We start from the raw sequence: 54,576 nt of genomic DNA on the forward strand, positions 1-54,576 counted from the left end.
CTCTCGCGCCGCAAGGTGCGCTATTTCCAGACCGCGCGGCAATCGCGCCCCGTTCTCGCGCAAAGCCTGACCGGTTGGGCGGGCTGGGCGGCGATGGCACTTTGCGCGCTGCCGGTGGCCGTGGGATTCGTGCTCCCGGTCGCGGTGATGGGGAGCCATGCGCTTGCCAATCCCGATGCCTGGTTCGGTCGCGGCCTTGGGCTTGCGCTCTGGCACACGGTTTTCACCGGCGGGATGGCGGCGGCGATCACGGTCACGCTGGCGCTGTTCATGGTATACGGTGTGCGGCTTTCGGGGCGCAGCCTGCCGCGCGTGGTGCTGCCGCTGACGACGCTGGGCTATGCCGCGCCCGGAGCGGTGCTTGCGGTCGGCATCCTGATTCCGCTCGCGGGGCTTGATCATGCGCTGGCCGATGGGATTGCGGCACTGACGGGCTATGATCCGGGTCTCATGCTGACCGGCTCGGCCTTTGCGATCATCCTCGCCTATGTGGTGCGTTTCTTCGCCATCGCGCAGGGGGCGGCGGATGCGGCCTTCGGGCGGGTGCCGCCCTCGCTGCCAATGGCGGCGCGCTCGCTCGGGCGCGGACCCGGAGGCGTTCTGCGCGAGCTCTACCTGCCGCTCATGCGCGGCTCCGTCGGCTCGGCGCTGCTTCTGGTTTTCGTCGATTGCGTGAAGGAACTGCCCGCAACGCTGTTGCTGCGCCCGTTCAATTTCGAGACGCTTGCGACGCGGACGCAGGAAAAGGCGAGCCTGGAGAATCTGGGCGATGCCTCGCCCGCAGCGCTTCTGGTTTCGGCCGTGGGGCTTGTCGCGGTGGCGATCCTCGCGCGCGCCAATCTCGGCCGGTCCCGCTGACCCGCGTCTTGCGCGAATTTTCCAGCCGCGCTATTGCGGGCCGGTCACGCCGGCGTAGCTCAGTTGGTAGAGCGTCTGATTTGTAATCAGGGGGTCGGGGGTTCGAGTCCCTCCGCCGGCACCAGTAGCCTCTCGGAGGGCGCGATGGACAGCACCGCTCAGATCCCCGGGGCGCTCCCGGGCCGCATGGTCGATGCGCTCGTGCTTGGCGGGCCCGCGATGTGGGCGATCGCCGCGCTGTCCGTGCTTTCGTTGGCGCTGATCTTCTGGAAACTCTGGGATCTGCTGGCCGCCGGTGCCTGGTCAGGCGGCGCGCGCACGCAGGCCGCGATCGAAGCCTGGGCACGCGGTGATCTCGACGCGGCGGAGGCGGTTCTGAAGGACCGTCGTTCCTTGCGCGCGCAGCTTGCCCGCGCCGCGATGGCAAGCCTGCGCGATCCGCAGCTTGACCGCGCAGGCGCCGAGGCCGAGACCGCGCGGGTGGCGCGCAATCTGCTTGCGCGGGCGCGCTCGGGGCTGAGGGGGCTGGAGCTGGCGGTTGTGATTGGCCCGCTTCTGGGCCTTCTGGGTACGGTCGCGGGAATGATCGCGGCCTTCCGCGCTTTGCAGGAAGCGGGCGTGCAGGCCGATCCGGCGACGCTGGCGGGCGGGATCTGGGAGGCGCTTCTGACCACCGCCGCGGGGATGGCGGTCGCGATTCCCGCACAGATCGCCCTGTCGGGTTTCGATGCGGTGGTCGACCGGTTGCGCCATGACATGGAAGATGCCGCGACCCGTATCTTTGCGCGTGCCTCCACTGTGAACGCAGCCTCTGACAGGGAGCGGCTGCGCGCCGCGGCCGAGTGATGTTTGCCTTCGGGCAGGCCCGCGCGCGCCGCCGTCCGGCGCTTACACCGATGATCGACGTGGTGTTTCTGCTGCTTGTCTTTTTCATGTTGGCCTCGCGCTTCGGGGTGGAGCGGACGCTTGAACTTACGATCGGCGGGGGAGGGGCTCAGGCCGAATGGTCGGGGCCGCCGCGTCTGGTCGATATCGGGGCGGATGGCGCGCTTGCGCTCAATGGTCAGCCGGTCGTGCTGAGCGATCTGGCCACCGATCTCGCGCCGCTGATGGAGGCCGCGACCGATCCGGTGGTGCTGCGCCCCAAGGGAGGCGATCTGGCGGCCGTCACGCAGGTGCTCGATGCGCTGCGCGGTGCAGGGCTCACCCATCTGGTGCTGGTCCCATGAGGCTTTTTACCGACACGCCCCGGCGCAGCCTGCCCGAGCCGCTTTTGCCGATGATCAACGTGGTCTTCTTGCTGCTGATCTTCTTCCTGTTGGCCGCGACGCTCGCCCAGCCGACGCCGTTCGAGGTGTCTCCGCCCGAGGCTTCGGGCGGCGGGGCAGCCGAGCCTGGTGATCTGACGCTTTTTGTGGGTGCGGACGGCCGGCTTGGCTTCGGAGATGCGCGCGACTTGGCGGCGCTTGCCGCGCTGGGGGCTGCGACGGAGGCTGCGCGCGCGGCCTGCGGCGCGTGCGCCGACACGCTCACGCTGCGGGCAGATTCGAAGCTTTCGGGCGAGGCCTTGGCGAAGCTGGTGCCGGAATTGAGCGCGCTTGGCTTCAAGAACCTCAAACTCGTGGTGCGCGGAAAATGACCGCGCGCGGGCTGGCCTTCGTGGGGGCGCTCCTTGCGGCGCTTGGCGTGCATGCCGGGGTACTCGCGATCTGGGAGCCCGCGCCTTCGGGTGGCGCGCAATCCTCGGGCGATGGGGGAGAGGCGCTGGTCTCGCTCGCGCCCGCCTCGGCAGCGATGGAGGCGATGGTCGCCGAGTGGGAACGCCCGCCCGAGCTTGAAACTTCAGAGCCAGAGATGGCCGAGCCCGTTCCGCCGGAGGCGCAGCCCGAAAGCGCCGAGCCACAACCGCAGGACCAGCCCCGGATCGCCGCCCCCTCGGCCCTGACCGCGCCTCCTGCCCCCGACGCGCCTTTGCCCGCGCAAGCGGACCCGGCCACGCCCGAGATGCCGCGCCCGCTGGCGAAGCCCGCGCCGCCCGAGACGAAACGGGCCACGCCGAAAGCGCTCGCACCGCGCAAGCTTCAGCCGTCGCAACCCTCGCAGGCCCGGCCCGAGCAGGTCGCGAAAGGGCAAGGCGCAAGAGGGGCTGCGGGTGACAATCAAAATGCTCCGGCCGCCACGCTCTCGGCGGGACAAATCCGGTCGCTCATGGGGAGCTGGGGTGGACAGATCCGTGCCCGGATCGAGCGTCATAAAACCCCGCCCGCAGGCGCGGGGGCAGGGCGGGTGACCGTCGCGATCACGGTGGCGCGCGACGGGCGTCTGCTGGGTGTCGCGGTTGCAAAGGGCTCGGGCAACGCAGCCCTCGATCAGGCCGCGCTGGACGCGGTGCGCCGTGCTGGCCGCTTTCCCGCGGCGCCTCGAGGCCTTTCGAAACCCCAATACAGCTTCACCTTGCCGATGGTCTTCCGCTGAGCCCCGCTTGCGCCCATCTCACTGCCAAGGCAGGGTGAGCGCGAACCAAGGAGCCACCATGCCGATCAAGAACCGTTTTGCCCAGATGCTGCCCGAGGCGGTGGAATGGCGTCACGATTTCCACCGCAATCCGGAACTGCTTTATGACCTGCCGCGCACCTCGGCCCGGGTGGCCGAGCTGTTGCGTGCGTTTGGTTGCGACGAGGTGGTCGAGGGGATCGGCAAGACCGGTGTCGTGGGGGTGATCGAGGGGCAGGGCGCGCGCAAGGGCGGGCTGCGCTGCGTGGGGCTTCGCGCTGATATGGATGCGCTTCCGGTCGAGGAGAAAACCGGCGCGGCCTATGCCTCTCAAACGCCCGGCAAGATGCATGCCTGCGGCCATGACGGGCATACGGCGACCCTGCTGGCGGCGGCGAAGTACCTGTGCGAGACACGTGCGTTCTCGGGGCGCGCGGTGATGATCTTCCAGCCTGCCGAAGAGGGTGGGGCGGGCGCACGCGCGATGATCCGCGACGGGCTGATGGAGCGGTTCGAAATCGAGGAAGTCTATGCGCTGCACAATATGCCGGGCATGGTGGCGGGCTCTTTCGGGATCCGCCCCGGTGCGATGATGGCGGCGGCGGATTTCTTCGAGATCACGCTGGAGGGCAAGGGCGGTCACGCGGCGAAACCGCAGGAGACGACCGACCCGGTTCCGATCGCGGCGCATCTGATCCTCGCATTGCAAAGCATCGTGGCGCGCACGACCGATCCGTTCGAAGAGATCGTGCTGTCGGTCACGACGCTCGCGTCCGATTCAAAGGCGCTCAACGTGATCGGCAATTCGGTGACGCTGGGCGGGACGGTGCGCACGATGAGCGCCGCGACCCGAGATCTGGCCGAGACCCGCTTGCGCGAGATCACGCAAGGGGTGGCCGCCACCCATAATGCACGTGCGACCGTCGATTACCGCCGTGGCTATCCGGTGACGCGCAACGACGCGGCGGCAGCCGAGGCGGCGGCACATGTGGCCGAAGCGGTGGCCGGATCGGTCGATCGCGCGGTCGCTCCGATGATGGGGGCGGAGGATTTCGCCTATATGCTCGAGGCCCGCCCCGGCGCCTATGGCTTCATCGGCAATGGTGATTCCGCGCCGCTGCACCACGCGCAATATGATTTCAACGATGCGATCCTGCCCGCAGGCGCGAGCTGGTTCGTCGGCATGATCGAGACGCGGCTCCCGTCTGAGTGAGCCGCAGCGCGGCTCTCAGCGCATCACCATCACCGCGCATTTCGCGTGACGTACCACCCGCGATGCGGTCGAACCGATGAGGTAGTCGCCGAAGCCCGGACGATGCGAGGCGATGACGATGCAATCGGCCCCGATCTCCTCGGCGCAGGACAGGATCTCGTGGCCCGCCTGACCTTCCACGATTGCCCAGGCGCCGTTGTCGAACTCGGCCGCGCGCGATTTCAGGTCGCGCTCGATCGCCTTGCGCAGCTCGTCGGCATAGCCTTCGGGCATGTAGCTGATCGCATAGGCGGGCACGTCTTCCATCACATGCAAAAGCGTGACCCGCGCGCCGTCGCTGGCAAGCGCGCGCGCCACGTTCAGCGCCGCATCGGGGTTGTGTTCGTCATCGAAGGCCACGGGCACGAGAATATTGGAATACATGGTCTGGCTTCCTTTCGCTTCGCTGGAGCCTCGCGCGTTTTGCACGCGCGCGCATTGATTTGGGTCACTCGACGATCTTGGAGAAATCAGCCAGGGCGCCGGCAGAACCGCCAGATCACGAAAACAAAGGTCAGGACGGCGAGCGCCCAGATCGCCGGGGTCAGCACGGGGCGGTAGATCAGTGCGGCAAACGCCTCGCCGGGCAGCCAGCCGCCCCCTGTGGCCGAGGCGAATCCGCCCGCGACGCGTTCCGCGACCCAGTACCATCCGAAGGCGAAGAGTACCGCCAGCAATGCCCGCAGCGGCCAAGGACCGGAAAAGGCGGCCAGCAGTGCCTGCGGCAGAACCAGAATCGCGCTGAAACGCACGGTGTCCAGCAACAGTCCGAATTCGGTGACCGGCCGCGATCCCGGCCCGGCATAGCCAAGCCCTGCGAGCATCTCGAAATTGCCGATCACCAGATGCGCCCAGAGGCTGAGCGCGATGATCCCCGCTCCGGCCAGCCCTGCGACAAGTGCGCGGGCTGCACGCTGGGCCTTGGGGCTCATCCGCCGGTATGGCTCATGTGGCGCGACATCTGGCCCGCGACCTTCTGGCGCGAATAGTCGAAATCATGGCCCTTGGGCTTGCGCGCGATGGCGGCACGGATCGCCTCGATCAGGGGCGCGTCATCGGTGCCCGCACGCAAAGGCGCGCGCAGATCGGCATTGTCTTCCTGCCCGAGGCACATGAACAGCTCGCCCGTGCAGGTCACGCGCACGCGGTTGCAGCTTTCGCAGAAATTATGCGTGAGCGGCGTGATGAAGCCGATCTTCTGGCCGGTTTCCTCAAGGCGCACATAGCGCGCGGGCCCCCCCGTCGACTCGTCCAGCTCGGTCAGGGTGAACCGCTCGGCCATCGCCTTGCGCACATCCGAGAGCGGCCAATATTGATCGAGGCGCAGCTCCTCGCCCATCTCGCCCATCGGCATGACCTCGATGAAGGTCAGGTCATGGCCCTCGGCGGCGCACCAGTCGATCAGCGGGAACAGCTCATCCTCGTTGAAGCCCTTGAGCGCGACGGTGTTGATCTTGACCTTCAGCCCTGCGCGTTTCGCGGCTTCCAGCCCCTTCAGCACCTGATCGAGCCGCCCCCAGCGGGTGATCTCGGCGAATTTCTCCGGCACCAGCGTGTCGAGCGAGACATTGATCCGCTTCATCCCCAGATCGGCCAGCTCATCGGCGAAGCGCGCGAGTTGCGAGCCGTTCGTGGTCAGCGTCAGCTCGCGCAGCGCGCCGCTGTCGAGATGGCGCGCGATCGAGCGGAAGAAGGTCATGATATCGCGCCGCACCAGCGGCTCGCCCCCGGTGATGCGCAGCTTCTTCACCCCAAGCGAGATGAAGGCCGAACAGAGCCGGTCCAGCTCTTCCAGCGTCAGCAGTTCCTTTTTCGGCAGGAACTGCATGTGCTCGGCCATGCAATAGGTGCAGCGAAAATCGCAGCGGTCGGTGACCGAGACCCGCAGATAGTCGATCGGACGGGCAAACGGGTCGATGAGGGGCGCGTGTTCCATGGCCGGGAAAATAAGCCTAGGGCCGCAGGGCGACAAGGGGGCACGCGGAGTTGCGCGGCGGGGGATGGCGCAGCCGATCCAAGCTGCCTAAGCTTGGGACAAATCGAGGAGGACGAGAATGCGCATTTTCCTTCTGGGAGCCCTGATCGCCCCGCTTGCGGGCTGCGCGACGCTGGGGCTCAAGCCCGCGCCGAAAGCCGCAGCTCCCGCGAGTGCCCCTTCGCCGGTCGTGGCCCCGGTGCCCAAACCGACCGCGACCAGCGCCGAGGCGCTCGACACCACAACCGCCGCGCAGCGCGCCGAGGCGGCCGAGAGGCCCGCGGGCGGCGAGGCGCGGCTGGGCACCACCATCGCAAGCCTCGGCGATCCGACCCAGCCCGGTTTCTGGGTGCGCACCGGCTTGGTGAGCGCCGAAGCCGAGGGACGGATCGAGGATCCGAAGACCGGGAAATCGGCCAAGGTGACGTTGATCCCTTCGGGCAAACCCGCGGGGGCGGGCTCGGAGGTCTCGCTGCCCGCGCTGCGATTGCTTGAGGTGCCGCTGACCGAGCTGCCCGAGCTTGTCGTCTATCGGCTCTGAGGATTTGCGATGATCGGAAAACTTCTGCGCGAGATCGACCTGCCGCCGCTTTGGCTGGCGCTTTTTGCCGCGATCACCTGGGCTCTGGCGCAGGTGGCTGCGATGCCGCTGCCTTATGACCGGCCTCTGGGCGGGGCGCTGATCGGGCTGGGGCTTGCCCTGATGGGGGTCGCTGCGGCGCAGATGGTGCTCCATCATACGACCTTCATCCCGCGCCGCGACCCTTCGGACCTCGTGACCAGCGGCGTCTTCGCGCTCTCGCGCAATCCAATCTATCTCGGGGACGCGCTGGTTCTGGCGGGGCTTGCGCTGTGGTGGCAGGTGCCGCTGGGGCTGCTTCTGGTGCCGCTCTTCATGGGCTTCATCACGATCCGCTACATTCGCGGCGAAGAGGCCCGGATTGCCGCCCATTTCGGCGACTCCTATGCCGCGTACCGCGCGCGCACGCGGCGCTGGCTCTGAAAGGGGCGTGGCCGGAATGCTGCAGGTGCAAAAAAGTCATTCGGCGTGAGCAGGGCGGAAATCCGGAGATTTTCTCTCTAAGCTCCAGTAAAGTATGGAAAAATACGGATCAAGAATGGTATCCAACGGTATACATCGCGTAAAATTCAACCCTGCGACAGATTAACAACCTTTTACGACGCATCGGTGCTTGTGAAACATTATTGCGCGATGCTAAGGAAGGCGTCGCCAGATTCCGGGCTCGCAAAACCGTGAGGTGCGCGGGTCGCTATCAAGGGGGAGTTACAGTGAAAATCGGAGCTCCGAAGGAGATTTTCGAGGGTGAGGCGCGGGTCGCCATGACGCCCGACTCGGCTCTGCAGTTGCAGAAGCTGGGCCATGAGTGCTTCATCGAAGCGGGGGCGGGGCTCAAAGCGGGCTTCACCGATGCAGCTTATGAAGCCGCGAACGTGACGGTGATCAAGACCGCCGCGGCGCTCTTCAAAGAGGTGGATTTCGTCGTCAAGGTACGCCCCCCCACCGATACCGAAGTCAAGCGCCTGAAACCCGGCCAGACTCTGATTTCCTTCTTCTACCCGGCCCAGAACGAAGAGCTTCTGAAGGCCGCCGAGAAGACCGGCGCGAACGTCATCGCGATGGACATGGTGCCGCGTATCTCGCGCGCCCAGAAGATGGACGCGCTGTCGTCCATGGCCAATATCGCGGGCTATCGCGCGGTGATCGAGGCCGGCAACAACTTCGGCCGCTTCTTCACCGGTCAGGTGACGGCCGCGGGCAAGGTGCCGCCGGCGAAAGTGCTCGTGGTCGGTGCCGGTGTGGCGGGTCTCGCCGCGATCGGGGCTTCGACCTCGCTCGGCGCGATCACCTACGCCTTCGACGTGCGTCCCGAAGTGGCCGAACAGATCGAGTCGATGGGCGCAGAGTTCGTCTATCTCGACTTCGAGGAAGAGCAGACCGACGGGGCCGCCACCGGTGGCTACGCCGCGCCTTCCTCGCCGGAGTTCCGTGAAGCCCAGCTCAAGAAGTTCCGCGAGCTGGCTCCCGATATCGACATCGTCATCACCACCGCGCTGATTCCGGGCCGCGACGCCCCGGTGCTGTGGACGAAGGACATGGTCGAGGCGATGAAGCCCGGCTCGGTCATCGTCGACCTCGCCGCCGAGCGCGGCGGCAACTGCGAGCTGACCAAGCCCGACGAGAAGATCGTGACCGACAATGGCGTGACCATCGTCGGCTATACCGACTTCCCTTCGCGCATGGCACAGCAGTCTTCGACGCTCTACTCGACGAACATCCGTCACATGATGACGGACCTGACGCCCGAGAAGGACGGTGTCGTCGTCCATAACATGGAAGACGACGTGATCCGCGGTGCGACGGTCGCCTATCAGGGCGAGATCACCTTCCCGCCGCCGCCGCCGAAAGTGGCTGCGATTGCGGCGAAGAAGCCGACCGAGAAGCCGAAGGAACTGACGCCGGAAGAAAAGCGCGCCGCTGAAGTGGCCGCGTTCAAGGCGCAGACCAAGAGCCAGGTGACGCTGATCGCCGTGGGCGCAATCGTGCTCCTGGGCGTCGGTCTCGTGGCGCCTGCCAGCTTCATGCAGCACTTCATCGTCTTCGTGCTGAGCTGCTTCATCGGCTTCCAGGTGATCTGGAACGTGTCGCACTCGCTGCACACGCCGCTGATGGCTGTCACCAACGCGATCTCCTCGATCATCATCCTGGGCGCGCTGTTGCAGATCGGTTCGGGCAGCTGGCTCGTGATCGTGCTCGCGGCGCTGTCGGTCTTCATGGCCGGGATCAACATCTTCGGTGGCTTCATGGTCACCCGGCGCATGCTCGCCATGTTCCAGAAATCGTAAGGGGGCCGAGACAATGGAAAACGGATTCTCGACCGCTGCCTATGTCGTTTCGGCAGTTCTCTTCATCCTCTCGCTGGGCGGCCTCTCGGGGCAGGAAAGCGCCAAGCGGGCGGTCTGGTACGGCATCGTGGGTATGGCGCTGGCGGTTGTCGCCACGCTGATCGGCCCTGGCTCGGGCCTCTGGCTGATTTCGGTGGTCATGATCGCCGCGGGCGGCATCATCGGCTGGTTCGTGGCGAACCGCGTGCAGATGACCGAAATGCCCCAGCTGGTTGCCGCAATGCACTCGCTGGTCGGCCTCGCGGCTGTCTTCGTGGGCTACAATGCCTATATCGAGATGGCCAATGTGATGTCGATCAAGGCCTCGATGTCGCCGACGCTCAACGAGACGGGCATGGCGGCAGCGCTGCATGAAAAGGGCCTGCGCGGCTTCGCGGCGCTGATCGCGCATAAATCGCCGGTCGAGCTGTCGATCCTGCGCGTCGAGCTGTTCCTTGGCGTGTTCATCGGGGCCGTGACCTTCACGGGTTCGGTCGTCGCTTTCGGCAAGCTCGCAGGCAAGGTCACCTCGAAGGCAACCAAGCTGCCGGGCGGGCACATGCTCAATGCCGCTGCCGCGATCCTGTCGGTGATCCTGCTGATCGCCTTCATGAACGGGGCAGGCGCCTGGGCGCTGATCGCGATGACGCTTCTGGCCTTCTTCATCGGCTACCACCTGATCATGGGTATCGGCGGCGCCGATATGCCGGTCGTGGTTTCGATGCTGAACTCCTATTCGGGCTGGGCCGCGGCGGCGATCGGCTTCTCGCTGGGCAACGACCTTCTGATCGTGACCGGCGCGCTGGTCGGCTCTTCGGGTGCGATCCTGTCCTACATCATGTGTAAGGCGATGAACCGTTCGTTCATCTCGGTGATCCTCGGCGGCTTCGGCAACACGACCGGTCCGGCGATGGAAGTCGAGGGCGAGCAGGTGGCGATCGACGCCGACGGCGTGGCCAACGCGCTGCGCGACGCCGACTCGGTCATCATCGTGCCGGGTTACGGCATGGCCGTGGCGCAGGCTCAGCAGGCGGTGTCGGAACTGACCCGCAAGCTGCGCGCGCAGGGCAAGGAAGTGCGTTTCGCGATCCACCCGGTCGCGGGCCGTCTGCCGGGCCACATGAACGTGCTGCTGGCCGAGGCGAAAGTGCCTTACGACATCGTTCTGGAAATGGACGAGATCAACGAGGACTTCCCCGATACCGACGTGGTGATCGTCATCGGTTCGAACGACATTGTGAACCCCGCCGCTCAGGAAGATCCGAACTCGCCGATCGCCGGCATGCCGGTTCTGGAAGTGTGGAAGGCCAAGCAAGTGTTCGTCTCGAAGCGCGGTCAGGGCACCGGCTACTCGGGCATCGAAAACCCGCTCTTCTACAAAGAAAACACGCGGATGTTCTATGGCGATGCCAAGGACTCGGTGAACCAGCTTCTGCCGCTGATCGACTGATCTACGGTTGAATGGAAATGGAGACGGCCGGTCACGAGACCGGCCGTTTTCGTTTTGAGCGCTGGTCCGGGGCGACCAGCCCCGGGCCGCGCCCGACCCTCCCCCCGGGAGGGCGCATTGGCGATGACATCGCGGGCACGAAAGACGTTCGGGCTTTTGAGATAAAGTGCAGACCACGCAGGACGGTGACGCGCCCGCCCAAGGGTCGGGCGCGGCCCTCGTCGCGTCTTGGCGATAAGATCAGGCGCTCGCCGCTTCGCCTGCCAGCTTGCGGATCCGCTCCACCATCGCGCGCAGCCCGTTCGAGCGCTGCGCCGAGAGGTGGTCGTTCAGCCCAAGGCGCCCCAGTTCGGCCGTGGCATCCACTTTCAGAACCTCTTCGACGCTTAGGCCCGAATAGAGCGCATGCAGGATCGCAATCAGCCCCTGCACGATCATCGCGTCGCTCTCGCCCTGAAAATCGAAGCTGGCCCGAGGTCCGGTGCCCTCGATGCGCGGCAGGAGCCAGACTTGGCTCGCGCAGCCCTCCACCTTGGTTGCAGGCACCTTCACCGCATCGTCGAGGGGCGGCAATTCCCGGCCCAACTCGATCACGTGACGATAGCGGTCCTCCCAGTCATCGAGGAATTCGAAGGTCTCGGCGATCTCTTCAAAGGCTTCGCTTGCCATGGGTTTGCCATCCTTGCGCTGGTCGTCTGCCCCTTGGGTAGCGGCTTGCGCGCGCAGGGTCCAGACGCGGCTTTTCAAAACTGACGCAATGGGCTACCAGAGGGCAGGGACAGTATCGGAGCCACCATGAAGAAAGCTTTGATCGCGGCACTTGCCTTGACTATCGCGACCGCCGGCTGCGGCCGTATCCGCGACAGCAAGATCAATCCGTTCAACTGGTTCGGCAAGGATCGCGTCGAGCAGAGCCAGACGCTCGCGCCGCGCGGCGGCTATCCGACGAAGGTGGGCAAGGCCCATCAGCAGCCGGTCGCACAAGTCTCGAGCCTGACGGTCGAGAAGATCCCTTCGGGCGCAATCATCACCGCGATGGGGCTGCCGCCGACCCAAGGGTTCTGGGATACCGATCTGGTTCCGCTCAATGATGGCAAGCCCGACGAGACCGGCACGGTCACCTACATGTTCATGGTCGCCCCGCCGCCCGCCGACAGCGCCGCAGCGCGCCGGGTGATGACGCCGCAATCGCGCGAAGTGTCGGCCGCGGCCTTCCTGAGCAATTACAAGCTCGAGGGCGTGCGCAAGATCGTGGTCGAGAGCGCCGGGAACGCGCGGTCCGTGCGGCGCTGAGCGCGGTTTGATCTGACTGAGATGAGGCTCGGGGTATGCTCCGGGCCTTTTTCGTTTCGAGGCGACGCGCGCCCGCCCGGATCAGCCGCGTCAGCGGCCCGGGCAGCGCCCGACCGCCCCCTCGGGCGGGCGCTTTGGGAACGCCAGCGCGCGGATTGAGGGCGTCTGGATGTGGCGGCGATAAAGTGAAGACCCCAGAGGACAGCGCGCCCACCCGGCGGTCGGGCGATGCCCTCCGGCTTGAGCTCAAACGTCGATCAGTTTCACCGCGCCGCTATCGGCGGTCAAAGCGACCTCGCCCTTGGCCAGCCGCAACGCGTCATGGCCGAAGACCTCGAGACGCCAGCCGTTGAGCGCCGCCACATCGCGCTTGCCCGCGGCGATCCGATCGAGATCCGAGGAGGTCGCGATCAGTTTCGCGGCCACACCGGCCTCTTGCGATTTCGCCTTGAGAAGCACCCGCAGCAGATCGCCAAGCGCGGTATCCACCTGCAATTGCTGACCCTGATCGGCGTGGCGGGGCAGTTTCTCGGAGGGCATCTCCAGCCCTTCTTTCACCGCGTTCAAAATCCCTTCCGCGATTTCGCCCCGGCGCGCTTCGCGCAGCAGAAGCCGCGATTTTCCCAGCTCTTCGATCGAACTCGGCTTGGTCGAGGCGAGCTCGAGCAGAGCATCATCCTTGAAGATACGCGAGCGCGGGATATTGCGTGCCTGGGCATAGCCCTCGCGGAACCGTGCCAGCTCGCGCACGATGCCGAGGAAACGGCCCGAATTGGTGCGCGTCTTGACGCGCTGCCAGGCGTCCTCGGGGCGGTTGATATAGGTCTCGGGGCTCAGCAGAACCGCCTCTTCCTCCTCGACCCAGGCTTCGCGCCCGGTCTTTTGCAGCTGGTCGGAGAGGAATTCGTAGATCACGCGCAGATGGGTCACATCGGCGATCGCGTATTTCTTCTGCGCTTCGGTCAGCGGGCGGCGCGACCAGTCGGTGAAACGCGAAGACTTGTCCAGCGACTGCTTGGCGATCTTGCGCACCAGCGTCTCATAGCCCACCTGCTCGCCAAAGCCGCAGACCATCGCAGCGATCTGGGTGTCGAACAGCGGGTCAGGGAAGACCTGCGCGTCGGTGAAGAAGATCTCCAGATCCTGCCGCGCGGCGTGAAAGACCTTCACGGTCGGCGTGTGCCGGAACAGATCGTAAAGCGGTTCGAGCGACAGCCCATCGGACAGCGGATCGACCAGAACCGCTTCGCCCTCCTGATCGCCATGCGAGGGCAGGGCCATCTGTACGAGGCAGAGCTTGGACCAATAGGTCCGCTCGCGCAGGAATTCGGTGTCGAGGGTGACGTAGGGCTCTTGCTTGGCCTTCTCGCAGAAGGCCGCGAGGCCTTCGGTCGTGGTAATCGTGTGCATGTCGCGCTTTCAATCAGGTGCGGGGTCATCCCGCGCGTGTGAAAGTTCCCTAGCGACTCGGCGCGCGAAAGGGAAGGGTGGGGCGCATCGAAGCCCCGCCAGCGTGGCAGATGGGCCAGAGTTCAGTGGCTCAGCAGAAAGGCGCCCCATGTCAGCCCGTAAAGCACGGGCTGGTGGATCAGGTAGATCGGCAGCGTATGGCGGCCCGCGAACAGCGCGATTTTCAGCGCGCCGGTGACCTCGCCGGGATGGTAGCGCGCGGCGCGGCGCCAGTAGCCCAGACGCTCTGCCAGTTTTGCCGCCGCCATGCCAAGCGCGAAGGGGGCGAACCAGGGAAAGACCGGCTCGAAATCCATCGAGGGGCGCCAATGGGTCGAGAGCCCGATCCACCACAGCAAGGGGTGATCGAAGCTGGTGAAGGCGAGGTTGAAATCGACCCAGAACACCGCCGCACCGATCGCCGCGAGCGCCCACCACGGCAGCGCCAGAAGCACCGCCCCGATCAGAGAGCTGACCGCGATCGAATGCAGGATGCCGTAATAGATGAAATATTGCGGCATCATCACATAGGTCGCCGCACTCACCAGCGCCGCCGCCGCGATCAGCTTGGCCAGCCGCTGCCAAAACGGGCCTGCGCGGAAGCCGTGGCGATGGGCGAGCACAAGGCTCAGCCCGGCCATGAAGACAAACGTGCCCGCGACGAGCCGCGCGAAATTCAGGAAGGCCGGATGATAGATCGTGCCGGGCGGCGCGAAGCCGAAATTCTCCAGATCATAGGTGAAATGGAAGATCGCCATGCCGATCAGCGCCACCGCCCGGATCATATCGGGCGCGATCATCCGCCCGCGCGGGGCCGTATCGGTGGAGCTTGCCATAAGGCTTTCATGCGCGAAGCCGTGCCCGCCCGCAAGCGGGGGCGGCGCATTTCGGCGTGAGCGTGCTTAGAGGTAAAGCGGCTCGCGATTGCCCTCGGCGAAGCGGCGCAGCACGGCAGGATACAGGCGATGCTCCTGCACCAGCACCCGCGCGGCGAGATCGTCGGGCGTGTCGCCCGTCTCGATCGGCACCCGCGCCTGACCGAGGATCGGCCCGTCATCAAGGACCGGGGTGACCTCGTGGACGGTGCAACCCGCCTCGGCATCGCCCGCCTCGATGGCGCGTTTATGGGTGTGCAGCCCGGGATATTTCGGCAGCAGGGAGGGGTGGATGTTCAGCATCCGGCCCTCGAAACGCGCGACGAAATCCGGGGTCAGCACGCGCATGAACCCGGCAAGGCACAGGATATCGGGTTTCGCCGCGAGGATCGGTTTGAGCAGCTCGGCCTCGAACGCCGCGCGATCCTTGCCATAGGGACGATGGTCGATGGCGGCGGTCGGCACGCCCATGCGCGCGGCCTTCTCCAGCCCGGCCGCGCCCGCGTCATTCGAGGCGATCAGGACCGGGCGGGCGGGATGGTCGTCCACCATGCTCTCGACGAGGCGGACCATGTTCGACCCGCCGCCCGAGATCAGGATCGCGACGCGGATCACAGGAGCTTGCCCTCATAGGCAACGCCCTGACCGGCGGTGACGGTGCCGATGCGGGTCACGCTTTCGCCTTCGCCTGCCAGCAGGGCCGCGATCGCGTCGGCCTTGTCAGCGGCGACCACGACGATCATGCCGATGCCGCAGTTGAAGGTTTTCAGCAGTTCCGCCTCTTCCATTGAGGCGGTCTCGGCCAGCCAGCGGAACACGCCCGGCAGTTGCCAGCTCGAAAGGTCGATGGTCGCGCCCATGCCCTCGGGGAGCACGCGCGGCAGGTTCTCGGTCAGCCCGCCGCCGGTGATATGGGCCAGCGCATGAACGCCGCCCGCGCGCACCGCCGCGAGGCATTGCTTGACGTAAAGCCGGGTCGGCGCCAGCAGCGCCGCGCCGAGCGAGCCCTCGCCGAAGGGGCAATCCGCATCCCAGCCAAGGCCGGACAGCTCGACCACCTTGCGCACGAAGGAATAGCCGTTCGAATGCACCCCGTTCGAGCCCAGACCCAGCAGCACGTCGCCCTCGGCCACGCCTGCGGGCAGGTCCGCGCCGCGCTCCATCGCGCCCACGGCAAAGCCCGCGAGGTCGAAATCGCCTTTGTGATACATGCCCGGCATTTCCGCCGTCTCGCCGCCGATCAGCGCGCAGCCCGATTGCGCGCAGCCCTCGGCGATGCCTTCGATGATCCGCGTCGCCGGGTCGAGCTCGAGCTTGCCGGTCGCGAAATAGTCGAGGAAGAACAGCGGCTCGGCGCCTTGGCACACGAGGTCGTTGACGCACATCGCCACGAGGTCGATCCCGATCGTGTCCACGTTGCCGGTGTCGATCGCGATGCGCAGCTTGGTGCCCACGCCATCGGTCGCGCCCACGAGGATCGGATCGCTGTAGCCCGCCGCCTTCAGATCGAAGAGCGCGCCGAAGCCGCCCAGACCCGACATGGTGCCCGCGCGCTGGGTGCGCTTGGCGGCCGGCTTGATACGTTCGACCAGCGCATTGCCCGCATCGATATCGACGCCCGCATCGGCATAGGTCAGGCCCGGTTTTGTCTCGCTCATGGCGGCGCTCTCCGTCAGGGATTCCTTGGGGCGAAGCCCTAGCGTAATGCCGCCCGCCTCGCAACGCCCCGCCGCGCCCCGCGCTGCCTTTTCTTGACGCCCGCGCGCGCCGTGGTAGAGGAGAGGGCAATGGTGGGCCTGTAGCTCAATTGGTTAGAGCAGGGCGCTCATAACGCCTTGGTTGCGGGTTCAAGTCCTGCCGGGCCTACCAGTTTTCCCGGAATTACAGCTCTCTCGCCGCTGTGGCCTTTGGGCTGCACATGCAGAATTCATAGCTTTGCCACAAATGCGCCAAACTGAAATCACCATTGCATTTCAGTGAGTAAGAGCGTTTACCGTTTGAAAAACGATAAGACGAGCAGCCGGTTTTCTTGGCGACGATATCAGAGTGGCGGACGTGTTTGGGTCCGTCTCGACCCCAGTAGCATGGGGCGGCTTTGCATGCCTGTGTTCAGGGATGTTTGGGTAATAGGACGAGTAACGAATGGCGACGACGTTTAACTGGATCTACCTCGGATATTCGAGCACGATGCTCGACCCGACCGAGGGCAATTCCGACATGGAGAATGCGAACCGCTTTGTCGGTGCGACCGCAGGCTCCACAACAAACCCGCTGTTTCAGAATATCGTTTCGGCCACCACGATCGACAACGGCGGCACGGTTGGCGCGCTCGATACCAATAACAACGTCTCGAACGACCAGATCATCACGGATATCGGCTCGGGCCCGACGACGCTGACTTATGACGGTCTGACCGTCTACAATGCCACGATCACCTATGTTGATGGCACCACCGCGAATGTGACGGCGGTGATCGTGCAGACCACCGATGGCAGCGTCTTCCTTGCGCCCGAGATCTCGGCAAATGCCGACACCACCGCCTATGAGGCGAAGCCGATCCAGTCGATCCGGCTCGACAGCATCAACAGTTCGACCAACACCAACATGGCCGCCGACCGCTGGGTCACCGGCTTCGATGACGGATATGTTGACGGCACGGCGGGCGATGATCTGATCGACAGCAACTATGTCGAGCCGATCGCGGTTGGCTCCGACAAGGTCGACAATAACGATGCGGGTCTCGCCGGTACCAGCGGCAACGACGATTACATCCGCGCGGGTGACGGCAATGACACGGTGTTTGCGGGGCTCGGCAATGACACGGTCACGGCAGGGACAGGTAACGATTCTGTCGATGGCGGCTCGGGCAACGATTCCCTTCTGGGCGAAGACGGCAATGACACGCTGATCGGCAATACCGGCAACGATACGCTCGATGGCGGTGTGGGCAATGACCTGCTCGACGGCGGCGCTGGCTTCGACAGCCTGATCGGGGGCGAGGGCGACGACACGCTGCTCGGGGGCACCGAGAATGACACGCTCAATGGCGGGCTCGGCAATGACAGCCTCGACGGTGGCTCGGGCAATGACTCCCTCGTGGGCAGCGATGGCAGTGACACACTTCACGGCGGGGTCGGGGCCGACACGCTCGATGGCGGGACGGGGATGGACTACATCTCCTATGCCGATAGCGGTTCGGCGGTCTCGATCGACCTGAGCAGCGGCAGCGCGTCGGGCGGGGATGCGACCGGCGATGTGCTCTCTGGCGTCGACGGGATCATCGGCTCGGAATTCAACGACACCCTGATCGGTTTCGACGCGGCCTCCTCGGATCCGACTGATGGCTATACCAACGTCATCTACGGCAATGGCGGCGACGACTATATCGACGGCCTGGGATCGGATGACAGCCTCTATGGCGGCACCGGCAATGACACCGTGCTTGGCGGGTCGGGCAATGACTATGTCGCGGGCGACGCGGGCAATGACAGCCTCGACGGCGGCACTGGCGACGACCTCGTCGAGGGCGGGGCTGGCAATGACACGCTGACCGGTGGCGGCGGGGCCGATACGCTGGTCGGTGGCGACGATCAGGATACCTTCGTGAACCTCACCGATGGCGTGGTCATCGACGGGGGCGAGGGCGGGTCGGATTACGACATTCTCGATCTCAGCGATTGGGGCTGGGACAACGTCACCGTCAATCGCGATAGCGCCAATCCCGAGAACGGCACGATCGACTTCCTCGATGGTACCGGCGCTGTCGTGGGGACGATGACCTACACCAATATCGAGAAGGTCATCCCCTGTTTCACCCCCGGCACCCGGATCGCCACGCTGCATGGCGAGGTCGCGGTCGAGGATCTGCGCGTGGGAGACCGCGTGCTGACGCGCGACAATGGGTACCAGCCGATCCGCTGGATCGGGCAGCGCAACCTGACCCGCGCCGAGCTGACCGAGCGTCCCGAATTCTGTCCCGTGCGGATCGCGCGCGGTGCGCTCGGCGCTAACCAGCCCGAACGCGAGATGCGGGTCTCGCCGCAGCACCGGGTCCTGCTGAGCGGGCAACGCGCCGAATTGATCTCGGGCGAACCGGAGGCGCTGGCGGCTGCACGTCATCTCGAGGGGCTTCCCGGCATCGCGGTCGACCGCGATGCCGAAGATGTCACCTATATCCACGTGATGTTCGACATGCATGAGATCGTCTTCTCGGACGGGATCTGGACCGAAAGCTTCCAGCCCGCCCGCGCCATGCTCTCCGATATGGGCCAGGCGCAGCGCGCTGAAATCCTCGCGCTCTTCCCCGAGCTTGCGCGTGCCGATGGCAGTTACCCTGCCGCACGGCCCAGCCTGAAGCGTCATGAGGCACGGATGATCGCGGCGGCGTGACTGTTCGCAGCGGGGCCGGGGTTGCCTCCCCGGTCCGCCCCTCGCTACACCGGGGCTCTATTCCCCCGGTGACGTGAAGGAGCCTTGCGATGAGCCGACCCAATATCCTGATCCTGATGGTCGATCAGCTCAACGGGACGCTCTTTCCCGATGGTCCCGCGGAATGGCTCCATGTACCGAACCTGAAGAAACTCGCCGCGAAATCGGTGCGGTTCCGGAACGCCTATACCGGCTCGCCGCTTTGCGCGCCCGGCCGCGCGGCCTTCATGTCGGGCCAGTTGCCCTCGCGCAATGGCGTCTATGACAACGCGGCCGAGTTCCGTTCCGATATTCCGACCTATGCGCATCACCTGCGCCGCGCGGGCTACCAGACCTGCCTGTCGGGCAAGATGCATTTCGTCGGCCCCGACCAGCTCCACGGCTTCGAGGAGCGCCTGACCACCGATATCTACCCGGCCGATTTCGGCTGGACGCCGGATTACCGCAAGCCCGGCGAGCGGATCGACTGGTGGTATCACAACATGGGCTCAGTGACCGGGGCGGGCGTGGCCGAGATCTCGAACCAGATGGAGTATGACGACAACGTCGCCCATGAGGCGAAGATGAAGCTCTACGATCTGGCGCGGGGCAATGACACCCGCCCCTGGATGCTGACCGTCAGCTTCACCCACCCGCATGATCCTTACGTCGCGCGCAAGAAATACTGGGATCTCTACGAGGAGTGCGCGCATCTCGAGCCCGAGACCGGCGCGATCCCCTATGAAGAGCAGGACGCCCACTCGAAGCGTATTTTCGACGCCAATGACTGGCGCGAATTCGACATCACTACGGACGATATCCGTCGCTCGCGCCGCGCCTATTTCGCCAATCTCAGCTATCTCGACGACAAGATCGGAGAGTTATTGCAGGTGGTCGAGGATACGCGTCAGGAGGCGGTGATCCTGTTTGTGTCCGATCACGGCGACATGCTGGGCGCGCGCGGGCTGTGGTTCAAGATGAGCTTCTTCGAGGGCTCGTCGCGCGTGCCGATGATGCTCTGCGCGCCGGGGCTGGAGCCGGGGCTGGTCACCGATCCGGTCTCGACGATCGACGTGACCCCGACGCTCTGCGATCTGGCCGGGATCTCACTGGACGAGGTTGCGCCCTGGATCGACGGGCAGACGCTGCTACCGCAGGCGAAAGGCGCGCCGCGCACCGAGCCGGTCGCGATGGAATATGCCGCTGAAGCCTCCTATGCGCCGCTCGTCTCGCTGCGCAAGGGGCGCTGGAAGCTGAACCTCTGCACGCTCGATCCCGATCAGCTGTTCGACCTCGAGGCCGACCCGCAGGAGCTGACGAACCTCGCAGGCGACCCGGCCCATGCCGAGACGCTGGCGACGCTGAAGGCCGAGGCCGCCGCGCGCTGGGATCTCGAGCGCTTCGATCAGGACGTGCGTGCCTCGCAGGCGCGCCGCTGGGTGGTCTATGAGGCGCTGCGGCAGGGCGGGTATTACCCGTGGGATTACCAGCCCCTCAAGCGCGCGTCCGAGCAATATATGCGCAATCACATGGACCTGAACGACCTCGAAGAGCGCAAGCGTTTCCCGCGCGGAGAGTGAGGTGTAGGGCTTACCCGACCGAGGTTCGGGCGCGACCCTCCACGCTCAACACTGCGTGTCAGGCTTTCCGGGACCCGGCTTCGCCCTAGTCTCTTTTCCCAACCCGACAGGAAAAAGGAGAGCAGCCATGAGCGTTCCGACCCTCACCCTCAACGACGGCACAAAGATCCCGCAGCTCGGGCTTGGCGTCTGGCAGATGCAAGATGACGAGGCCCCCGGCATCATTCTCAGCGCGCTCAACGCGGGCTATCGCCATATCGACACGGCTGCCGCCTATGGCAACGAGGCGGGCGTCGGGCGGGGTATCGCGGAAAGCGACGTTCCGCGAGAGGAGGTCTTCGTGACCTCGAAGCTCTGGAACGACCGTCAGGGCTATGACGCGGCGCTGCGGGCCTTTGACGAGACGATGGGCAAGCTTGGGTTCGACTATCTCGACCTCTACCTGATCCACTGGCCGATGCCCGCGCAGGACCGGTATGTCGACAGCTGGAAAGCGCTGATCCGGCTGCGCGAGGAAGGGCGTATCCGCGCGATCGGCGTGTCGAACTTCCTGCCCGACCATCTCGAACGGCTGCTGGACGAAACCGGCAAGGCGCCCGCGATCAACCAGATCGAGCTGCATCCCTATTTCCAGCAGGCCAAGCAGCGCGAGGTGCATGCGAAACTCGGCATCGCCACCGAATGCTGGTCGCCGCTGGGTCAAGGCGAGGCGCTCTCGGACCCGATCCTGACCGAGATCGCGAGCCGTTACGGCAAGTCGGCGGCGCAGGTGATCCTGCGCTGGCAGGTCCAGCTCGGCCTCGTGACGATCCCGAAATCGGCGAACCATGACCGGATGCGCGAGAATATCTCGATTTTCGATTTCGAGTTGACCGAGGCCGAGATGGCGCAGATCAAGGGGCTCGACAGCGCGGATGGCCGGATCGGGCCGGACCCCGCGACCGCCGATTTCTGAGGGTTCCGATGGGCCATGCCACCCCGGCGACACAGGCGCTCAGCCGCGCCAAGCTCGCCTTCGATCTGCACGAATATGCCTATGAGGCCGGTCTGGCGCAGATCGGCCTTCATGCGGCCGAGGCGATCGGGGTGGAGCCCGCGCGGGTTCTGAAGACCCTGATGGTCGAGGTGGATGGCAAGCCCGCCTGCGCGGTGATCCCGTCGGATGCGTCGCTCTCGATGAAGAAGGTGGCGGCGGCCTTCGGCGGCAAATCCGCGAAGATGATGGAGCCCGCGAAGGCCGAGAAGCTGACCGGGTTTCACACCGGGGGCATCAGCCCGTTCGGGCAGAAACGCGCAAGCCCGGTGGCGTTCGAGGCAAGCGCGCTCGGGGTCGAGAGGATCATCGTCAATGGCGGCAAGCGCGGGCTGATGATCGAGCTTGCCCCCGCCGATGCGCTGAACGCCGCGAAGGCCGAGGCGAAGCCGCTGATCGCCGATCAGTGACCGCCCACGCCCTTGCGGATACGCCGGATCATCAGCCAGACCGCGAGGATCACCAGCGGGGTCAGCCCCGCCATCATGATCTCTTTCGTCAGCCCGATCTTTTTCGAGACCGGATAGGCGAGATAGCCCGCGACCGAGATCGCGTAATAGCTGATCGCGACGACCGAGAGCCCTTCGACCGTGTGTTGCAGCCGGAGCTGCAGGTCCGAGCGGCGGTCCATGCTCTCCAACAGCTTCTGGTTCTGCGCCGAGCGCTCCACATCGACCCGCGTGCGCAGCAACTCACCGGCGCGCGCCGCCCGCGTCACCATCTGGCGTAGCCGCGTTTCGGCAGATTTCACCGTGCGCACCGCCGGATCATAGCGCCGCGCCATGAACTCGCTGAGCTTCTGGCGGCCCTCGAAGCGGCTTTCGCGCAAGCTCTCGACCCGCTCGCGCACGATCGCCTCATAGGCGCCGGTGGCGGAAAACCGGAAGGAATGCTGCACCGCGAGGCTTTCCAGCTCGGCCGAGATTTCCAGCAGCTCATGCAGGGTCTCTTCGGCGGAATTGGCATCGTCGCCCATTCCCTCGACGATCTCGGTCAGGCGCGGGTCGAGCGCGTTGAGCCGCTTCGACAGGTCGCGCGCGCGGGCGAGCCCCAGCATCGACATCGCGCGGTAGGTCTCCAGCTCGCATAGCCGCTGCACCGTGCGCCCGATCCGCCCCGGCCCCGTGCCGGGCCGCGCGAAGATCGCAAAGCGCATCTGGCCATTGGGATCGATCCGGAAATCGCCCGCGACGACCGCCGCGCCATCCAGAACCCATGTGCAAACGAGGCTTTCGGCCACGAACCACTGTTCGAGCATCGGCGCGATATCGTCGGGGTTCTCGGGCAGGTCCACGATACGGATCTGCACCGCCGCGATGCGTCCGCCGGGGCCGGCCTCGATCCAGCTGTCGGGAAAGATCTCGGTTTCGGCCGGATCGTAAGCGCGCGAGGACACGCCCTTGCCGAAGGCGAGATAGGTGGTGAATTCGGTATGGGCCTCCCATTTCAGCTCATGCCGGCCGATCTTGCCGCCATAATGGGTGATCCCGGCCTCGGGCTGGGCGGCGCCGTTGAGCGTGAGCAGCTCGGCGAGATGCGCCTGATCCTTTGAGCGATCCCGGTTCGCCGCGTCGCGCGGTTCCTTGAAGGCGAGATAGACCGCATGGCCCGGCACGCCGAGCTTGGGATAGGGCCGGGCATGAAGCTCGTTCACGAGCGCATAGCGCTGGGGGTGGTCTGGTCTCTGGCTCATCTGGGGCACTTCCCGATCACACGGCTGTTACCCCTTTGCCTGCGGTGAAAACCCGTCGTGATCAAGGCTTTGGGGGCATGCATCGGCATACCTTGCAATTCTGCCACAGCGCGCGCGGGCGGGAAAGCGGGCAGGGGGCTCTGCCCCCGCTGCCGGATGGCAGCCCCCCGAGATATTTGGGTCAAGAAGAAGCGAGGGGTTTTCGTGGCGCGGATCGCTCCCATCTTTGAGAAGACAGGAGGTGCCCGATGACCCGTTTCTTGAGTTTGATCCTGAGCCTCGCATTGGCCGGGCCAGCCCTTGCGCAGAATGTGGGCGAGAAGCCCGCCACGCGCGACTGGCCCTTTTCGCTGAGGCCCGTGGCCGAGTTGCAGAACCCCTGGGCGATCGCGGCGCTGCCCGATGGCTCGGTGCTTGTCACGGGCAAGGCAGGGCGGATGTGGCATGTCACTCAGTCAGGTGCGCGTGAACTGACGGGACTGCCGAGCGTCCAGTATCGCGGGCAGAACGGGTTGCTCGATGTCGCGGTGGCGCCAGATTTCGCGACGACCCGTGAGGTCTATCTGACCTATGTCTCACGCGGCAATGCGCTGGTTCTGGCGCGCGGGAGGCTCGAAGGGGACCGGATCGCGGGTCTGAAAACGCTCTGGCAGCAGACGCCCGGCGGTCGCGGTCAGCCCGGCGGGATCATCGCATTCGGACCGGACGGGATGCTCTATCTCAGCGTTGGTGATCGCATGCAGCCCGATACCGCGCAGGACCCCGATAACCCGCGTGGCAAGATCCTGCGGCTCACGCGGGACGGCAAACCGGCACCGGGCAATCCGCACTATGACAAGGGCGGTGTGCGGGCCCAGACCTGGTCCGAGGGGCATCGCAACCCCTATGGCCTCGCCTTCACACCGGACGGCAACCTTTGGGAACATGAGATGGGACCGCGCGGCGGCGACGAGCTGAACCTGATCGAACCGGGCAAGAATTACGGCTGGAACGAGGTCTCGAACGGACGGCATTATTCCGGCCTGCCCATCCCCGATCACGATACCCGACCGGAATTCGAGCCGCCGAAGCTTTGGTGGACACCGGTGATCGCGCCCTCGGGGCTGGCGGTCTATGAAGGGCGCGACTTCCCGCAATGGCAGGGCGATATGCTGATCGGCGGTCTGGCGGGCAGCGGCCTGGCGCTGATCGCGGGCGATGGCTCGGACCAGCTTGCGCGCTGGGATCTGGAGATGCGGGTGCGCGATGTGGCCGTGGGCCCGCAAGGGCAGGTCTGGATCATCGAAGACGCCGATGACGGCGCGCTCTACCGCCTGGTTCCGAAGTGAGGGGAAGCTGGAGCGGGTAGCGGGAATCGAACCCGCGCGTTCAGCTTGGGAAGCTGACAGGCTACCATTACATCATACCCGCATGGTGCGAGCGCAGAGGTAAGTCAGCCGCCGCGCCCGGTCAAGAGGGATCGCGCAGCAAAACGCCCGGGAGGCGCAAAGGCCAACCGGGCGTTTCTCGCAAACCCGAAGGGAGCGGGCTTACATCTTCGGCAGCATCACGGTCGAGATCACGTGAACCATGCCGTTCGACTGACGCACATCGGCGGTCTCCACGGTGGCGACATCGCCCTTGGGATCGGTCAGCATCACCTTGCCGTCCTTCATCGTGGCCATCAGATCGCAGCCCCCGAGGGTCTCGATCTTGGCCATGCCATGTCCCTTCTCGATCGTTTTGACGATGTTCTCGGCGGTGATCACGCCGCTCGCCACGTGGCAGGTCAGGATCTTGGTCAGCGTCTCCTTGTTCTCGGGCTTGACCAGCGTCTCGACCGTGCCCGCGGGCAGCTTGTCAAAGGCGGCGTTCGTCGGCGCGAAGACGGTGAAGGGGCCGGGACCTGCGAGCGTCTCCACCAGCCCCGCAGCCTTCACGGCCGCCACCAGCGTGGTGAGGTTCGGCGCGGCCGAGGCATTGGCCGCAATCGGCTTGTTGGCGTACATCTTGGCGCCACCGACCATCGGGTTCATGTGCTCGCCAGCCATGACGGGCCCGGCGATGGCCAGCGTTGCGGCAGCCGAAATCGACGCGACAAAAGCGCGGAAGTTCAAAGACATAGTGATTCTCCCTGTCATTAGACGGAGCCTTTCCGTCTGGTGCAGGAGGTACGCAAACAGTGCGGGAAAGCGATCACTCGGAGCGGATCACGAAGTCGTGAGCGCCTGGCTTCTTCTTGATGAAAATATCTCGGGGGAGGCCGCAGGCCGGGGGCAGAGCCCCCTTTGCGTTTTGTCTCGTCGCCCTCCGGCGCCAGGGGCGGAACCGCCTTTGCATATGCCCCTCAGCCGCGCCGCCGACGCCGGCGCCCGCCGCCATCCTCGCCCGATCCGCCGGTATTGAAGCTGACATCGGGCAGGGGGGCGATCTTGCGCAGCTCGGGGAAGGGGGCGGTGGCATGGGGCAGGGCGTTCGCGGCCACGAAATGCTCCTGGAAGCGCGGCTCGATCGCGGTCTCGACCTTGGTGATCTTTTTCACCTGATCCTCGATCTCGCGCCGCGCCTTGACCGAACACAGCGCCATATGTGCGCCGGTGCCCGCCGCATTCCCGGCCGAGCTGACGTGATTCAGAGGTGCGTCGGGGATCATGCCCAGCACCATCGCGTGTTTGGGCGAGATATGCGCCCCGAACGCGCCCGCCAGCACCACGCGGTCGACCGTGTCCACGCCCATCTCGTCCATCAGCAGCCGCGCACCGGCATAAAGCGCGGATTTCGCCAGCTGGATTGCGCGGATATCGCCTTGGGTGACGGTGATACGCGGGCCCTCGAGCCCGCCGTCGAAGATCACGTATTCATGGGTGCGCCCGTTCGGCTCGCAGCGCGGCGTGCCGACCTGTTCGGCAGAGCCGATCAGCCCCGAGGCATCGACGATCCCGGCCATGCGCATCTCGGCCACGGCCTCGATGATGCCCGAGCCGCAGATGCCCGTGATGCGCGGCGTGCCGAACTCGGGATCGGTGGACCAGTGGTCATTGCCGATGATCTTGAAGCGCGGCTCCTTGGTCGCGGGGTCGATCTCGATGCGCTCGATCGCGCCGGGGGCGGCACGCTGGCCGCTGGAGATCTGCGCGCCCTCGAAGGCGGGGCCGGTGGGCGAGGAACAGGCCAGAACCCGTTGATTATTTCCCAGAAGGATCTCGGCATTGGTGCCGACATCGACGATCAGCGAGAGGTCCTTGCGGCGCTGCGGGGCTTCCGACAGTGCCACGGCCGCCGCATCGGCGCCCACATGGCCCGCGATCAGCGGCAGGATATAGGCGCGTGCACCGGCGCTGGCGTCGATCCCGATTTCGCGGGCGGGAAAGTCGAGGCTCTCCGAGGTTGCCAGCGCAAAGGGCGCCTGACCCAGTTCGACCGGGTCGATGCCCAGCAGCAGGTGGTGCATCACCGGATTGCAGACCACGACCGCCTCGACGATCTCTTCCGTGCCGACTTTCGCTTCACCGGCCAGCTCGCGCGCCAGATCGCCCATCGCGTCGCGCACGGCCTTGGTCATTTCCTGATCGCCGCCGGGGTTCATCATCGCGTAGGAGACCCGGCTCATCAGGTCTTCGCCGAAGCGGATCTGCGGGTTCATCACGCCTGCCGAGGCCAGCACCCGCCCGTCATCGAGCGCGACCAGATGCCCCGCGATGGTGGTCGAGCCGAGGTCGATCGCCAGCCCGTAAAGCGGCGCCTCTCGCAGCCCCGGGAAGACGCCGGTGACGCGCGGTCCGTCGCCCGCGTCATGCAGCGCGACGGTCACCTTCCAATCGCCCTTGCGCAGCACCGGCTGAAGCACGCGCAGCACCTCAAGATCGGTGCGCACGCCCTTGACCTGCCATTGTTTTTCGAGCGCCTGCGCCAGCCGCTGGAAATCGCCCTCGGGGCGGTGCATGTCGGGCTCTTCGACCTCGATATAGACGGGGCGCGTGGCGGGATCCATCTCCATCACCCGCTCCGAGGCCGCCTTGCGCACGACCTGTTTGTGGACCTGACTTTCGGGCGGCACGTCGATCACCACATCGGCGAGGATCTCGGTCTGGCAGCCCAGACGATAGCCGGGCTTCAGCCCGCGGATCTTGTCGTAGCGCTGTTCGACCGCGTTCAGCCCGCTCACCGCGCCGGGCTCGACATGCAGCCCGTGTTTCGGGAAATCGCCGAAAGAGGGCACGACCATGCATTTCGAGCAGACCCCGCGCCCGCCGCAGACGGAATCGAGATCGACGCCCAGCTTGCGCGCCGCGGCCAGAACCCTGGTGCCACGCGCCACGCGCCCCCGCTTGCCCGAGGGGGTAAAGATCACCTGAACGTCGTCACTCATGTTCTGCTCCCGTAGTCGCTTGCCCCCGTTCTAGGGCGCGCGCGCGCCAGAGCAAAGCCCGCAACCGACCCGCCCGGATGAGAAATCGTCATGATGATCTTGCGCAGGACACAGCTTGTCCCTGTCGTTCCCGTGATCAATCCCGTTGCCTTGCGCGCGCGCAGGCCCTAAACCCATGCGCCATGAAGATACTTTTCCTTGGCGATGTGATGGGCCGCGCGGGCCGCGCCGCGATCTCCGATCGCCTCCCGAAGCTGCGTGACGACTGGGGCCTCGATTTCGTCGTGGTCAATGGCGAGAACGCCTCGGGTGGCATGGGTCTGACCGGCGATCACGCGAAACTGCTGCTCCAGGCGGGCGCGGATGTGGTGACGCTGGGCGACCATGCGTTCGATCAGAAGGACATGATGCGTTTCATCGAGAGTGAGCCGCGCATCATCCGCCCGCTCAACTACGCCAAGGAAGCGCCGGGCAAGGGCGCGCGGGTGTTCTCGGATCGGCGCGGCCGCAAGGTGCTGGTGGCGCAGGTTCTGGGCAATGTGTTCATGAAACGCGCCTTTGACGACCCGTTCTCCGCCATCGAGGCCGAGCTGAAACGCTTCCCGCTGGGTGGCGCGGTGCAGGCGGCGCTGGTCGACATGCATTGCGAGGCGACCTCCGAGAAGATGGCGATGGGCCATTGGTGCGACGGGCGCGCCTCGGTCGTCGTGGGCACCCATACCCACGTTCCCACGGGCGATGCGCAGATCCTCGAAGGCGGCACGGCCTTCCTGTCGGATGCGGGCATGTGCGGGGATTACAACTCGGTGATCGGCATGGAAAAGGCCGAACCGATGCGCCGTTTCGTGACCGGCATGGCGAAGGAACGGTTCAGCCCCGCGCGCGGCGATGTCACGCTTTGCGGCTTCTATGTCGAGACCGACGACCGCTCGGGCCGCGCCAAGCGCTGTGAGGCGGTCCGCATCGGCGGGCGGCTCGCGCAGGCCAGCCCGATCTGATCGCGGCCCCCCGGACGAGCCCCGACCCCAAGCGCGACAAACCGCCCGAAAACCATGCATTTGCCCCCAAAAGCTCAGCCCGCCTCTCACGCCACGCTTGCCCGGGCGCGCAGCACTTGTAGTATCGGCCCGATGCGTCTGCACGAGCCTCATAGATGATCCAACTGCCCTTCAACGAAACCGGCATGGCCATTGTGGCGCTGTTGGTCGTGGCCTGGATGTTCGCGATGTTCATTCGCGAGACCTGGCCGCCCGAGGTCACCGCGATCGCGGGGGCCGCCCTGATGCTGGTCTTCGGGCTGACCCCTTACGAGAGCGCCTCGGCAGTGCTGGCGAACCCTGCGCCCTGGACCATCGCCTTCATGTTCCTGATCATGGGGGCGCTGGTGCGCACCGGCGCGCTCGACGCGATGACCCGCTATGCCGAGGCGCGCATCGACGACAATCCCAAGCTCACGATCCTCCTGATGTTCGTCATCACCATGCTGGCCAGCGCGGTGATGAACAACACGCCCGTCGTCGCGGTGATGATCCCGGTCTTCATTCAGGTCGCGCGCAAACTCAATATCTCGCCCTCGCGTTTCCTGATGCCGCTGAGCTACGTGACCGTGATGGGCGGCATGATCACCCTGATCGGCACCTCGACCAACATTCTCGTCGATGGCGTCGTGCGCACCCGTGGGATCGAGCCCTTCTCGATCTTCGAGATCGCACCGCTGGGCCTCGCGATCTGTCTTGTCGGCGGGGCCTTTATGATGCTCTTTGCGCGCCGTCTCATCCCTGAGCGTCAGTCGCTTTCCTTCCTGCTCGGCGATCGCCCGAAGATGAAATATTTCACCGAGGTCGCGATCCCCGAGGAAAGCGGCCTGATCGGTGAGAAGGTTCTCGAAACCGACACGTTCAAGCGCGAGGGCGTGCGCGTGATCGACGTGCTGCGCGGCGATGCCTCGCTCCGGCGCGATCTGCCCTCGGTCGAGCTGGAGGCGGGCGACCGCGTCGTGCTGCGCTCCGAAATGGAAGAGCTGCTCGGGATGCAGAAGAACCGTGACCTGCGCATGGTCGACAAGCTGTCCTCGGTGCGCACCGAGACGGTCGAAGTGCTGATCTCGCCCGGCTGCCGGATGATCGGGCAGCGTCTGGGCGACATGCGCCTGCGCCGCCGCTACGGCGTCTACGTGCTCGCAGCCCATCGCCGGAACCAGAATATCGGCCGCCAGCTCGACGATCTCGTGGTCGTGGTGGGCGATACGCTGCTGCTTGAAGGCGCGCCCGAGGATATCGCGCGCCTTGCCGCGGATATGGACCTTGTCGACGTGTCCAAACCGCAGGCCCGCGCCTATCGCCGCTCGCATATGCCCGCCGCCATCGGCGCGCTCGCGGCGGTGGTGATCCTCTCGGCGCTCGGCGTGGCGCCCATCCTTGCGCTCGCCATGGTCGCGGTCGCGGGTATCCTGATCCTGCGCTGCATCGACACCGACGAGGCCTTCACCTTCATCGAGGGCCGCCTGCTTGCGCTGATCTTCGCGATGCTCGTGGTGGGGACGGGGCTGGAACATTCGGGCGCGGTACAACTCATCGTGAGCGGCGTCGCGCCCTGGCTCCAGACCTTGCCCCCGCAAGCCGCGCTGATCGTGGTCTATTTCCTCGGCCTTTTCATGACGGAATTGCTGTCGAACAACGCGGTTGCGGTGATCTACACGCCGATCGCGATCTCGCTGGCGGCGGCGCTGGGGCTCGATCCGCGGCCCTTCGCGGTGGCGGTGATGTTCTCGGCCTCGGTGGCGTTCGCCACCCCGATCGGCTATCAGACTCACATGATGGTCTACGGGCCCGGCGGCTATAAATTCTCGGATTTCCTGCGTTTCGGGATCCCGATGGATATCGTGACCGGCCTCACCGCCTGCCTGCTGATCCCGCTGATCTGGCCCTTCTGAGGAGAAAGCCGATGCGTTTCGTCCTGATCCTGCCGCTTGCGCTGGCCGCATGTGCGCCCGGTGCGCGCGCGCCGTCCTGGCCCGACAAGGTGCACCTCACCGGCATGCGGATGGAGGTGTCGTTCAATGACGGAACGCTCTGCCAGACCGAGATCGAGGGCACGTTTTCCGGCACGCTGACCGACTGCCCCTATCCGATGAGCTACGAGGTGACCGGCTATAAACCGAGCTATCTGAGCACGGCTCCGGGTGGGGCGGGTGATCTGTTCGAACCCTATGCGAAGGTGCGTCTCACCACGCCCTCGGGGATGAGCTGGCGCTTCGAGACGCCCCAGCCGATCCCCACCAAGGATCAGGGCGCGGGCCAGCTCAAGCTGCCCGGCTGACCCATCGCGCTTGCAGCGCCCCCCCAAACCGCACTATATCGGGCGCGATTTCGCGATTATCCGACGGAGATACCCATGGCAGGCCATTCCAAATGGGCCAATATCCAGCACCGCAAAGGCAAGCAGGATGCGGCGCGCTCGAAGATGTTTTCCAAGCTCTCGAAGGAGATCACGGTCGCCGCGAAGATGGGTGACCCCGATCCCGAGAAAAACCCGCGTCTGCGTCTTGCCGTGAAGGCGGCCAAGTCGCAGTCGATGCCCAAGGACGTGATCGACCGCGCGATCAAGAAATCGCAGGCGGGCGAGGGCGACGACTATACCGAGATCCGTTACGAGGGCTACGGCCCGAACGGCATCGCGGTGATCGTCGAGGCGATGACCGACAACCTTAACCGCACCGCCTCCAACGTGCGCTCGACCTTCACCAAGAACGGCGGCAACCTCGGCACCACCGGCTCGGTGAGCTTCATGTTCGACCGCGTGGGTGAGATCACCTATCCGGCCTCCGTGGGCGATGCCGAGACCGTGCTGATGGCGGCGATCGAAGCCGGTGCCGAGGATGTGGAGAGCGACGAGGAAGGCCACTGGATCTACTGCCCGATGGAGAGCCTGTCGGAAGTGTCCGAAGCGCTCGAGGCCGCGCTCGGCGAAGCCGATGAGGCCAAGCTGATCTGGAAGCCCCAGAACCGCACCGAGGTCGACCTCGAGACCGCGCAGAAGCTGATGAAGCTGATCGACACGCTCGAAGACGATGACGACGTGCAGTCGGTCACCGCCAATTTCGACGTGCCCGAAGACGTCGCGGCGCAGCTGTAAGGCTTCGTGTTGGACGGAATGAAGAAAGCGCCCTACCGGGGCGCTTTCTGCTTACTTCACGATCCAAACCTCTTCGTCACTTTTCGGAAAGGTATCAGCTGCAAAGCTTATTTCTGATGAAATATAGCCACGTTGAACCCAAGCAAGTCCAGCCCAGAGCTTTCTCTTGTCAAGAACCCGCGCCTGGTGTGAGTAATCTAGAAGAGTTTTCTCGTTGTTCCCGTTTCCCCCTTTTTTCTCTAGGACGGGATAGTCGCAGGCTTTCCCGGCGAAAGCAGCTAGATCTTCGTTCGCGCCCTTGATGGTATCAAGTAGTTTCAATAACTCGTCTTCAGTAGAATTGCGAAAAGTCTGATGAATCTTGTAAATTTCTTGTACAAAGCCTCGGGTGAAGAACTTGAGATCAAGATGCTTTGCCTTCAATCTCTCAATTTCTCCACGGACGGTTTGCTTGATTTTTTTGGAATTCAGTAGATCGTCTATATTAAGCTTTGGGTTGATGGATATTCTGGAGCGCACTGGGGATTGGCTTTTTGGGTAACTTTCCCATTGGTTAGAGTGCGAGAAAGAAAGGCGGCCTAGCGGGGGGCGATGGTGTTGGGCGTGATTACGCAAGTAGTACATTACACGATACTCGAAACTCTCATTGTACACCTTCGAGAATTCTTTTCTTAGATCAATTTCTAAGTCACTGGAGATTTTTATTAGAGCATCAGCTCGCTGATGAATTTGCTCATCATAGGATCGCGAGGCAGTTAGAAACCCTACGAGCTTTAAATTTAGCTTCGGGCGGATATCTTCAAAAAGTCTATCAAGGTCCTCGCTGCGATCGGTGGAATAATAATATCTAATTGTCGCGCTCATCTGATATTCCTCAAGCTCGATGAAGGCGCTCGCAAATAGATCGAAATTATCTTCTACTTCCTGTATCAAATCAATTGCGGTGGCTGCATTTTTTAATTTCAGGTATTTGGTTTCTGAGATTTCAAGCGCCGCTCCTGTGAGCTCATCGCGTATAAAGTATTCCAGAGACATTTTTCCCTCAAAAAAAGACAAGTTCTAAACGGTCCACTCCGAACAGCTTTCTGTCAAGCGAGTTGGGTCGAACGATTTCATCCCGCCCCCCGGTTTACATTCCCGCCCGGAATTGCCAGCTTGGGGGATGAAACAACGAGCCACCCGCGCTGAACGCGGCCTCGGTAAATTCACGCTCTCCCCCGAAAGGATACTGACCATGACCCAGGCAAAGCCGGGCGATACGCTGCATCTTCACTATACCGGCAAGCTCGATGACGGTTCCGTCTTCGACAGCTCGCAAGGCCGCGAGCCGCTCGCTTTCACCCTCGGCTCGGGCCAGATCATCCCCGGTCTCGACAAGGGCGTGACCGGCATGGAAGTCGGCGAGAAGCGCACCGTGCGCTGCGAGCCCGAGGAGGCTTACGGCCCCCATCACCCCGAGCGCGTGCAGGCCGTCGACCGTGCCGCCGTGCCCGATCACATCCCGACCGAGCCGGGCACGCAGCTCCAGGTGCAGACCCAGGACGGCCAGACGGTGAATGTCGTGATCGCCGATGTGAACGACAAGGAACTGATCCTCGACGCCAATCACCCGCTTGCGGGTAAGGCGCTGACCTTCGACGTGGAACTGGTCAAGATCGGCTGATCTCTTGCCATTCGGCCTCGGGCGCGGGACCTCATAGCCGCGCCCGAGGCGCTCATGCCGGCCGCCGCGCAAGCACGTTCTCGCGCAAACGGCACCCTCCCGCTTCCGTCCGCCGCGCCTCTCTGTTAGGCGGCGCTCTTGAGCCCGGCCCTTGAACCCGGGTCCCCAGAGCCAGCCCCCGCCAGAAGGAGCCGCCATGCGCATTTCGATCGACGTGCAGATGACCTATCAGTTCAGCGCGCCCAACACGGTTGCGCTGGTGCTCGAGGCCGCCCATGCACCGGGGCAGGAGATCATCAGCGAGAACCTCGATCTTGGCGCTGCGACGCTCACCCGGATCGCGGGCGATTGCGATGTGGGGCAACGGATCTGGGCGCAGGTCGGGACCGAGATGCAGCTGCATTACCAGGCGCAGATCGACATCACGCGCCCCGCGCTCGACCTGACCCGAATGCAGGCCGCGCCGCTCTATGCGCTGCCCGCCGAGGCGGCGCCCTATATCCGTCCCTCGCGCTACGTCCAGTCCGACAAGTTCGTCGCCTTTGTCGGCAAGCGGTTCGCCGATCTGCAAGGCGGGGCGAAGGTGGCCGCGATCCGCGACTGGATCGAGAAGAACCTCTCTTATGTGCCGGGAGCCTCCGACAGCGACACCAATGTGCTCGAGACCTTCGCGGGCCGTCAGGGCGTGTGCCGCGACTACGCGCATCTCTTCTGCGCGATGGTGCGCGCGGCGCAAATCCCGGCGCGCATGGCCTCTTCCTACGGACCCGACGTGACGCCACAGGATTTCCACGCCGTGGCCGAGGTCTGGCTCGATGGTGGCTGGCATCTCGTCGATGCGACGGGGATGTGCGCGCCCGACACGATGGCGCTGATCGCGGTGGGGCGCGACGCCTATGACGTGGCTTTCATGGAATCGCAGGCGCCTGCGACGCTGATCAACCAGAGCGTCTCGGTGATCCGCGCCTGAGCGCCGCGCCTCAGGTCTTCAGCTTGTAGCGATCGGCCTCTTCGAAAACGTCGATCGCCTTCGTGCCCGCCTTGAGCCGCGCCGAATGCACCGTGCCCGCCGGGATGTCATAGCTTTCGCCGGGGCGGTAAAGGCGGGTTTCACCGCCGATGGTCAACTCCGCCTCGCCTTCGATCACCGTGCCCCATTGGCCTCCATGGGCATGGGGCGGCAGTTCGAAATCGGTGAGGAAATGCAAGAACACGACCAACCCGGCCTCGGAGCGGATCGCGTGACTGCGCACCTGATCCTCCGGAAAGGGCAGGTCGAGCGCGGGGAAGGACTGAATGAAATCGGGTAGGTCCATTGGGCGTCTCTCCTCCTTACAGGCGCGTGTCGGCTTTGGGCGCAACCTGCGCCCTCAATGATGCGCCTCGACTATGCCCTTCGCACCTTGCCCGCGCAATGCGCCCTCTCGGTCCTCGAGCGCGCGCGTGTCTCCCGAAAGCAGCCCCTGCGCTTCGCCCGATTTGCGGGCCTGCACCACCAGTCCCTCGATCGGCGCACCCCGGTCGCGGCGCAGCACGGCACGGCGGATGCGGGTCTCGAACCCGGCTTCGGTGAGAAGCGCATTCAGATGCGTCTCGGCATGGGCATAGCGGCGGCTTTCGCGCAGCACATAGGCCTCGGCGCCGTCATGCGCCTCGACGGTGAAGGCGAACCGCCCGCCCGGCACGAGCGCGGCCGCAACCCAACCCACGATCTGTTCGAGCGCACCGAGATAGGCGAAGACATCGGCCGCCGTGATCAGGTCCCATGCTTCGAAAGCCGGTTCCAGCGCCGAGAGATCGCGCTTCTCCAACCGATCATAGATCCCCTTCGCCTCGGCCTCGCGCAGCATCTCGGCGGAGATGTCCCAGCCTTCCAGCCATGCGGCGCCCTCGCGCAGTTCCACCCCCATCAGCCCGGTCCCGCAGCCCAGATCGAGCACCCGCCCGAAGGGCTGCACCAGCTCCGCCACCAGCAATTGCGGTGCGCGGTAATCGAGCTTCTCGACCAGGGCCTCTTCGAAGCCCGGCGCATATTGGTCAAACAGCGTCTCGACAAAGGCCGAGGGCATCGCATCGGCCAGCGAGCGATCGCGCAACAGATCGCGCCGCAGGCTCGCGCCCAGCCGGTCCGCCGGATCGGCCGCAATCGCCGCCTCGAAGGCCTCCGCCGCGCCGTCGAGCCCCGCCTCGGCCCGGATCTCGCCCAGCCGGAACCAGCCCGCGGCCCATCCCGGTACCAGCTCCAGCGCCTGCGCGTAAAGTTCGCTCGCGGCGGCCGGATCGTCCGGCAGCAGGGCTTCGGCATAATCGGCACGGCGGTCGGCGATCAGATCGCCGGAAGACATCAGAACGGGAATCATCGCGATTTCGGAAGAAGACACGGGACCAGTCTGCCCGCGAGCGCGATCTACGCGCTTTTTGCGTTCGGTCAAGAGGCTTGGTGCGTCCGGCCTGCGCGCGCTCAGGCAGGCGGGTTGCTCTGGCGCAGCCGATAGTCGGCCAGATCGCCCTGCGCGGTGACATCGAGCGCATCGAGCAGGGCAGGCAGGACGGTGCCGTCGCGCGCGACGGCTGCGTCGAAATCGATGCGTCGCACGGGCCCAAACGCTTCCCTGAACGACATGATCGCAGCAGGGTCGAAGTACCAGTCGCCGCGAATGTCATTCGTTCCGGTGCCGAAGGGTTCCGTCATCTGGGCCGCGAAGCGCTGCAATTCGTTCTCCCAGCTCGCGCGCCAATCCGCTTCGTTGCGAAAGCAAATTACGGGTACGATTTCGAGGTCGAGCTTGGCGAAGACCTTGCGCAGCCGTGCGGCTTCTTCAGGCTCGCGCGCGAAACACAGCGCTTCGGCGCTCAGGACCGCGCGCCCGTCCCGTGGCAACGCCTTGAGCTGGCGTCGGATCTCGGCACGATAGAGAAACGCGCGCATCGAGCCCGCTTTGGGCATCGCCCCGGTCATCCGCGCAACGGTTTGCAGCCCGTCCCGCAGGATACCATGCGCAAATCCGAGGCAGACCGCGATTTCGCCCTGTTTCTTGTGCACCTCGGTGAGGACCGTCAGCCCCTGCGCCTGCAACGTGTCCCGGTGATCGCGCAGATAGGCCTGCAGCGAGGTCGTGCCGGTCTTATGAGTGCCAACGTGAAGATAGAGCCTGCGCAAGGGGATCGTGCCTCTCGATGCGATAATTCCCCGATTTCGGGAGCTTTGCGCGACGCTCCCATGTCAAGGAAGCGGGATCAAGCCCCGTTATGGGCCGAGGCCCGGCCCGCTCAGCAAGACGTCTTTCGCCGCCTTTCGCACCGCGCGCCCAAGCGGCCCGAGCGGTGTCTTCAGCCGCCGCTGGCTCTGCCAATGCAGCGGCACGTCGATCGGCGCGGGACCCAGCGCCTCGAGCGCGCCCGAGGCCAGATGATCGCGCACCAGCACCTCCGGGTTCAGCCCCCAGCCCATGCCGCGCAAGCTCGCCTCGACGAACGCTTCGGTCGACGCGATGCGATGCGCGCGCAGGCTCACCGGCCCGCCCGCGATCTGTGCGGCCCAGGCGTCCTGCAGCCGGTCCTTGGCGTTGAATTGCAGCGCCGGGGCGGCGCGCAGGCTCTCGCGGTTGATCCCTGTGCGGAAATGGCGCGCGACGAAAGCGGGACTCGCCGTCGCGACATAGCGCAGCCGCCCCAGCGCCACCGTATCGCAGCCCGCGACGGGGCCCGGATCTGAGGTGATCGCCGCGACCACATCGCCGCGCCGCAGCCAGTCGGCGGAATGGTCCTGATCGTCGATCACCAGATCGAACAGCGCGCCCTCGATCTCGGCCAGCGCCGGCAGCACCCAGGTCGCGAGACTGTCCGCGTTCACCGCGATCCGCAGAACGGGTGGCGCGTCCGTCGGGCTTAGCGCCGCCTCCATCACCGCCACTTCGCGCAGATGCCGGATCAGCCTCGCGCCCTCCTCGGTCACCCGGCAGGGCGCGCCCCGGATCACCAGCACAGTGCCCATCCGCTCTTCCAGCGTGCGGATGCGTTGCGAGATCGCCGGTTGCGAAACCCCGATCCGCGCGGCGGCGGTCTCGAACGATCCGGTATCGGCGACGGCGGCGAGGGCCTCTAAGGCGGGATAGTCCAGCATAAGGTCAGCTTATCCAGAATAAGATTAAATAAGTTGAGCTTATCCGGTCGCTGCGCCACAGAGAAGCCCGTCCGCAACCGCGAGAAGGTGAGAGATGCTGCCATTCTGGTCCGGATTGAAACTTGGCCTCGGGCTGATCGTCGCGATCGGCGCGCAGAATGCCTTCGTGCTGCGTCAGGGGCTGCGGCGCGAACATGTCTTCGCGGTCGCGCTGTTCTGCGCGCTCTCGGATGCGGTGCTGATCGCGCTGGGCGTCTCGGGTTTCGCCGCCGCCTCCACCGCGCTGCCCTGGCTGCCCGAGCTGTTGCGCTGGGGCGGGGTCGCGTTTCTCGGCTGGTATGCGATCCGCTCGCTGATCGCGGCGATCCGGGGCGGTGAGCATCTCGAGGCGAGTTCCGGCAGCGCGCCAAGCTTGCGCGCGGTGCTGCTGACCGTCGCGGCCTTCACCTGGGCCAATCCGCATGTCTGGCTCGATACGGTGGTGCTGCTGGGTGCGGTCTCGGCGCAGTTCCCGGGGCAGGGGGTCGCTTTCGCGTCAGGCGCAATCGTGGCCTCGTTTCTGTTTTTCTTTTCCTTGGCTTACGGTGCGCGTCTGCTCGCGCCCCTGTTCGCGAAACCCGCAGCCTGGCGGGTGCTCGATGCGCTGATCGCGGTGGTCATGGGCTCGATCGCGTGGAAGCTCGCCGCAGGCGCATTATAACCGATACAAGACGCCGCTTGCACAAACCCGCGACAGCGCGTCCAAGAGGGGCCATGAGCGCGCGAGAAAAACCCAACAAACCTCTGGTCGGCATCCTGTGGATGCTCGCCACCACGGCCTGTTTCGTGGCGGTGAACATCATCGTGCACTGGCTGGGCGATCAGGTGCCCGCCGCGCAATCGGCCTTCGTGCGCTTCCTCTGGGGGCTGATCTTCTTTGCCCCGGCGCTGGCGCGCATCCTGCGACAGAGTTTTCCCCGCGAGGTCTGGGCGCTCTTCGGGCTGCGCGGGCTTCTGCATGCGGTGGCGGTGGGGCTGTGGTTCTACGCCATGAGCAATATCCCGATCGCCGATGTCACCGCGATCAACTATCTCAACCCGATCGTGGTCACGGTGGGCGGGGCGCTTCTTCTGGGCGAGGGGCTCGCGTGGCGGCGCATCACCGCCGTTATCGTGGCGCTGCTGGGGGCGCTGATCATCCTGCGGCCCGGCATGCGCGAGATCGAGCCTGGCCATGTCGCCCAGCTTGGCGCGGCGCTGTTCTTCGGTGGGGCCTATCTCGCGGCGAAGAAGCTCACCGATTACGTGCCCGCGGGTACGGTGGTGGCGATGATGACGCTGGTGGTGACGGTGGCGCTCGCGCCGGTCGCGATCTGGCAATGGCAGCCGATCTCGCTGTCCGAGACGCTCTGGCTCGGCGCGGTGGCGGTTTTCGCCACGGGCGGGCATTACTGCATGACCCGCGCCTTTGCCGCCGCCCCGGTGACGGTGACGCAGCCGGTGATCTTCTTGCAGCTGGTCTGGGCCGCGATCGCGGGCTGGACGATTTTCGACGAAAAACCGGATCCTTACGTCATTCTCGGCGGCGCGATCATCATCGCATCTGTCAGCTACATGACCTGGCGCGAGGCGCAGCTCAAGCGCCGCGTCACCCCGCCCGCCCCGGCCACCAAGATCTGAGAAGGGCGCGTCCTGTGGCAGGCTTGGGACGCTCCGCGGGGGATATTTGAAGCAGTTGGAAGGGGCGGTGCGGCCTGTCTTCCAACTGCTCCAAGTATCCCCGCCGGAGGCATCTTCAGTTCACGCCCGCGCTGCCCTGCGGGTCGATGAGCCGCGTGATGACGCCTTCGCGGGTCACGACGCGGCCATCGCTGAGCGGCACCGCCGCCTCATGGCGCAGCCGTTCCATCACCTCGCGCACCGGCGCATCGGCGGGCATCGGCGCGCCGGTGGCGGCACCGATGGGCGTTCCGGGCGGATCAGCGAGGTCTTCGGCGGTGAGCACGCCGAGCGGGTTCATATGGGCCACGAAATCGGCCACATAGCCGTTCGCGGGCTTGGCGATGATGTCGCGCGCGGTGCCGCATTGGACGATGCGGCCGCCCTCCATCAGCGCGATCCGGTTGCCGATCTTGAACGCCTCGTCGAGGTCGTGGCTGACGAAGATGATCGTGCGCTTGAGCTTGGCTTGCAGCTCCAGCAGCTCGTCTTGCAGCTTGGTGCGGATCAGCGGGTCGAGGGCCGAGAAGGGTTCGTCCATCAGCAGGATCGGCGCGTCGGTGGCAAACGCCCGGGCGAGCCCCACGCGCTGCTGCATGCCGCCCGAAAGCTCGGCCACCTGCCGTTCGGCCCAGTCGGAAAGGCCGACCAGCTCCAGCTGCGCATCGACCTTCTCGCGGCGTTCCGCCTTGCTCATCCCCGCCAGTTCGAGGCCGAGGCCCACATTCTCGCGCACGGTGCGCCAGGGCAGCAGGCCGAATTGCTGGAATACCATCGCGATCTTGGTCAGGCGCATCCGGCGCAGGGTGGCCGGGTCGCCATGGGTGACATCGACGAGGCCCTGTCCGTCATGCACCTCGACCTTGCCGCGGCAGACTGGGTTGAGCCCGTTGACCGCGCGCAGGAGCGTCGATTTGCCCGATCCCGAGAGGCCCATGAGCACGAGGATCTCGCCCTCGGGCACCTCGACCGAGCAGTCATGCACGCCGAGCACCTGGCCCGTGCGCTCCTGAATCTCGGGGCGGGTGAGGCCTTCATCCATCAGGGGCAGGGCCTCTTGCGGGTCGTCGCCGAAGACGATGGAAACATTGTCGAATTTGACGGCAGTTTTGGTCATTTCGAGCCTCCCCGGCGGAGCATGCGGTCGAGGATGATCGCGACGACGACGATGACGAAGCCGGATTCGAACCCGAGCGCGGTGTTGACGGTGTTGAGCGCGCGCACGACCGGCACGCCGAGGCCATCGGCGCCCACCAGCGCGGCCACCACGACCATCGACAGCGACAACATGATCGTCTGGTTCAGCCCCGCCATGATCTGCGGCGTGGCATAGGGCAGCTCGACCTTCCACAGCAGCTGGCTTTTGGTGGCGCCGAAGGATTGGGCGGCCTCGGTCAGCGTGTCGGGGGTCGAGGAGACGCCCAGATGGGTCAGGCGGATCGGGGCGGGCAGCACGAAGATCACGGTGGCGATCAGGCCGGGCACCATGCCGATGCCGAAGAACACGATCGCAGGGATCAGGTAAACGAAGGCCGGGAGCGTCTGCATCAGGTCCAGCACCGGCTGCATCACCGCGTAAAGGCGCGGGCGGTGCGCGGCGGCGATCCCGATCGGCACGCCGAGCCCCATGCACACGACGCAGGCGGCGATCACGAGGGTGAGGCTTTCGGTCGTCTCCTCCCAATAGCCCTGATTGAGGATGAAGAGGAAGCCGACAATCACCAGAAGCGCGATTTGCCAGCTGCGTTGCAGCAGATAGGCCAGGCCCGCGAAGGCTGCGATCACGACGAAGGCGGGCGGGGATTGCAGCACCCAGAGCGTCGCGTCGATCAGCGCCTGCAGCGCCACCGAGAGCGCGTCAAACAGGGGGGAGGCGTGGTCTTGCAGCCAGTCGATCACGACTTTGGCCGTCTTGCCCACGGGGATCTTGGTGTCGGTCAACCAGTCCATCACTGTCCTTCTTGTTTTGCTTTCGGCTTGCGCGCCGCGATCTGGTCGAAGGCGACCTGACCCACGGGTTTGCCGGTCTCGGGGTCGATCTTGGTCGTGCGGATGACGAGGCCGAGATCGGGCGCGTATTCTTTCAGGATATGCGAGGTGAGCTTGCCCATCGCGATGTCTTCGGAGACCTGCGTGACCGCGTAGGTGCAATCGCCAATGGCGAGCTTGCCTTCGCCGATGACCTCGTAGTTTGCCTCGCCGGTGGCTTTCACCTCATCGCCGATGATGAGGGCGACCGAACCGGTCCAGCCCTTGGCGCTCAGCAGGTCCTCGACGCTGGGCGTCTCGGCATAGCGCAGCTCGAAGCTCGCGCCGCCGCCTTCCTGCTTGGTCACGATCAGCGGGTTGGCATAGGTCTCGCGCTGGGGCGGGCGGCTCAGCGCCGGGTCGTCGGCGCGGTAGGAAACCAGCGTGCCGTCTTCGTAGCGATAGGCGATCGCCATGCGCGGGGAGGTGCGGCTCATCTGCACGCCGGTTGCCATCAGATCGGCACGGGTCGGGCAGGTGGAGGGGGCAGGGCGTTCGTCCGCTGCGCGCGCTGCGAGCGGAACGAGAAACGCGCAGGCCAAAGAGGCCCACGCGCAGGTTTTCAGGGGCACAGCGCTCACGAGTTCAGCGCTTTTTCGACCGCTTCACGCGCGTCGCCGCCATCTTTCGTGGTCACGCCTTCGAGCCAGGCTTCCCAGGTCGCGGGATGGGCCTTCAGCCACTCTTTCGCGGCGGCTTTCGGGTCCTCGCCATCGTCGAGGATCTTGCCCATGATCTCGTTTTCCATCTGCAGCGTGAAGGTCAGGTTCGACACCAGCTTGCCCGGGTTCGGGCAGTCGGCGACATAGCCCTTGCGCACGTTGGTCATGACCTCGGCGCCACCAAAGTCCGGGCCGAAATAGTCGTCACCGCCCGACAGGTAGGTGATGTCGAAATTCGAGTTCATCGGGTGGGGTTCCCAGGCGAGGAAGATGATCGGCTTGTCGGCCTTGTCGGCGCGCGCGACCTGCGCGAGCATGCCCTGCTCGGAGCTTTCCTTGAGGGTGAAGTCCTTTAGGCCGAACGCGTCCTTCTGGATCATGTCGAGGATCAGCGCGTTGCCGTCATTGCCCGGCTCGATGCCGTAGATCTGGCCGTCGAGCTCATCGGCGTGCTTGGCGATGTCGGAGAAATCCTTGATGCCGAGCTTGGCGCCCACGGCATTGGTGGCCAGCGTGTATTTCGCGCCGGTCAGGTTCACGCCGAGCGTCTCGACGGTGCCGTCCTTGGTGTAGGGCTCGATATTGGCGGCCATCGAGGGCATCCAGTTGCCCAGGAACACATCCACATCGCCTTTCGACAGCGCCTCATAGGTCACCGGAACCGAGAGAACCTTGGTGTCGGTCTCGTAGCCGAGCGCTTCGAGGATCGTCGTCGCGACCGCGGTGGTCGAGGTGATGTCGGTCCAGCCGACATCGGAGAAGGTCACTTTCGAGCAATCGGCAGCCTGCGCCGGTGCGCTGGCCGCGAAGCCGAGCGAGAGCGCGGCCCCCAGTGCGAGAAGGGTGGAACGGAACTGCATATTTTTCTCCCTGTCACAGCGTCATGAAACCGCATGATGCGGTTATTGATTGACGAGTCAATAAACATGTTTTAGCCCGACATTCAAGAAAGCCACCCGAAGGAGGCCGACACGATGCCCAAGCTTGGAGCAGAGCCTATACGCCGCGCTGCCTTGGTGAAAGCCACCATTGAGACAGTGGGCGCTGCCGGATCGCTCGATGTGACGGTCGCGCAGATCGCGCGGCGCGCGGGCATGTCCTCGGCGCTCGCGCATCATTATTTCGGCTCGAAAGAGCAGATTTTCCTCGCTGCGATGCGCTCGATCCTGTCGATCTACGGCGCGGAGGTGCGCGGCGCGCTGTCGACCGCGCGCAATCCGCGCGACCGGGTTCGCGCAGTTGTGATGGGGTCTTTCGCCTCCGGGTCGTTCCGGCATGAGGCGATCGCGGCCTGGCTGAACTTCTACGTGCTGGCGCAGTCGAGCGCCGAGGCGCGCCGTCTGCTGCATGTCTATCAGCGCCGGATGCGCTCGAACCTGCTTTACGGGCTGCGCCCGCTAGTGGGCGAGCGCGCGGGCCCCGTGGCCGAGGGTTTGGGCGCGCTGATCGACGGGGTCTATATCCGCGCCGCGCTTGTCTCGGGCGAGCCTGACCGGCAGGCGGCCTGCGATCTGGTGCTGGCGCATCTGGAAAAAGAATTGGAGTGCAAGAAATGAGAGCGCAACCGAAAGCGAGCCATTTCGTCAATGGCGATTGGATGGAAGATGACGCGGGCGAGCCGCTGATCGTCACCTATCCCGGCACCGGTGAGGTCATCGCGAGGCTGCACGCCGCGACCCCTGCGGTGATCGACGCCGCGATTTCGGGTGCGGTTGAGGCGCAGAAGGCCTGGGCCGCGCTGCGCCCGGTCGAGCGCGGCCGGATCCTGATGCGCGCCGTCGCGATCATCCGTGAGCGGGGCGAAGAGCTGGCGCAGCTGGAGACGCTTGATACCGGCAAGCCGATTCAGGAGACGCGCGAGGCGGACTGGCCCTCGGGCGCCGATGCGCTGGAATATTTCGCGGGGCTCGCGCCGACGCTCACCGGCGAGACGATCCCGCTGGGCGGTGATTTCGCCTATACGATCCGCGAGCCGCTGGGCGTCTGCGCGGGGATCGGCGCGTGGAATTATCCCTCCCAGATCGCCTGCTGGAAATCGGCGCCGGCGTTGTCGACCGGCAATGCGATGGTGTTCAAACCCTCCGAGATGACGCCGCTTGGCGCGTTGAAACTGGCCGAGATTTTCATCGAGGCCGGGATGCCTGCGGGCGTGTTCAACGTGGTGCAGGGCTTTGGGCCGGTGGGCGCGGCGCTCTCGACCGATCCGCGGATTGCGAAAGTGTCGCTGACGGGCTCGGTGCCGACGGGCGCGCGGGTGTATCAGGCGGCGGCAAGCGGCATGAAGCATGTGACGATGGAGCTGGGGGGCAAATCCCCGCTGATCGTCTTCGACGACGCGGATCTGGAAAGCGCGATCGGGGCGGCGATGCTGGGGAATTTCTATTCCTCGGGTCAGATCTGTTCGAACGGGACGCGGGTTTTCGTGCAGAAGGGCATCAAGGAGGCGTTCCTCGCGCGGCTGAAAGAGCGCACCGAGGCCATCGTCGCGGGCGATCCGCTGAAGGATGAGACGCAGTTCGGCCCGCTCATTTCGGCGGCGCAGTTCGACAAGGTGATGTCCTATATCGACAGCGCCAAGGCTGAAGGCGCGCGGCTGGTCTGCGGTGGGTCTGCGGGCAATGAGGGACCGTTGTTCGTGCAGCCCACGGTCTTTGCCGATGTGACCGACGCGATGACCATCGCGCGCGAGGAGATCTTTGGCCCGGTGATGTCGGTGCTGGAGTTCGAGACCGAAGACGAGGTCATCGCGCGGGCCAATGACACGCAGTTCGGCCTCGCCGCCGGGGTCTTCACCGGCGATCTGGCGCGTGGGCATCGGGTGATCGGCCAGCTGCAGGCGGGCACGACCTGGATCAACGCCTATAACCTGACGCCGGTCGAGATGCCGTTCGGCGCCGTGAAGCAGTCGGGCTTCGGGCGCGAGAACTCCCGCGCGGCGGTGGAGCACTACACGCAGCTCAAGTCGGTCTATGTGGGCATGGGGCCGGTCGAGAGCCCTTACTGAAGGTGCGGGCCGCGAGCGCCGGGGGGCTGTCTGCCCCCCGGACCCCCCGAAGATATTTGGATCAAGAAGAAGATGAGTGTTTCGGCTGAATTCGTGATCGTAGGGGCTGGCTCGGGTGGCTCGGCGCTGGCTTACCGGCTGGCCGAGGCGGGGCGCGAGGTGCTGGTGATCGAGCATGGCGGCTCGGATGCGGGGCCGTTCATCCAGATGCCGGGCGCGCTGAGCTATCCGATGAATATGGGGATTTACGACTGGGGGTTTCAGTCCGAACCCGAGGCGCATCTGGGCGGGCGTCGTCTGGCGACGCCGCGCGGCAAGGTGCTGGGCGGCTCGTCGAGCATCAACGGCATGGTCTATGTGCGCGGCCATGCGCGCGATTTCGACCATTGGGAAGAGAGCGGCGCGCGGGGCTGGTCCTATGCGGATGTGCTGCCGTATTTCAAGCGGATGGAGCATTGGCATGGCGGCGAGGCCAGCGAATGGCGCGGGGTCTCGGGGCCGCTGCATGTGACGCGCGGGCCGCGCTCCAATCCGCTCTTCGATGCCTTCGTCGCGGCGGGCAAGGCCGCGGGCTATCCGGTGACCGAGGATTACAACGGCGCGCAGCAGGAAGGTTTCGGGCCGATGGAGGCCACGATCTGGAGGGGGCGGCGCTGGTCGGCGGCCAATGCCTATCTGCGGCCTGCGCAAAAGAGCGGCAAGCTGAGGATCGTGCGGGCGCTGGCGCGCCGCGTGGTGTTCGAAGGCAAGCGGGCCGTGGGTGTCGAGGTCGAGCGCAAGGGACGGATCGAGGTGATCCGGGCGGGGCGCGAGGTCGTGCTGGCGGCGAGCTCGATCAACACGCCGAAGATGCTGATGCTCTCGGGTGTGGGCCCGGCCGCGCATCTGCGCGACCATGGTATCGAAGTGCTGGCGGACCGCCCCGGTGTGGGCAGCAATCTGCAGGATCATCTTGAGATCTATATGCAATTCGCCGCCAAGCAGCCGGTGACGCTGTTCAAATACTGGAACCTCTTGGGCAAGGCGCGGGTCGGGGCGGAGTGGCTTTTGACCAAGGGCGGGCTGGGCGCTTCGAACCAGTTCGAGAGCTGCGCGTTCATCCGCTCGGATGCCGGGATCGACTATCCGGATATCCAGTATCACTTCCTGCCGATCGCGGTGCGCTATGATGGCAAGGCCGCCGCCGAGGGGCACGGGTTCCAGGCGCATGTCGGGCCGATGCGCTCGAAATCGCGCGGCACGGTGCGGTTGCGCTCGGGCGATCCGGGCGACACGCCGGTGATCAAGTTCAACTACATGAGCCATCCCGACGACTGGGCCGAGTTCCGCAAATGCGTGCGGCTGACGCGGGAGATCTTTGCGCAAGAACCGATGGCGGCGCATGTGAAGCACGAGATCCAGCCCGGCGCTGCGGTCGAGAGCGATGCAGAGATCGACGCCTTTATCCGCGAACATGCCGAGAGCGCTTACCATCCCTGCGGCACCGCGCGGATGGGGGCAGCGGAGGATCCGGGCGCGGTGGTCGACCCGGAGGGCCGGGTGATCGGGGTCGAGGGGCTGCGGGTGGCCGACAGTTCGGTCTTCCCGCGCATCACCAATGGCAACCTGAACGCGCCCTCGATCATGGTGGGCGAGAAGATGGCCGATCATCTGCTGGACAAGGCGCCGCTGGCGCGGGAGAACCTGGAGCCCTGGTTGGCGCCGAACTGGCAGGTCGCGCAGCGGTAGGCGCTCTTCGCTTTGAATTGCGAGAAGAGGGCAGCGCCCGACCTCGGGTGGGCGCTGGCCTCGCGTCTGTGGTCTGCGCTTTGTCGTATCACGCTCATCCGGCGATGGTGCCCGCGATGTCGGTGCAAAAGCGCCCTCCCGGGGGGAGGTCGGGCGCTGCCCGGCACTGCCCTCCAATGCGGCCCTCCGGCGCTAACCTTAACCTACAAAATCTCTTGCCCGTTCCCGCTCTGTGCCCCATATCTGGGACATGTTAAGAATTTGTTCACTTCTCGTTCTGTTGGCGCTGCCCGCCGCAGCCTCCACGGTCACGGGCGTTCCGCGTGTGGTCGATGGCGATACGCTGGTGGTGCAGAACACGCGGGTGCGGCTCTTCGGGATCGACGCACCCGAGGCGAAGCAGCGATGCGAGACGGCGACGGGGGCGGCCTGGGCCTGCGGACAGGCGGCGACGGCGGCCTTGAGGGCGCTGGCGGGGCAGGGCGTGCGGTGCACGGGCAGCGAAGAGGATCGCTACGGGCGGCTCATCGCGGTGTGCCGGGCCGGGGGGCGCGATGTGAATGCCGAGATGGTCGCGCGCGGCGCGGCCTTCGCCTATCGGAAATACTCGCGCGACTACGTGGCGCAGGAGGAGCGCGCACGGCGCGCGGGGCTCGGGATCTGGCAGGGCGCGGCGGAACGGCCTGCGCAAGTCCGCGCCGAATCGAACGGGCAGGTGGCGCCGGGAACTTGCACGATCAAGGGTAACATTTCGTCGCGCGGGAAGCTCTATCACCTGCCCGGAACGCGCGCTTACGCGGCCACGCGGATCAGCACGGGCAAGGGCGAACGCTGGTTTTGCAGCGAAGCGGAAGCAAAAGCGGCGGGATGGCGCCGTGCGGGTGGCTGATTTGACCCGCATCAAGGCGAGTTGTGCCGGCGCGCGGTAAATTACCTTCGACAGCAAAGAAAGGGAGCAAGATGGCCAACACGCCGCACACGCTGCAAGAAGAATTCCCCACGCAACTTGAGCAGATTCACGAGCTGAAAATCGCGAATGCCCATTTTGCAAAACTGCTTGAGGAGTATGACGCACTCAATACCCGTGTGCATTTGGCAGAGACCAATGTCGAACCGATGGAGGCGCTCGCCGAGACCGAGCTGCGCAAGCAGCGTGCCGCGATCAAGGATGAGATCGCGCGGATGCTGAGTACCGCCGCCGTCTGAGTGATGTACGAGTGAGGGACGCTGGTGGAACGCCCCGGAGTTGAGGCTCCGGGGCGTTTTCTTATGCAATATCGTAAGGCAGAAGGCCGCGGTGATCGGGGTCGACCCGCAAGCGGCGTTCAAGCGGCGGGACGGAACGCTGGTGGCACTCCTTGCGCTCGCAGATCCGGCAGGAAATGCCGATCGGCTGGTAGGCGCGCGGGTTGCCGAGTTCCATGTCGTCGGCATAGACGAGGCCCTTGGCGTGGCTCACCTCGCAGCCCAGGCAGATCGCGTAGCGCCGCACCGGGGCGGTGAAGCTGCCGCCGGATTTTGACACGTCGCGGGCAAGGCAGAGGTAGCGGACGCCATCGGGGGTCTCGGCCAGTTGGCGGAGGAATTTCGTTGGTGTTTCAAAGGCCTGGTGGACATTCCAGAGCGGGCAGGCGCCGCCGAAACGCGCGAATTGCAGGCGCGTGGCGGAGTGGCGCTTGGTGATCGTGCCGGCCTGATCGACACGGACGAAGAAGAAGGGGATGCCTTTCGCTCCGGGGCGTTGCAGGGTGGAAAGCCGGTGGGCGACCTGCTCGGTCGAGGCGGTGAAGATGTCGCAAAGCCGTTCGAGGTCGTGGCGGGTTTCCTGCGCGGCTTCGAGGAAAGGCCGGTAAGGCAGGAGCGCCGCCCCCGCGAAATAGTTGGCCAGTCCGATCTTGGCGATGGCGCGGGCGGTGTCGGACTGGAAGCGGGCGAGGTCGAGCGTGGCCTCGAGCAGGTCGTTTTGGGTCAGCAACGCGACCTGATGGAGGAGCTGGAAGGCCTGTGTCGGGCGGCCCGCATGGGCGTTGATCAGCAGGCGATTGCCGTCGCGCTCGCGCAGCTGCGAAATGTCGGAAAACTGAACGTCGATGCCCCGCTTCGCGAGGGTGTCGATCGCATGAGGAATGGGGTCCAAGCGTTTGCCATCACGGCAGGAATAATGCTCGGCTGCGCGATCCACGGCATCGATGTAATTGTCGCAATAGTGAAAGAAGTCGCGGACCTCTTCCCAAGGGCTGACGACGGTTTGCGCGCCCTCGCGGCCAAGCGCTTCGTCGAGCGAGGCGAGGCGTTCATGGGTCTGGCGATAGGCACGGTGCAATTCGAGGAAGGACCGGGCAAGGGCGGGCGCGTTCGAGGCCGCGAGGCGCAGATCGGCGAGCGGCGGCGCGCCATCGGCGAAGATCGGATCGGCCAGCGCCTCGCGCATGTCCGAGACCAGTCGTTCGGCATCGCCTGCCGACAGTTCGGTCACGTCGAGGCCAAATTCGCCCGCGAGCGCGAGGACCACCTGCGCCGAGACCGGGCGGTGGTTGTTTTCCATCTGGTTGAGATAGGGCAGGGAGACGCCGAGCCGTTCGGCGAAAGCTTTCTGGGTCAGCCCGAGTCGTGTGCGAGTCTCGCGGAGCTTCACCCCGGCATAGAGTTTCTGAGTCGCCATCCGCCCCTCCCTTTGCAAATAGTTTGATAGCTTTGCAAAAGCTCGTCGTCAATTTCGCACGCCCGAACCGCCACGCGATCCGGCCAATCGCTCTTGAGCAGGTGCATCACGTTTGTTCGCAGTTATGCAATTCGCTGTGCGCGCCTTGCCAATTATTTGCAAATTTTCTCGAATCCCCTTTGTAAGATTGTTGCGTCTGGCATAGGGTGCCCGAAAATATTCGGAGGACCCTCATGAGAGACATCCTGAACGAGCTGGAGCATCGTCGCGCCGAAGCCCGCCTTGGTGGCGGTGCGAAACGGATCGAGGCGCAGCACAAGAAGGGCAAGCTGACCGCGCGCGAGCGCATCGAGTTGCTGCTGGACGAGGGCTCTTTCGAAGAGTTCGACATGTTCAAGACCCATCGCTGCACCGATTTCGGGATGGAAGAAAGCAAGCCTTACGGTGACGGCGTCGTCACCGGCTGGGGCACCGTGAACGGCCGTATGGTCTATGTCTTCTCGCAGGACTTCACCGTGTTCGGCGGCTCGCTGTCGGAAACCCATGCCGAGAAGATCTGCAAGATCATGGATATGGCGGTGCAGAACGGCGCCCCGGTGATCGGCATCAACGATTCGGGCGGTGCGCGGATCCAGGAAGGCGTGGCCTCTCTCGCAGGCTATGCCGACGTGTTCCAGCGCAACATCATGGCCTCGGGCGTGGTGCCGCAGATCTCGCTGATCATGGGGCCCTGTGCGGGTGGTGCGGTTTACTCGCCCGCGATGACCGACTTCATCTTCATGGTGAAGGACACGTCCTACATGTTCGTGACCGGTCCCGACGTGGTGAAGACCGTGACCAACGAGGTCGTCACCGCCGAGGAACTGGGCGGCGCGTCCACCCACACCAAGAAAAGCTCGGTCGCCGATGGTGCCTATGAGAACGATGTCGAGGCGCTGTTCGAGACCCGCCGCCTGATCGACTTCTTGCCGCTGTCGAACCGTGAAAAGGCGCCGGTGCGTCCCTTCTTCGACGAGGTGGACCGGATCGAGGCCTCGCTCGACACGCTGATCCCGTCGAACCCGAATACCCCCTACGATATGAAGGAACTGATCCTGAAGATCGCGGATGAGGGTGATTTCTTCGAGATCCAGAAGGATTACGCGGGCAATATCATCACCGGCTTCATCCGTCTGGAAGGTCAGACCGTGGGCGTGGTGGCGAACCAGCCGATGGTGCTGGCGGGCTGTCTGGATATCGACTCGAGCCGCAAGGCCGCGCGCTTCGTGCGCTTCTGCGATGCGTTCGAAATCCCGATCCTCACGCTCGTGGATGTGCCCGGCTTCCTGCCCGGCACGAGCCAGGAGTATAACGGCGTCATCAAGCACGGTGCGAAACTGCTCTTCGCTTACGGCGAGGCGACCGTGCCGAAGGTCACGGTGATCACCCGCAAGGCCTATGGCGGTGCTTACGACGTTATGTCGTCCAAGCACCTGCGCGGCGATTTCAACTATGCGTGGCCGACCGCCGAGATCGCGGTGATGGGTGCCAAGGGCGCGGTCGAGATCCTCTACCGTTCGGAACTGGGCGACCCCGAGAAGATCGCGGCGCGCACGAAGAACTACGAGGACCGTTTCGCGAACCCGTTCGTGGCGGCCGAGAAGGGCTTCATCGACGAGGTGATCCAGCCGCGCTCGACGCGCCGCCGGGTGGCCCGCGCCTTTGCGGCGCTGCGCTCGAAGAAGCTGTCCAACCCGTGGAAGAAGCACGACAACATCCCGCTCTGAGGAGGCGAATGGAGCCGAAGCGCGCGACCTTGAACGGCATTGCCGGTCTTCTGGCCGGGGTGGTTCTGGCGTGCTTGGCATCGGGCTCCGTCTCGGCGCAGGAGCTGCGCGAGGTCGATCCGGTTCCCGATTACGGGTTGCTGATGCATCCCGACGATCTGGAGCCGGGAGACGGTCCGGAGGGGACGCAAGGCACCGCGATCCCGGTGCCGTCGGGGCAGAAGATCTGGTGGGTCGATGTGATCCACACGGCCGCGGGGCCGGACGGTCTGACCTACCGGTTCCGCTTCCTGGCGCCGCAGATCGGAGGGCTGAGCCCGCTCTCGCCGGAGATCGCGCTGGGAGACATCGAGGCGCTGTGCAACGGCTGGGTCGCGCCACGACTGGCCAGCCCTGCGCCCGAGCCGGAACAGGTGATCGTGAGCCTCTCGGATCGGGTGGTCGCGTTCGGAGAAGCCGCTCCCGAGGCGGTGCAATATTTCGACAGTTTCTCGGTCGAGGACGGGAAATGCGTATGGGAGTTCTACTGATGGCGCAGAGCCGCACAGATCACGCAGCAGGCGCGAATGCGTCGGCCGTGGTGTCGCGCGCCATCGCGAGCGTCTCGACGCTCACGGCGAAATCGCGCTTCCGTGATCGCGCTTTGCGGGCTAACCTGTGGTTCGGGAACGGGAATCCTCCCCTCCCGGAACTTGAGGGCGCGCAAGGGTCCGGTTTTGGTCCCGCGGCGTCCTTGGACAGGAGAACGACATGTCGAAAGCTCTCATCGCGCTGGCTCTCGTTGCCTTCGTCGCAGCTTGTGCGCCCAAGCCCGAGCCCGCGGCACCGGTTACCGCTGAGCCGGTCTACACCGGCAAGTACAAGTAATCCCAGCACGGGGCGAGGGCGTCTGCGCCTCGCCCCGGCTGACCCGATCCGCGCCCGGGCCGCGTGCCGCGGGGGGATTAAATCCCACGACAATTCATTGGCTTATGCGTTGATGCGCGATGCCGGGTGCATCGGCGCCCGCTGCCGTTTGCGCTGGGCCGCAGGGGAGAGCGCAACATGCTGAAGCATCGCGGGTTCCCGGGGCGTCTGCCCTCGACCGACTACCAGTTCACCATTCGCCGCGCGAACAAGAAGGGCGCGACGAAGATCATCCGCCGCGAGCGTTACGCCGACCGGGCGAGCGCGGATCGCAAGGCGGATGCGGGCTTCATGGCCGCGCTGTGGAACCATTTTGGCGAAGAGCCCTTCGAGCGGGGCAATCTCGATGCGGGCCGGATCAGCTGGCTGTTCGGGCGCGAAGTCGTGCCCGCCGAGGATCCGTTCGATCCCGAAAGCTACGACGCGCTGCTGCGTATCGACGTGAAGCGCGCGCAGGCCTCTTTCCCGGAGGTTTTCTCCGATCCTGACGCGTTTGAGTTCGATGATGACGAGGACGAGGATTGGGCATGAATCCGCTCGTGGCATACGCGTATTGGCAGCAAAGCGCCGACCCTCAGGGTTGCGGTGATTTCGCCTTTGCAATCCGTAAGCCGAGCGCCCAAGTTCATGGGGCGGGTCACACTGTCCCCTTTATTCGTGGCCCGCGTAAAATCCCTACCCCTTCCCTTTATCTGCGGCCTGATCTGATGGTCGGGCCGCAGACTTTTTCCTCTGCTCGGGCGGGGAATGAGCGGTGTGCTGCCGATGCGCGCGATGCGACGCTTTCGCGCGTCACTTTTGCGTTGGCTTTTCACGCGATCGCGATAAAAATCGGCGCAACGATAATCGCTCACGGAGGCAGTCTCTCATGCGCAAAACCCCGATCCTTCTTCTCGTCGCCGGCCTCGCTCTCGCGGGCTGCATGCAGACCGACGGCCAACGCGCCCTCGCCGGTGCGGCCGGCGGCGCGGTCATCGCGGATGCGACCGACAACAACATCGTCGCCGGTGCGGCCCTCGGCGCGCTCGCGGGCACCTATTGCGACGACGCCGGCGTCTGTTCGCCGAGCTACTGAGTTCGACCGCGCGGCTCTGACCGCGTCGATCACGAATGCGACCGTCATCGGGGCTGACTGCCCCGGTGGCGGTTTTTCTTTTGTCTCTCATCAAGAACACGACAAGCGGGGCGGGGGGATGCCCCTCCCGCGCCGGAAGGGAAGGACCTGACATGTTCAAGAAAATCCTGATCGCCAACCGCGGCGAGATCGCCTGCCGCGTCATCAAGTCGGCGCAGAAGATGGGCATCAAGACGGTCGCCGTCTATTCCGATGCCGATGCGCAGGCGCTGCATGTCCAGATGGCCGACGAGGCCGTCCATATCGGTCCGCCCCCCGCGAACCAATCCTACATCGTGATCGACAAGATCATGGACGCGATCCGTCAGACCGGTGCCGAAGCGGTCCACCCCGGCTACGGCTTCCTGTCGGAGAACATGAAATTCGCCGAAGCGCTCGAGAAAGAGGGCGTCGCCTTCATCGGCCCGCCCTCGGGCGCGATCGAGGCGATGGGCGACAAGATCACCTCGAAAAAGCTCGCCCAGGAAGCGGGCGTCTCGACCGTGCCCGGCTACATGGGGCTGATCGAGGATGCCGAGGAGGCGGTGAAGATCTCGGATCAGATCGGCTACCCGGTGATGATCAAGGCCTCCGCCGGTGGTGGCGGCAAGGGGATGCGGATCGCGTGGAATGCCGAAGAGGCACGCGAGGGCTTCCAGTCCTCGAAGAACGAGGCCGCGAACTCCTTCGGTGACGACCGTATCTTCATCGAGAAATTCGTCACGCAACCGCGCCACATCGAGATCCAGGTGCTGGCCGACAAGCACGGCAACTGCGTCTATCTGAACGAGCGGGAATGCTCGATCCAGCGCCGCAACCAGAAGGTCATCGAAGAGGCGCCCTCGCCCTTCCTCGACCCCGAGACCCGCAAGGCGATGGGTGAGCAGGCCGTGGCGCTGGCCAAGGCCGTGGATTACACCAGTGCGGGCACCGTGGAATTCATCGTCGATGGCGAGAAGAACTTCTACTTCCTCGAGATGAACACGCGTCTTCAGGTGGAACACCCCGTCACCGAGCTGATCACCGGCATCGACCTTGTCGAGCAGATGATCCGCGTGGCCGATGGCGAGAAGCTGCCCTTCGAACAAAAGGATATCGGCATCAATGGCTGGGCGATCGAGAGCCGCCTTTACGCCGAAGACCCCTATCGCAACTTCCTGCCCTCGATCGGCCGTCTGACCCGCTACCGCCCGCCGGTGGAGGGCAAGTCCTCCACGGGTGGTATCGTGCGCAACGATACCGGCGTCTATGAGGGCGGCGAGATCTCGATGTTCTACGACCCGATGATCGCCAAGCTCTGCACCTGGGCGCCGACCCGCGAGGAGGCGATCGAGGAGATGCGTCTCGCGCTCGACACGTTCGAGGTGGAAGGGATCGGCCACAACCTGCCGTTCTGCGCCGCTGTGATGGATCACGACCGCTTCGTGACCGGCAATATCACCACAGCCTTCATCGAAGAGGAATATCCCGAAGGCTTC

Annotated in this window: 55 protein-coding genes and 3 tRNA genes (2 of these 58 only partly in view); 36 read left to right on the forward strand and 22 right to left on the reverse strand. The window is 65.0% G+C overall.

The annotated features are described in order from the left end of the window. The 7 genes from TP2_RS00895 to TP2_RS00925 form a co-directional block, all read left to right on the forward strand. Positions 1 to 858: the 3' portion of an ABC transporter permease gene (locus TP2_RS00895; protein WP_038072386.1), read on the forward strand. It extends 831 nt beyond the left edge of the window; the window shows 858 of its 1,689 coding nt (coding positions 832-1,689); the start codon falls outside the window, past its left edge; its stop codon occupies positions 856 to 858. A 48-nt stretch (positions 859 to 906) separates the two neighbouring features. Next, positions 907 to 982, forward strand: a tRNA-Thr gene (locus tag TP2_RS00900). Positions 983 to 1,002: 20 nt separating this feature from the next. After that, positions 1,003 to 1,704 carry a MotA/TolQ/ExbB proton channel family protein gene (locus TP2_RS00905; protein WP_084713760.1) on the forward strand — a complete coding sequence of 234 codons (702 nt, stop codon included), beginning with the start codon at positions 1,003 to 1,005 and terminating at the stop codon, positions 1,702 to 1,704. After that, positions 1,704 to 2,087 carry an ExbD/TolR family protein gene (locus TP2_RS00910; protein ID WP_038072388.1) on the forward strand — a complete coding sequence of 128 codons (384 nt, stop codon included), beginning with the start codon at positions 1,704 to 1,706 and terminating at the stop codon, positions 2,085 to 2,087. The genes TP2_RS00905 and TP2_RS00910 overlap by 1 nt, the downstream gene beginning before the upstream one ends. Continuing rightward, positions 2,084 to 2,497, forward strand: coding sequence for a biopolymer transporter ExbD (locus TP2_RS00915; RefSeq protein ID WP_038072389.1), 414 nt, complete (start codon positions 2,084 to 2,086; stop codon positions 2,495 to 2,497). Before TP2_RS00910 ends, TP2_RS00915 begins: the two co-directional genes overlap by 4 nt. Next, positions 2,494 to 3,333, forward strand: coding sequence for a TonB family protein (locus TP2_RS00920; protein WP_051692095.1), 840 nt, complete (start codon positions 2,494 to 2,496; stop codon positions 3,331 to 3,333). Before TP2_RS00915 ends, TP2_RS00920 begins: the two co-directional genes overlap by 4 nt. A gap of 58 nt (positions 3,334 to 3,391) precedes the next feature. Then, positions 3,392 to 4,564 (forward strand): M20 aminoacylase family protein, encoded by a 1,173-nt coding sequence (locus TP2_RS00925; protein WP_038072391.1) that lies wholly within the window; start codon positions 3,392 to 3,394, stop codon positions 4,562 to 4,564. A 15-nt stretch (positions 4,565 to 4,579) separates the two neighbouring features. Here TP2_RS00925 and TP2_RS00930 read toward each other — a convergent pair whose 3' ends face one another. From TP2_RS00930 to moaA, 3 genes are all read right to left on the reverse strand, one after another. Continuing rightward, positions 4,580 to 4,987 carry a universal stress protein gene (locus TP2_RS00930; protein ID WP_038072393.1) on the reverse strand — a complete coding sequence of 136 codons (408 nt, stop codon included), beginning with the start codon at positions 4,985 to 4,987 and terminating at the stop codon, positions 4,580 to 4,582. Between the two features lie 86 nt (positions 4,988 to 5,073). Beyond that, entirely contained in the window at positions 5,074 to 5,535 is a 462-nt protein-coding gene (locus TP2_RS00935; protein WP_038072395.1) for a hypothetical protein, read from the reverse strand. Next, complete coding sequence (moaA, locus tag TP2_RS00940; RefSeq protein ID WP_038072397.1) at positions 5,532 to 6,539, reverse strand: GTP 3',8-cyclase MoaA; 1,008 nt, start codon at positions 6,537 to 6,539, stop codon at positions 5,532 to 5,534. The genes TP2_RS00935 and moaA overlap by 4 nt, the downstream gene beginning before the upstream one ends. A 118-nt stretch (positions 6,540 to 6,657) precedes the next feature. On the opposite strand from moaA, the gene TP2_RS00945 reads away from it, so the two are divergent. The 4 genes from TP2_RS00945 (at position 6,658) to TP2_RS00960 (ending at position 10,932) form a co-directional block, all read left to right on the forward strand. After that, positions 6,658 to 7,119, forward strand: coding sequence for a hypothetical protein (locus TP2_RS00945; protein ID WP_038072399.1), 462 nt, complete (start codon positions 6,658 to 6,660; stop codon positions 7,117 to 7,119). Positions 7,120 to 7,128: 9 nt separating this feature from the next. Then, the gene (locus tag TP2_RS00950; protein WP_240473676.1) at positions 7,129 to 7,581 is read left to right on the forward strand and encodes a methyltransferase family protein; all 453 of its coding nucleotides are present in this window, start codon (positions 7,129 to 7,131) and stop codon (positions 7,579 to 7,581) included. Between the two features lie 287 nt (positions 7,582 to 7,868). Beyond that, a complete protein-coding gene (locus TP2_RS00955) occupies positions 7,869 to 9,443 on the forward strand; it encodes a Re/Si-specific NAD(P)(+) transhydrogenase subunit alpha (protein ID WP_038072401.1) in 1,575 nt (524 codons plus the stop codon). Positions 9,444 to 9,456: 13 nt separating this feature from the next. Beyond that, positions 9,457 to 10,932: an NAD(P)(+) transhydrogenase (Re/Si-specific) subunit beta gene (locus TP2_RS00960; protein WP_038072403.1), complete on the forward strand. Its 1,476-nt coding sequence runs from the start codon at positions 9,457 to 9,459 to the stop codon at positions 10,930 to 10,932. A 240-nt stretch (positions 10,933 to 11,172) separates the two neighbouring features. On the opposite strand, the gene TP2_RS00965 is transcribed toward TP2_RS00960, so the two are convergent. Continuing rightward, complete coding sequence (locus TP2_RS00965) at positions 11,173 to 11,601, reverse strand: SufE family protein (protein ID WP_038072404.1); 429 nt, start codon at positions 11,599 to 11,601, stop codon at positions 11,173 to 11,175. A gap of 126 nt (positions 11,602 to 11,727) precedes the next feature. Between TP2_RS00965 and TP2_RS00970 the strand changes: the two genes are divergently transcribed. Beyond that, positions 11,728 to 12,225 (forward strand): hypothetical protein, encoded by a 498-nt coding sequence (locus TP2_RS00970; protein ID WP_038072405.1) that lies wholly within the window; start codon positions 11,728 to 11,730, stop codon positions 12,223 to 12,225. Positions 12,226 to 12,471: 246 nt separating this feature from the next. On the opposite strand, the gene rnd is transcribed toward TP2_RS00970, so the two are convergent. The 4 genes from rnd to purM all read right to left on the reverse strand — a co-directional run bounded on the left by rnd (position 12,472) and on the right by purM (position 16,207). After that, on the reverse strand, positions 12,472 to 13,635 hold the full coding sequence (gene rnd / locus TP2_RS00975) for a ribonuclease D (protein WP_038072406.1): 1,164 nt from the start codon (positions 13,633 to 13,635) through the stop codon (positions 12,472 to 12,474). A 122-nt stretch (positions 13,636 to 13,757) separates the two neighbouring features. Further along, complete coding sequence (locus TP2_RS00980) at positions 13,758 to 14,510, reverse strand: acetyltransferase domain-containing protein (protein ID WP_038072408.1); 753 nt, start codon at positions 14,508 to 14,510, stop codon at positions 13,758 to 13,760. Positions 14,511 to 14,576: 66 nt separating this feature from the next. After that, positions 14,577 to 15,164, reverse strand: coding sequence for a phosphoribosylglycinamide formyltransferase (gene purN / locus TP2_RS00985; RefSeq protein WP_038072410.1), 588 nt, complete (start codon positions 15,162 to 15,164; stop codon positions 14,577 to 14,579). After that, positions 15,161 to 16,207, reverse strand: coding sequence for a phosphoribosylformylglycinamidine cyclo-ligase (gene purM, locus TP2_RS00990; RefSeq protein ID WP_038072412.1), 1,047 nt, complete (start codon positions 16,205 to 16,207; stop codon positions 15,161 to 15,163). The genes purN and purM overlap by 4 nt, the downstream gene beginning before the upstream one ends. 134 nt (positions 16,208 to 16,341) lie before the next feature. Between purM and TP2_RS00995 the strand changes: the two genes are divergently transcribed. The 5 genes from TP2_RS00995 (at position 16,342) to ybaK (ending at position 21,979) form a co-directional block, all read left to right on the forward strand. Then, positions 16,342 to 16,418, forward strand: a tRNA-Ile gene (locus tag TP2_RS00995). Between the two features lie 273 nt (positions 16,419 to 16,691). After that, positions 16,692 to 18,938: a Hint domain-containing protein gene (locus TP2_RS18950; RefSeq protein ID WP_038072414.1), complete on the forward strand. Its 2,247-nt coding sequence runs from the start codon at positions 16,692 to 16,694 to the stop codon at positions 18,936 to 18,938. Positions 18,939 to 19,027: 89 nt separating this feature from the next. After that, entirely contained in the window at positions 19,028 to 20,536 is a 1,509-nt protein-coding gene (betC, locus tag TP2_RS01005) for a choline-sulfatase (protein ID WP_038072415.1), read from the forward strand. A 127-nt stretch (positions 20,537 to 20,663) separates the two neighbouring features. Continuing rightward, positions 20,664 to 21,491: an aldo/keto reductase gene (locus TP2_RS01010; protein ID WP_038072418.1), complete on the forward strand. Its 828-nt coding sequence runs from the start codon at positions 20,664 to 20,666 to the stop codon at positions 21,489 to 21,491. Between the two features lie 8 nt (positions 21,492 to 21,499). Further along, positions 21,500 to 21,979, forward strand: coding sequence for a Cys-tRNA(Pro) deacylase (gene ybaK, locus TP2_RS01015; protein WP_038072420.1), 480 nt, complete (start codon positions 21,500 to 21,502; stop codon positions 21,977 to 21,979). On the opposite strand, the gene TP2_RS01020 is transcribed toward ybaK, so the two are convergent. Continuing rightward, entirely contained in the window at positions 21,973 to 23,262 is a 1,290-nt protein-coding gene (locus tag TP2_RS01020; protein WP_038072422.1) for a DUF3422 family protein, read from the reverse strand. The genes ybaK and TP2_RS01020 overlap by 7 nt on opposite strands. A 248-nt stretch (positions 23,263 to 23,510) precedes the next feature. On the opposite strand from TP2_RS01020, the gene TP2_RS01025 reads away from it, so the two are divergent. Continuing rightward, entirely contained in the window at positions 23,511 to 24,590 is a 1,080-nt protein-coding gene (locus tag TP2_RS01025) for a PQQ-dependent sugar dehydrogenase (protein ID WP_038072424.1), read from the forward strand. A gap of 8 nt (positions 24,591 to 24,598) precedes the next feature. On the opposite strand, the gene TP2_RS01030 is transcribed toward TP2_RS01025, so the two are convergent. From TP2_RS01030 to TP2_RS01045, 3 genes are all read right to left on the reverse strand, one after another. Next, a tRNA-Gly gene (locus tag TP2_RS01030) sits at positions 24,599 to 24,672 on the reverse strand. Positions 24,673 to 24,791: 119 nt separating this feature from the next. Continuing rightward, the gene (locus tag TP2_RS01035; protein ID WP_038072427.1) at positions 24,792 to 25,364 is read right to left on the reverse strand and encodes a fasciclin domain-containing protein; all 573 of its coding nucleotides are present in this window, start codon (positions 25,362 to 25,364) and stop codon (positions 24,792 to 24,794) included. 224 nt (positions 25,365 to 25,588) lie between these two features. Then, entirely contained in the window at positions 25,589 to 27,610 is a 2,022-nt protein-coding gene (locus tag TP2_RS01045) for an ASKHA domain-containing protein (protein WP_038072432.1), read from the reverse strand. A 182-nt stretch (positions 27,611 to 27,792) separates the two neighbouring features. On the opposite strand from TP2_RS01045, the gene TP2_RS01050 reads away from it, so the two are divergent. The 4 genes from TP2_RS01050 to TP2_RS01065 all read left to right on the forward strand — a co-directional run bounded on the left by TP2_RS01050 (position 27,793) and on the right by TP2_RS01065 (position 31,744). Then, the gene (locus TP2_RS01050) at positions 27,793 to 28,608 is read left to right on the forward strand and encodes a TIGR00282 family metallophosphoesterase (protein WP_038072434.1); all 816 of its coding nucleotides are present in this window, start codon (positions 27,793 to 27,795) and stop codon (positions 28,606 to 28,608) included. A 155-nt stretch (positions 28,609 to 28,763) separates the two neighbouring features. Continuing rightward, positions 28,764 to 30,542 carry an SLC13 family permease gene (locus tag TP2_RS01055; protein WP_038072436.1) on the forward strand — a complete coding sequence of 593 codons (1,779 nt, stop codon included), beginning with the start codon at positions 28,764 to 28,766 and terminating at the stop codon, positions 30,540 to 30,542. Between the two features lie 11 nt (positions 30,543 to 30,553). Beyond that, complete coding sequence (locus TP2_RS01060; protein WP_038072438.1) at positions 30,554 to 30,928, forward strand: hypothetical protein; 375 nt, start codon at positions 30,554 to 30,556, stop codon at positions 30,926 to 30,928. Between the two features lie 75 nt (positions 30,929 to 31,003). Beyond that, entirely contained in the window at positions 31,004 to 31,744 is a 741-nt protein-coding gene (locus TP2_RS01065) for a YebC/PmpR family DNA-binding transcriptional regulator (RefSeq protein WP_038072440.1), read from the forward strand. Between the two features lie 51 nt (positions 31,745 to 31,795). On the opposite strand, the gene TP2_RS01070 is transcribed toward TP2_RS01065, so the two are convergent. Further along, complete coding sequence (locus TP2_RS01070) at positions 31,796 to 32,779, reverse strand: hypothetical protein (RefSeq protein ID WP_038072442.1); 984 nt, start codon at positions 32,777 to 32,779, stop codon at positions 31,796 to 31,798. Positions 32,780 to 32,978: 199 nt separating this feature from the next. On the opposite strand from TP2_RS01070, the gene TP2_RS01075 reads away from it, so the two are divergent. Further along, entirely contained in the window at positions 32,979 to 33,407 is a 429-nt protein-coding gene (locus TP2_RS01075; RefSeq protein WP_038072444.1) for an FKBP-type peptidyl-prolyl cis-trans isomerase, read from the forward strand. 196 nt (positions 33,408 to 33,603) lie between these two features. Next, the gene (locus TP2_RS01080) at positions 33,604 to 34,377 is read left to right on the forward strand and encodes a transglutaminase-like domain-containing protein (RefSeq protein ID WP_038072446.1); all 774 of its coding nucleotides are present in this window, start codon (positions 33,604 to 33,606) and stop codon (positions 34,375 to 34,377) included. 10 nt (positions 34,378 to 34,387) lie between these two features. On the opposite strand, the gene TP2_RS01085 is transcribed toward TP2_RS01080, so the two are convergent. The 4 genes from TP2_RS01085 to TP2_RS01100 all read right to left on the reverse strand — a co-directional run bounded on the left by TP2_RS01085 (position 34,388) and on the right by TP2_RS01100 (position 37,530). After that, positions 34,388 to 34,723, reverse strand: a complete 336-nt coding sequence (locus TP2_RS01085) for a cupin domain-containing protein (protein WP_038072448.1) — start codon at positions 34,721 to 34,723, stop codon at positions 34,388 to 34,390. A gap of 54 nt (positions 34,724 to 34,777) precedes the next feature. Beyond that, positions 34,778 to 35,788, reverse strand: coding sequence for a class I SAM-dependent DNA methyltransferase (locus TP2_RS01090; RefSeq protein ID WP_240473677.1), 1,011 nt, complete (start codon positions 35,786 to 35,788; stop codon positions 34,778 to 34,780). 80 nt (positions 35,789 to 35,868) lie between these two features. Continuing rightward, complete coding sequence (locus tag TP2_RS01095; protein ID WP_038072450.1) at positions 35,869 to 36,567, reverse strand: hypothetical protein; 699 nt, start codon at positions 36,565 to 36,567, stop codon at positions 35,869 to 35,871. Positions 36,568 to 36,654: 87 nt separating this feature from the next. Next, positions 36,655 to 37,530, reverse strand: a complete 876-nt coding sequence (locus TP2_RS01100; RefSeq protein WP_038072452.1) for a LysR family transcriptional regulator ArgP — start codon at positions 37,528 to 37,530, stop codon at positions 36,655 to 36,657. Positions 37,531 to 37,624: 94 nt separating this feature from the next. On the opposite strand from TP2_RS01100, the gene TP2_RS01105 reads away from it, so the two are divergent. Both TP2_RS01105 and TP2_RS01110 read left to right on the forward strand, forming a co-directional pair. Continuing rightward, positions 37,625 to 38,230 (forward strand): LysE/ArgO family amino acid transporter, encoded by a 606-nt coding sequence (locus TP2_RS01105; protein ID WP_038072453.1) that lies wholly within the window; start codon positions 37,625 to 37,627, stop codon positions 38,228 to 38,230. A gap of 53 nt (positions 38,231 to 38,283) precedes the next feature. Next, entirely contained in the window at positions 38,284 to 39,189 is a 906-nt protein-coding gene (locus TP2_RS01110; RefSeq protein ID WP_038072454.1) for a DMT family transporter, read from the forward strand. A 115-nt stretch (positions 39,190 to 39,304) separates the two neighbouring features. On the opposite strand, the gene choV is transcribed toward TP2_RS01110, so the two are convergent. From choV to TP2_RS01130, 4 genes are all read right to left on the reverse strand, one after another. After that, complete coding sequence (gene choV / locus TP2_RS01115; RefSeq protein ID WP_038072455.1) at positions 39,305 to 40,345, reverse strand: choline ABC transporter ATP-binding protein; 1,041 nt, start codon at positions 40,343 to 40,345, stop codon at positions 39,305 to 39,307. Further along, entirely contained in the window at positions 40,342 to 41,178 is an 837-nt protein-coding gene (gene choW, locus TP2_RS01120; RefSeq protein ID WP_038072457.1) for a choline ABC transporter permease subunit, read from the reverse strand. The genes choV and choW overlap by 4 nt, the downstream gene beginning before the upstream one ends. Further along, positions 41,178 to 41,693 carry a hypothetical protein gene (locus TP2_RS01125; protein ID WP_157617012.1) on the reverse strand — a complete coding sequence of 172 codons (516 nt, stop codon included), beginning with the start codon at positions 41,691 to 41,693 and terminating at the stop codon, positions 41,178 to 41,180. The genes choW and TP2_RS01125 overlap by 1 nt, the downstream gene beginning before the upstream one ends. A 140-nt stretch (positions 41,694 to 41,833) precedes the next feature. Continuing rightward, on the reverse strand, positions 41,834 to 42,778 hold the full coding sequence (locus TP2_RS01130; protein WP_038072462.1) for a choline ABC transporter substrate-binding protein: 945 nt from the start codon (positions 42,776 to 42,778) through the stop codon (positions 41,834 to 41,836). Positions 42,779 to 42,892: 114 nt separating this feature from the next. Between TP2_RS01130 and betI the strand changes: the two genes are divergently transcribed. From betI to TP2_RS01155, 5 genes are all read left to right on the forward strand, one after another. Then, on the forward strand, positions 42,893 to 43,474 hold the full coding sequence (gene betI / locus TP2_RS01135; protein WP_038072464.1) for a choline-binding transcriptional repressor BetI: 582 nt from the start codon (positions 42,893 to 42,895) through the stop codon (positions 43,472 to 43,474). Then, complete coding sequence (gene betB, locus TP2_RS01140) at positions 43,471 to 44,922, forward strand: betaine-aldehyde dehydrogenase (RefSeq protein WP_038072466.1); 1,452 nt, start codon at positions 43,471 to 43,473, stop codon at positions 44,920 to 44,922. The genes betI and betB overlap by 4 nt, the downstream gene beginning before the upstream one ends. 72 nt (positions 44,923 to 44,994) lie before the next feature. Continuing rightward, on the forward strand, positions 44,995 to 46,650 hold the full coding sequence (gene betA / locus TP2_RS01145; RefSeq protein ID WP_038072468.1) for a choline dehydrogenase: 1,656 nt from the start codon (positions 44,995 to 44,997) through the stop codon (positions 46,648 to 46,650). Between the two features lie 250 nt (positions 46,651 to 46,900). Further along, positions 46,901 to 47,539: a thermonuclease family protein gene (locus TP2_RS01150; protein ID WP_038072470.1), complete on the forward strand. Its 639-nt coding sequence runs from the start codon at positions 46,901 to 46,903 to the stop codon at positions 47,537 to 47,539. A 71-nt stretch (positions 47,540 to 47,610) separates the two neighbouring features. Beyond that, on the forward strand, positions 47,611 to 47,856 hold the full coding sequence (locus tag TP2_RS01155) for an HP1242/YdcH family protein (protein WP_038072472.1): 246 nt from the start codon (positions 47,611 to 47,613) through the stop codon (positions 47,854 to 47,856). 61 nt (positions 47,857 to 47,917) lie between these two features. Here the strand turns inward: TP2_RS01155 and TP2_RS01160 are convergent, their stop codons facing one another. Next, entirely contained in the window at positions 47,918 to 49,312 is a 1,395-nt protein-coding gene (locus tag TP2_RS01160) for a helix-turn-helix domain-containing protein (protein ID WP_038072475.1), read from the reverse strand. A 233-nt stretch (positions 49,313 to 49,545) separates the two neighbouring features. On the opposite strand from TP2_RS01160, the gene TP2_RS01165 reads away from it, so the two are divergent. The 5 genes from TP2_RS01165 to TP2_RS01190 all read left to right on the forward strand — a co-directional run. Then, complete coding sequence (locus tag TP2_RS01165) at positions 49,546 to 51,078, forward strand: acyl-CoA carboxylase subunit beta (protein WP_038072477.1); 1,533 nt, start codon at positions 49,546 to 49,548, stop codon at positions 51,076 to 51,078. Positions 51,079 to 51,086: 8 nt separating this feature from the next. Further along, the gene (locus TP2_RS01170) at positions 51,087 to 51,608 is read left to right on the forward strand and encodes a DUF6497 family protein (RefSeq protein ID WP_240473678.1); all 522 of its coding nucleotides are present in this window, start codon (positions 51,087 to 51,089) and stop codon (positions 51,606 to 51,608) included. Positions 51,609 to 52,122: 514 nt separating this feature from the next. Continuing rightward, positions 52,123 to 52,515 (forward strand): hypothetical protein, encoded by a 393-nt coding sequence (locus TP2_RS01180; protein WP_038072480.1) that lies wholly within the window; start codon positions 52,123 to 52,125, stop codon positions 52,513 to 52,515. 337 nt (positions 52,516 to 52,852) lie between these two features. Then, positions 52,853 to 53,059, forward strand: coding sequence for a hypothetical protein (locus TP2_RS01185; RefSeq protein ID WP_038072482.1), 207 nt, complete (start codon positions 52,853 to 52,855; stop codon positions 53,057 to 53,059). Between the two features lie 152 nt (positions 53,060 to 53,211). Further along, positions 53,212 to 54,576, forward strand: partial view of an acetyl-CoA carboxylase biotin carboxylase subunit gene (locus tag TP2_RS01190; RefSeq protein WP_038072484.1) — the 5' portion only. Its footprint extends 639 nt past the window's final position; only the first 1,365 of its 2,004 coding nucleotides appear in the window; it begins with the start codon at positions 53,212 to 53,214; its stop codon lies off the right edge, out of view.

Origin of the sequence: Thioclava pacifica DSM 10166 (assembly GCF_000714535.1) — a bacterium.
Classification (GTDB): Bacteria; Pseudomonadota; Alphaproteobacteria; order Rhodobacterales; family Rhodobacteraceae; genus Thioclava; species Thioclava pacifica.

Excerpts from the sequence above, each read along its gene's own strand:
- TP2_RS00930 (WP_038072393.1), bottom strand. The coding sequence starts at position 4,987 with ATGTATTCCAATATTCTCGTGCCCGTGGCCTTCGATGACGAACACAAC.
- TP2_RS01100 (WP_038072452.1), bottom strand. The coding sequence starts at position 37,530 with ATGCTGGACTATCCCGCCTTAGAGGCCCTCGCCGCCGTCGCCGATACC.
- TP2_RS01065 (WP_038072440.1), top strand. The coding sequence starts at position 31,004 with ATGGCAGGCCATTCCAAATGGGCCAATATCCAGCACCGCAAAGGCAAG.
- ybaK (WP_038072420.1), top strand. The coding sequence starts at position 21,500 with ATGGGCCATGCCACCCCGGCGACACAGGCGCTCAGCCGCGCCAAGCTC.
- TP2_RS00925 (WP_038072391.1), top strand. The coding sequence starts at position 3,392 with ATGCCGATCAAGAACCGTTTTGCCCAGATGCTGCCCGAGGCGGTGGAA.
- TP2_RS01105 (WP_038072453.1), top strand. The coding sequence starts at position 37,625 with ATGCTGCCATTCTGGTCCGGATTGAAACTTGGCCTCGGGCTGATCGTC.
- TP2_RS01050 (WP_038072434.1), top strand. The coding sequence starts at position 27,793 with ATGAAGATACTTTTCCTTGGCGATGTGATGGGCCGCGCGGGCCGCGCC.
- TP2_RS00915 (WP_038072389.1), top strand. The coding sequence starts at position 2,084 with ATGAGGCTTTTTACCGACACGCCCCGGCGCAGCCTGCCCGAGCCGCTT.
- TP2_RS00945 (WP_038072399.1), top strand. The coding sequence starts at position 6,658 with ATGCGCATTTTCCTTCTGGGAGCCCTGATCGCCCCGCTTGCGGGCTGC.
- TP2_RS00905 (WP_084713760.1), top strand. The coding sequence starts at position 1,003 with ATGGACAGCACCGCTCAGATCCCCGGGGCGCTCCCGGGCCGCATGGTC.
- TP2_RS01170 (WP_240473678.1), top strand. The coding sequence starts at position 51,087 with ATGGAGCCGAAGCGCGCGACCTTGAACGGCATTGCCGGTCTTCTGGCC.
- rnd (WP_038072406.1), bottom strand. The coding sequence starts at position 13,635 with ATGCACACGATTACCACGACCGAAGGCCTCGCGGCCTTCTGCGAGAAG.
- betA (WP_038072468.1), top strand. The coding sequence starts at position 44,995 with ATGAGTGTTTCGGCTGAATTCGTGATCGTAGGGGCTGGCTCGGGTGGC.
- TP2_RS18950 (WP_038072414.1), top strand. The coding sequence starts at position 16,692 with ATGGCGACGACGTTTAACTGGATCTACCTCGGATATTCGAGCACGATG.
- TP2_RS00935 (WP_038072395.1), bottom strand. The coding sequence starts at position 5,535 with ATGAGCCCCAAGGCCCAGCGTGCAGCCCGCGCACTTGTCGCAGGGCTG.
- TP2_RS01165 (WP_038072477.1), top strand. The coding sequence starts at position 49,546 with ATGAGAGACATCCTGAACGAGCTGGAGCATCGTCGCGCCGAAGCCCGC.
- TP2_RS00970 (WP_038072405.1), top strand. The coding sequence starts at position 11,728 with ATGAAGAAAGCTTTGATCGCGGCACTTGCCTTGACTATCGCGACCGCC.
- TP2_RS00965 (WP_038072404.1), bottom strand. The coding sequence starts at position 11,601 with ATGGCAAGCGAAGCCTTTGAAGAGATCGCCGAGACCTTCGAATTCCTC.
- TP2_RS01150 (WP_038072470.1), top strand. The coding sequence starts at position 46,901 with ATGTTAAGAATTTGTTCACTTCTCGTTCTGTTGGCGCTGCCCGCCGCA.
- TP2_RS01035 (WP_038072427.1), bottom strand. The coding sequence starts at position 25,364 with ATGTCTTTGAACTTCCGCGCTTTTGTCGCGTCGATTTCGGCTGCCGCA.
- TP2_RS00950 (WP_240473676.1), top strand. The coding sequence starts at position 7,129 with ATGATCGGAAAACTTCTGCGCGAGATCGACCTGCCGCCGCTTTGGCTG.
- TP2_RS01085 (WP_038072448.1), bottom strand. The coding sequence starts at position 34,723 with ATGGACCTACCCGATTTCATTCAGTCCTTCCCCGCGCTCGACCTGCCC.
- TP2_RS01070 (WP_038072442.1), bottom strand. The coding sequence starts at position 32,779 with ATGTCTCTGGAATACTTTATACGCGATGAGCTCACAGGAGCGGCGCTT.
- TP2_RS01180 (WP_038072480.1), top strand. The coding sequence starts at position 52,123 with ATGCTGAAGCATCGCGGGTTCCCGGGGCGTCTGCCCTCGACCGACTAC.
- moaA (WP_038072397.1), bottom strand. The coding sequence starts at position 6,539 with ATGGAACACGCGCCCCTCATCGACCCGTTTGCCCGTCCGATCGACTAT.
- choW (WP_038072457.1), bottom strand. The coding sequence starts at position 41,178 with ATGGACTGGTTGACCGACACCAAGATCCCCGTGGGCAAGACGGCCAAA.
- TP2_RS01125 (WP_157617012.1), bottom strand. The coding sequence starts at position 41,693 with ATGAGCCGCACCTCCCCGCGCATGGCGATCGCCTATCGCTACGAAGAC.
- TP2_RS01160 (WP_038072475.1), bottom strand. The coding sequence starts at position 49,312 with ATGGCGACTCAGAAACTCTATGCCGGGGTGAAGCTCCGCGAGACTCGC.
- TP2_RS00910 (WP_038072388.1), top strand. The coding sequence starts at position 1,704 with ATGTTTGCCTTCGGGCAGGCCCGCGCGCGCCGCCGTCCGGCGCTTACA.
- betB (WP_038072466.1), top strand. The coding sequence starts at position 43,471 with ATGAGAGCGCAACCGAAAGCGAGCCATTTCGTCAATGGCGATTGGATG.
- TP2_RS01185 (WP_038072482.1), top strand. The coding sequence starts at position 52,853 with ATGCGCAAAACCCCGATCCTTCTTCTCGTCGCCGGCCTCGCTCTCGCG.
- TP2_RS01130 (WP_038072462.1), bottom strand. The coding sequence starts at position 42,778 with ATGCAGTTCCGTTCCACCCTTCTCGCACTGGGGGCCGCGCTCTCGCTC.
- TP2_RS01075 (WP_038072444.1), top strand. The coding sequence starts at position 32,979 with ATGACCCAGGCAAAGCCGGGCGATACGCTGCATCTTCACTATACCGGC.
- TP2_RS01110 (WP_038072454.1), top strand. The coding sequence starts at position 38,284 with ATGAGCGCGCGAGAAAAACCCAACAAACCTCTGGTCGGCATCCTGTGG.
- betC (WP_038072415.1), top strand. The coding sequence starts at position 19,028 with ATGAGCCGACCCAATATCCTGATCCTGATGGTCGATCAGCTCAACGGG.
- TP2_RS01060 (WP_038072438.1), top strand. The coding sequence starts at position 30,554 with ATGCGTTTCGTCCTGATCCTGCCGCTTGCGCTGGCCGCATGTGCGCCC.
- TP2_RS00920 (WP_051692095.1), top strand. The coding sequence starts at position 2,494 with ATGACCGCGCGCGGGCTGGCCTTCGTGGGGGCGCTCCTTGCGGCGCTT.
- TP2_RS01155 (WP_038072472.1), top strand. The coding sequence starts at position 47,611 with ATGGCCAACACGCCGCACACGCTGCAAGAAGAATTCCCCACGCAACTT.
- choV (WP_038072455.1), bottom strand. The coding sequence starts at position 40,345 with ATGACCAAAACTGCCGTCAAATTCGACAATGTTTCCATCGTCTTCGGC.
- TP2_RS01045 (WP_038072432.1), bottom strand. The coding sequence starts at position 27,610 with ATGAGTGACGACGTTCAGGTGATCTTTACCCCCTCGGGCAAGCGGGGG.
- purM (WP_038072412.1), bottom strand. The coding sequence starts at position 16,207 with ATGAGCGAGACAAAACCGGGCCTGACCTATGCCGATGCGGGCGTCGAT.
- TP2_RS00980 (WP_038072408.1), bottom strand. The coding sequence starts at position 14,510 with ATGGCAAGCTCCACCGATACGGCCCCGCGCGGGCGGATGATCGCGCCC.
- TP2_RS01020 (WP_038072422.1), bottom strand. The coding sequence starts at position 23,262 with ATGAGCCAGAGACCAGACCACCCCCAGCGCTATGCGCTCGTGAACGAG.
- TP2_RS00960 (WP_038072403.1), top strand. The coding sequence starts at position 9,457 with ATGGAAAACGGATTCTCGACCGCTGCCTATGTCGTTTCGGCAGTTCTC.
- betI (WP_038072464.1), top strand. The coding sequence starts at position 42,893 with ATGCCCAAGCTTGGAGCAGAGCCTATACGCCGCGCTGCCTTGGTGAAA.
- TP2_RS01080 (WP_038072446.1), top strand. The coding sequence starts at position 33,604 with ATGCGCATTTCGATCGACGTGCAGATGACCTATCAGTTCAGCGCGCCC.
- TP2_RS01010 (WP_038072418.1), top strand. The coding sequence starts at position 20,664 with ATGAGCGTTCCGACCCTCACCCTCAACGACGGCACAAAGATCCCGCAG.
- TP2_RS01025 (WP_038072424.1), top strand. The coding sequence starts at position 23,511 with ATGACCCGTTTCTTGAGTTTGATCCTGAGCCTCGCATTGGCCGGGCCA.
- TP2_RS01055 (WP_038072436.1), top strand. The coding sequence starts at position 28,764 with ATGATCCAACTGCCCTTCAACGAAACCGGCATGGCCATTGTGGCGCTG.